Below are 52,220 nucleotides of genomic sequence, written 5' to 3'. Positions count from 1 at the left end.
GCCCGCTCCCACATTTTGATTGTGCTGTTTTCAGGTTTTTGGCTGCAACAACAGCGCCACCAACGCACTCCACCCTGTCTGATGCGAAGCCCCCAACCCCCGCCCGGTCTCGCCATGAAAATACTCATGGAACAACACCAGGTCGCGGCTCGCCGGGTCCGCCTCCAACTGTGCATACCCCACCATCGACGGCCTCGAACCGTTCTCATCCCTCAGAAACAAACGCGTCAACCGCTGACTGAGCCCATCGGCAACCTCCTCCAGCGACGCCAGATACCCACTCCCCGCCGGATACTCCACCGAGAAATTATCCGCGTAGTACCGATGAAACTCCCGCAGCGACTCAATCAGCATGTAATTGACCGGCATCCACAAGGGCCCACGCCAGTTGGAGTTACCCCCATACAACCGCGAATCCGACTCTGCCGGCTCATAACGGGCACACAGCGTATTGCCATTCATCTTCAGCGCCAGCGGCTCTTCGGCAAACGCTTTCGACAGCGACCGCACACCAAACGTCGAGAGAAACTCAGACTCATCCAGCATGCGCCGCAGCAAATCCTTGGTTCGCTCACCCCGCAACAACGCCAGCAACAGCCGATTCCCCTGCCCCGGCTCGTTCCAGCGCGACACCAACTTGGCCAGGTCCGGCCGATGCTTCATAAACCCCAGCAACCGCTCGCGCAGCCCCTCCAGCCCTTCATGCTCGCGCTGCTCCAGCACCAGCACCGCAAACAGCGGCATCAGGCCGACGATAGAACGCAGCCGCACCGGCTCACTTTCACCGCCCGGACGATGCAGCACGTCATAGAAAAACTGATCCTGCTCATCCCATAAGCCTTCGGCGCCATCGTCAACGCGGTTGATCGCCCCGGCGATGTACAGGAAGTGCTCAAAGAACTTCACCGCGATATCCACATACACGACATTGCGCTTGGCCAATTCCAGGCCGATACGCATCAGGTCCAGCGCGTACGCCGCAACCCACGCTGTGCCGTCCGCCTGGTCCAACTGATAACCCGGCGGCAAATCAGCCGAGCGATCGAACAGCGCAATGTTGTCCAGCCCGAGAAACCCACCCTGGAACAGGTTGCGGCCCTCGGCGTCCTTGCGGTTAACCCACCACGAGAAATTCAGCAGCAGCTTGTGGAAGATCCGCTCCAGGAAATCCATGTCGCCCACGCCATTCAGCGCCTTGTCCTGCTGATACACCCGCCAACTGGCCCAGGCATGCACCGGCGGGTTGGCGTCGTCAAAACGCCACTCGTAGGCCGGCAACTGCCCGTTGGGGTGCATGAAACGGTCTTTCACCAACAGCAGCAGTTGCTGCTTGGCGTAACCCGGATCCATCAGGGCAAACGCCACGGCCTGGAAACCCTGGTCCCACGAGGCGTACCACGGGTATTCCCAGGTGTCGGGCATCGAGAGAATGTCGAAATTCGACAAGTGCCGCCAATGGGTATTACGGATATGCAAACGCTCGGGCGGCGGCGCGGGCTGGGCCGGGTCGCCGTCGAGCCATTGATTCACGTCGAAGTAGTACAGCTGCTTGGACCACAGCAACCCGGCCAGGGCCTGGCGCTGCACATTGCGTGCGTCTTCATCGGCGATGCCCTGTTGCAGCGCCGCGTAAAAGTCATCGGTCTCCTGGCGGCGCTCTTCAAATAGCTTGCGCGCATTGATCCACGGCGCCTCCGCCGGGGCGAAGCGCAGGTACAGGGTTTTGCTTTCCTGGCCCGCCAGTTCCAGGATGAAACGCGCGGCCACTTTCGTGCCCGAATCCCGGCGAATCGCCGATTCCAGGCCCGTAGTCACATAGTCGTTGATCCCGTCCTTGAACGGCCCCGGCGCCGGTTGCCCGTCCAGCCTGGGGTAGTTGGTTTCGTTCTCGCAGAACAGCCATTCCACCCCGTCCTGGCCCCAGGCACTGAGGTGGCGATCGAACAGCTCATGGTGCCGCGCCACCACCTGTTCGCCCTCCAGGCGCAATTCAGGCTTGGGGGCATCGTGGGTCCAACTCCAGTCGTTGCGCGCCCACAGGTGCGGCATCACCTGCAAGCGTGTGGGCTGGTCCGATCGGTTGTGCACGGTGATGCGCATGAACACGTCATCGGGCTGGTGCTTGGCGTATTCGACGGTGACATCGCAATAGCGGTTGTCTTCGAAAACCCCGGTATCGAGGATCTCGTATTCGGCATCTCCAAGGCCACGGCGGGCGTTCTCGGTGATCAGGTCATCGTAGGGAAAGGCCGCGTGAGGGTATTTGTAGAGCATGCGCATGTAGGCATGGCTCGGCACGCCATCGACGAAAAAGTACAGTTCCTTGACGTCTTCGCCGTGGTTGCCCTCGGCGTTGTTCAGGCCGAACAGCCGCTCCTTGATGATCGCGTCGCGCTCGTTCCACAGCGCCAGGCCCAGGCACCAGCGCTGGGCCTTGTCGCTGAAGCCCGCCAGGCCATCCTCGCCCCAGCGGTAGGCGCGGCTGCGGGCGTGTTCGTGGGGGAAGTAGCGCCAGGCATCGCCGTCGGCGCTGTAGTCTTCGCGCACCGTGCCCCATTGCCGCTCGCTCAGGTAGGGGCCCCAGTCACGCCAGCGCTCGCCGTCAGGCTTGGCCAGGCGCTGGCCTTCAATCGTTTCCAGAATGTTCGTCGCAGGCTGTGCCGTCATCGAGTCTTCCGTCGCGTTCAGAGGTGACGGCCAGTGTAGAGCCCTTCGACGGTGAGATGCACGTGAAGCTGGCGTCATCCAGCTCATTCATTTGCAGAATGAAGTCCAGAGGAATCTTCGTTTGCAAGGCGTCGGCAGGCCCAACAAAATCAGGCAACCGTGCTTTTCCTCTCTATAGCCGCCAGGAATTTTTCTATGCCCGCCGCCCGCCCAGTCAGCCCTGACGACATACGCAAAGGCTTCTCCAAGGCCATGTCCGACATGTACCGCGATGAAGTGCCGCTGTATGGCGCACTGATGGAACTGGTGGCCGAGACCAATGCCCGGGTGCTGGAAACCGACACCGCGCTGGCTCATCAACTGCAACGCACCGGGGAAATCCAGCGCCTGGACAGGGAGCGCCACGGCGCCATCCGCCTGGGCACCGCTGAAGAACTGGCGACCATCAGCCGCCTGTTTGCGGTGATGGGCATGCAGCCGGTGGGCTATTACGACCTCACGCCGGCCGGGGTACCGGTGCACTCCACCGCCTTTCGCGCCGTGCATGAAAGCGCCCTGCAAACCAGCCCGTTCCGAGTGTTCACTTCACTGCTGCGCCTGGAACTGATCGAAAACCCGGAACTGCGGGCCTTCGCCCAGTCAGCCCTGGCCAAGCGTTCGATCTTCACCCCACGCGCCCTTGAGTTGATCCAGCAAGCCGAAGCCGACGGCGGCCTCGACGCCGCCCATGCCGAAGAGTTTATCCAGCAAGCCCTGGAAACCTTCCGCTGGCACCACACCGCCACCGTCACGGCCGCGCAATACCAGCAACTGAGCGACCAGCACCGGCTGATCGCCGACGTGGTCGCCTTCAAGGGCCCGCACATCAACCACCTGACACCGCGCACCCTGGACATTGACCAGGTGCAGGCGGCAATGCCCGGCAAAGGCATCACCCCCAAGGCGGTGATCGAAGGCCCGCCCCGCCGCCAGTGCCCGATACTGCTGCGCCAGACCAGCTTCAAGGCCCTGGATGAAGCCATTGCCTTTACCGATGCCAAGGGCAGCCACAGCGCGCGCTTTGGCGAAATCGAACAACGTGGCGTGGCGCTGACGCCCAAGGGCCGCGCGCTGTACGACCAATTGCTGAATGCCGCACGGGATGAATTGGGCGCGTTTCCGAATGAGGCCAATGCCGGGCGCTACACCGAATTGATGGAGCAGCACTTCCAGGCGTTTCCCGATAATTACCAGCAGATGCGTGAGCAGGAGCTGGCGTACTTCCGCTATTTCGTGACCGAGAAAGGCTTGGCCGCCCAGGACAAGTTTAAAACCCTGGACGAACTGATCGCCGCCGGCCACGTGGACGTGGAGCCGTTGGTGTACGAAGATTTTCTGCCGGTGAGTGCGGCGGGGATTTTCCAGTCGAACCTGGGGGATGCGGCGCAGAGTCACTACGCGGCCAACTCCAACCAGGCCGAGTTTGAAAAGTCCCTGGGTCGCCAGACTATCGACGAGTTGACGTTGTACAGTGAAACCCAGCAGCGCTCGATTGACGAATGCAAGCGCGCGCTGCTGGCTTGAAAGAGAGAGTTCGCCCGGCCACAGCGCATTCCATGCGCCGTCTAAGAGCCCCAGTGCCGGGCGAACGGTTGGCATGATAGGCAGCGGCGGTGCTGCTGTCTTTCGGGCAATTCTGAACAAATCTTCTACTTGGCCGTCGCTTTCTCCAGTTGCTCGACGATCTTGTCTTTGATCAACAGGCGTTTCTTCTTCAGCTTCTCCAGCTCCTCGTCACCGCCGCTTGAGGACTCAAGCTCCAGCACCTCCTTGTCGGCGCTGTCGTATTGGTGGAGCAGCGAATCCAATCGGTTATCGCTCGCCCTGCGTTCATGAATAGCTTCCTTGCTCAAACCCAGGTCCTGATACAGGTCGTGTTTCACTGGCATGGAGTACCTCCGCAAGTTGATCATTGACTGAATGCCCCTTGAAGCTAGCCCATCCGGCGGGCTCTTGTCATGTTTGAGATCAACCTGTCGCGTTTGCGTCCCCGTTCGTCGCGGGGCAGACGATTTCATAAAACCTTTGGCGCACGCTGCCCTCCACTGTAGATCGTCACCCGATGGAGAACAGGTTCCATGAATCACGCTGCCAACGCTGTCGACACCCAGTGCATCAACACCATTCGTACCCTCGCCATGGACGCTGTGCAAAAGGCCAACTCCGGCCACCCCGGCACGCCCATGGGCCTGGCGCCCGTCGGTTACACCTTGTGGAGCCGCTTCCTGCGTTATCACCCCGAGCACCCCGACTGGCCCAACCGTGACCGTTTCGTATTGTCGGTGGGCCATGCCTCGATGCTGTTGTATTCGCTGCTGCACCTGGCCGGTGTGGTGGAGATTGATGCCCACGGCAAGCGCTCCGGCCAACCGGCCATCAGCCTGGACGACATCAAGCAGTTCCGGCAGATGAGCTCCAAAACTCCCGGCCACCCTGAATACCGCATGACCACGGGAGTAGAAACTACCACCGGGCCTCTCGGCCAGGGGTGCGCCAACAGCGTCGGCATGGCCATGGCCGAGCGTTGGCTGGCCAAACGTTTCAACCGTGACGACCAGGTGCTGTTCGACTACAACGTCTACACCCTGTGCGGCGACGGCGACATGATGGAAGGCATCAGCAGCGAAGCCGCGTCCATCGCCGGGCACTTGAAGCTGGAGAACCTGTGCTGGATCTACGACAACAACACCATCAGCATCGAAGGCCACACCGAACTGGCCTTCAGCGAAGACGTGATCAAGCGTTTCCAGGCTTATGGCTGGCACACCTTGCACGTCACCGATGCGAACAACCTGCTGGCCCTGAGCGACGCGCTGAGCACGTTCCAGAAAAACACCGGGGCACCGACGCTGATCGTGGTCGACAGCGTGATCGGCTATGGCTCGCCCCACAAGCACAACACCGCGTCGGCCCATGGCGAGCCTTTGGGCGAAGAAGAAATCCGCCTGACCAAAGCCGCGTACGGCTGGCCCGAAGACTCAAGCTTCCTGGTGCCGGATGAAGCGCGCACGGTCCTGCGGGATGCACTGCTCAAGCGCAGCAAGCCGCTGTATGAGCAATGGACTGAGACCCTGTCCCACCTCGAACAGTACGAACCGGAACTGGCCGATGAACTGCGCCGCATGCGTGCCGGCGAGATGCCCGAGCATTGGCAGGAGCAACTGCCGAGCTTTGCCACTGATGCCAAAGGCGTCGCCAGCCGTGCCGCCGGTGGCGAGGTGTTGAATGCGTTTGCCAAGCAGATCCCATGGCTGCTGGGGGGCTCGGCCGACTTGTCGCCGTCCACCAAGACCAACCTGACGTTCGACGACGCCGGGCGCTTCAGCGCCGAGAACTACGGCGGGCGCAACCTGCACTTCGGCATTCGTGAACATGCCATGGGCGCGATTGCCAACGGCATGGCGCTGTCATACCTGCGGCCCTACACCTCGACCTTCCTGGTGTTCAGCGACTACATGAAACCGCCGATTCGTCTCGCGGCGATCATGGAGCTGCCGGTGGTGTTCGTGTTTACCCATGACTCGATTGGTGTCGGCGAAGACGGCCCCACTCACCAGCCCATCGAACACCTGACCCAGTTGCGGGCGACGCCGGGTTTGCTGACCCTGCGCCCAGGCGACGCGAATGAAACCCTGGAAGCCTGGAAGATCGCCCTGGCCCAGACCCATCGGCCGACCTGCGTGGTGCTGTCGCGGCAGAACCTGCCGACCCTGGACCGCACGAAGTACGCAGCGGCGTCGGGCACTTCCCGTGGCGCGTATGTGCTGGCCGGCGCCGAGAAGCCTCAGGTGATCCTGATGGCCACCGGCAGTGAAGTCAGCCTGGCGGTAGACGCCTATGAGCAACTGAAGGCCGAGGGCGTGGCGGCGCAAGTGGTGTCGATGCCGAGCTGGGAACTGTTCGAAGAACAGGACCAGGCCTACCGCGACAGCGTGCTGCCACCCGCAGTGAAGGCACGACTGGTGGTGGAACAGGCCGGCCCGTTGGGTTGGGACCGCTACGTGGGGCAAACCGGGGCCAAGGTGGTGATGAACAGCTTTGGCGCCTCGGCACCGCTGTCCAAGTTGCAGGCCAAGTTCGGCTTTACCCTGGACAATGTGGTGAAGCTGGCGAAGGAGCAAGTCAGGCTCAACAGCTGACCCAGTGCACGCATGCCGGGCGCGGCCTACCGAGGGAAACCTCGGTGCCACGCCCTGCTGCTCATTTCCCGCCGGTGACATCCAGGAACGTACCGGTGATGAAGGACGCCTCGGCGCCTGCCAGCCACAGGATCGCCCGAGCCACTTCTTCAGGCTGGCCGCCGCGGCCCATGGGGATCGAATCCTTCACGCGATCAACCCGCCCTGGCTCCCCGCCACTGGCGTGAATGTCGGTGTAGATATGCCCCGGGCGGATGCAGTTGACGCGTATTCCCTCCCTGGCCACTTCCTTGGCAAACCCGATGGTGAAGGTCTCGAGAGCCCCCTTTGATGCGGCGTAGTCGACATATTCGTTGGGGCTGCCCAGCCGGGCGGATGCCGACGAGATATTGATCACGGCACCACCCCGCCCCTGGTGACGAAACGACATGCGCTTCACCGCTTGCTGGGCACACAGCATCGGCCCGATCGCGTTGACCGCGAAAATCCGCTGCATCCGCTCGAACGGCAAGTCTTCGACCCGGGACTGCAACGCGTTGATCCCGGCGTTGTTAACCAGCACATCGATGCGCCCGAACGTCCGATCTATCGCCGCAAATAACTGGACGACCTGCTCCGGGTCTGCGCTGTCCGCGCGTACGGCCAACGCCCGGCGCCCTGCCGCTTCTACATCCGCCACCACCGCGAGTGCGGCAGACTCATCGGAAACGAAGCTGATCGCCACGTCATAACCTTGTGCGGCGGCCAGCCGCGCGGTGGCGGCGCCAACGCCACGACTTCCACCTGTTATCAGAATCAGCGGTGCCTGCGGGACGGTATCCATTGCGCGAACCTTCATGTGGTGGTGGAAAATGCTTTGCCTGCTGTCAGCCGATCAGGATGGTGCCGGTGGCAATCACCACGCACGCCAGCACCTTGCGGACCGTCAGTGTCTCGCCCAGGAAGAAATAGCCGATCAGTGCCGCAAACAGCACGCTGGTCTCGCGCAAGGCCGAGACCGCGCCCATGGGCGCACCGGCCATGGCATAGATAATGATTCCGTAGGCCAGGAGCGACACCAGCCCACCGGCGAAGGCCGTGAAAAACCCGGGCCGCAGGCTGAACAGACTTTTCGGGCCCCGCAGGCCGATATACACCGCCGGCATCAACACGCCCCACAAGGCGCACATCCACACCGTGTAGGCCATCGGCGCACCCGACAGGCGCGCGCCGATGCCGTCTGTCACGCTGTAGGCGGCAATGAAACAGCCGGTGCCCAGGGCGTATGGCAGGCTGGGAACGGCGAGCCGGCGCCCCCTGAACGCCAGGGAAATGATGCCGCCCGACACCAGGGCAATGCCCAGAAGCGAGCTGGCCGAGACACTCTCCCCGGCAAACACGGCGGCACCCAGGGTGATCAGCACCGGCGAGGAGCCCCGTGAAATCGGATAGGTCTGCCCCAGGTCTCCGACTTTGTAGCTGCGCACCAGGAACAGGTTGTAGCCCACGTGCAGCACCGCTGACAGCACCACATAAAACCAGCTGGCTGGCGCCGGAGGGTCCAGGAACACCGCAACGCCGCCACTGGCGATAGCGACCGCCAGGCACATGACCGTCATCGACCAGAGCCGGTCGGCGCCGCCACGCAGCAGCGCATTCCAACTGGCGTGCAGTAAGGCAGCGAAGAGGACCAGGAGAATAATGGGATAAGGCATGCGCCCATCCTAAGCAAACCGGCGCCTTAACTGAAGCGAAGTCTGCTCATTGAAGAATGAGCAAATCCTCATGCTTTATTCGTAAGCCAGCCCGGCGTTTACGGCTTCCTGCATCAGCCAATCACGAAAACTGACGATATGCGGCTGGGACTCGATGCCTTTGGGGCAGACAAAGTAATAAGCGACCGGTGACGGGAACGGCACATCGAACAGCCTCACCAGACTGCCATCGCTCACCTCTGACTCCACATGCCCACTGCGCGCCAATGCAATGCCCTGGCCGAGCAAGGCCGCCTCGATCGTCATGTTGGTGTCCGCAAACCTGACACTTTCCTTGAGCGGCGCAATCGCGAGCCCGACGTGCTGGAACCATACTTCCCACTTCGGCACCAGGTCGGCGCCGTCGCGCATCAGCAAGGGATAGCGCAGCAATTCGGCGGGTGTGTGTGGCCGGCCAAAGCGTTTCAACAGATCGGGACTGGCCACCGGAAAAATCTGCTCGCGGAACAGGAACTCCGAGTACAGCGCCGGGTAATTCCCGTTGCCCAGGCGGATCGCAACATCAGCCTCCGCACTGGAGAAGTTGATGATCTTGTCGCTGGAGTCGAGGGTGACCAATATTTCAGGGTGCCGTTGGGCCAGGCTCGGCAATCGGGGCAGCAGCCATTTCAGCGCGAAGGAATAGGTGGTACTGACCTTGAGCCGGACCCTGCCCTTTTGCTCGCGCAGGTCCGCGAGTGTCGCCTCAAGGCTCATGAAAAACTCGCGCACGATCGGCGCAAGGGCTGCTCCGGCAGGCGTCAGGCTGAGTGACTTGCCCCGCTGGAACAACTGCAACCCCCAGAGTTCTTCAAGGTGTTTGAGCTGATGGCTGACGGCACTCTGGGTGACATGCAACTCTTCTGACGCCGAGGTGAAGGTTGCGTGGCGTGTGGCAACCTCAAAGGCGCGCAATGTCGAGGTGGGTGGCAGGTCTCTCATGGCATTGCTTCACCGTTTATGAATAGATGCTCATGATAGAACATCTATCCATTGCGCTGTAGGCCGCCCCTCAACCCAGCTGGAACCGCGCCGTGTTGTCGCTCAACGCCCGGCTGCCCTTGCTCAACCTATCCGCCGCCTGGTTCACCGCCCGCGCGCCGTCGAGCAAGCGCCCGGCGGCCTGGTCAACCTGCTGGATATTGCCGCTCACTTCATCCGCCGTCGCTGCCTGTTCCTCAACCGCCGTGGCGATCTGCGCCAGGGTGTCAGTGACGCTCTGCACCGCGCTGGCGATCTCCCCCAGGCGATGGCCCAGGCCCGTGACGGACTCGGCATCGGTCACCGCCTGCTCACAGGCCACGCCCATCAGGGTGACCGCCTGGCTCACCGTCGCGCGCAAACTGTCGACCGTGCCGGCGATCTGCGCCGTGGAGGCCTGGGTCCGTTGCGACAGGCTGCGCACTTCATCGGCTACCACCGCAAATCCCCGCCCCTGTTCACCGGCCCGCGCAGCCTCGATGGCAGCGTTCAGCGCCAGCAGGTTGGTCTGCTCGGCGATACCCCGAATGGTGTCAACCACCGACTGGATCTGCTGGCCCTGCTGGCTGACGCGCTCCAATGCATCGGAGGTGTCGGTCAAGCGCTGGTTGAGTTGCTGGATACTCGCGGTGGTGCGCTGGCTGTCGCGGCTGCTGTCTTCGGCAATCTGCCGGGTTTTCTGCGCGCTGCCGGAGGCCTGCTCGCAGCTCTTGGCGACGCCCATGGAGGTCGCGGCCAACTGTGTGGCGGCCGCTGCAATCTGGCTGATCTGCTGTTGCTGGTCTTCCACTTCGGTCAGCGTGCTGCCCGATTGCGAATTGAGTGTCAGCACCGCAGAGCCCAACTGCTGCGTCTCGTGATTGACCCCCAGCAGGCTGGTGCGCAACTGCACCACCGCCACGTTGAGCGCCGTGCTGATGGCCGCCAGTTCATCACGCCCTTCCACCGCCACTTCAACGCACAGATTACCGTCACGCAGGGATTCGGCCAGGGTGGTGATGCCGCTGGCACTGCGGCGAATCGATGCCTGCAAGCACACGAACAGGTACAGGGCTGCCAGCGCCAGCACGCTGAACGTGACCGCCACCGGGATGAATTGCTTGAGCGAGCTGTCGCGGTAGTAACCCAGGCGCGCGTCCAGCGAGGTCAGCGACTGTTTACGCAACGCGCCGAGGGCGCCAAGCATGCCATCCACACTGCGTTCGAAGCCGGTGGTATCGAGCTTGATGGTGCCGCCGAACACGCCTTCGTCCAGGGTCTTCAGTTCGTTGTCCAGCAGTTGCAAGCTGTCGTCGTATGGCGCGATCCAGGTTTGCAGCCCCGGGTATTGCTTGGCCTTGAGGGATGCGGCGGCCTTGACCAACTGGTCCCTTGCGTCGCCGATGCGACCGCGCAAATCACGCATCTGCAAACGGCTTTGCAGGGTGAACTGCCCCGATGCGATGGATGACTGCCCGACGCTCGCCATACGCCCGATACGCTCGATCAGGTCGGGGGTTTGCTGGGTGGAAATCTGCATCAGCAAATAGGTTTCAAGCCACGGATCGAGGATCAACCCGGTGTCCATGGTGATCTGTTCGCGCAGGGTTTGCATCGCGCTCAGCGCAGACGTGAAGCGGTCATAACCATCCGGCCACCAGCCCACGGTGCGCAGGGATTGGGAATCCATGCCCGTGACCGAGGCTTGCAATGCCTCAAAACGTGCAAGGGTATCCGGGCGGGCGTTCTGGGCTTTGAGGGCCTCGCCCAGGGCCTGCACGCTTTGCAGGATCAGCGGGAAATTGGTATCGACCGCAGTCATGGCCGCCTTGGCCGCGGGTGTCTGGTCGTGGAGGATGTCGGCAGCTTTCCAGCGCGCCGCCAGGTTGCGCTGGGCGGTCAGTTGGGCGTCCAGGGCATCCAGCGCCAGCAGTTCGCGCACCCCGGATTGCTCATTGGAAATCACCGTCAGCTTGGTGCGGTACTCCTGCGCGATCATCCACAGGCTGCCCGCCAGGGGCAGCATGAACAGGAAAAACAGGATCTGGAACTTGCGCGCGAATCCAAAACGTCCGAGCAGGCGGATACCTGGCGACAACACACTTTGCATGTCCGACTACTCCTAGAACCACTCGCCTCAACAGCGAATCAAGCTTTGAAATGATTGACGGCAAAATGCCATGTCATTGATTAAGCTGGCTCTAGCAAGAAACGGACCGCTGTTGTCGGGCCCGCTGGATAGGCGGGACGTCGTGCAAAACACGCTGTACCGTGCGCGAAAATGGGGCGAAAGCACTCAGCGCAGGTGGCAGAACGGTAACCGTCTGACCAATACCGCAAGCGTAAGGGCAGCCGACAACCTGTGGCGAGGGAGCTTGCTCCCGCTGGGCTGCGAAGCGGCCCCAAAGCAGGCACTGGTGTTCCGTCAGGTCGATATCGATTGCAGGGTCTAGGGCCGCTTCGAAGCCCAACGGGAACAAGTTCCTTCGCCACAGGATGGGTGCTTGCTGAATCAGGATTGCCGACTGGCAAACACCAACACTTTCTCCAGCATCCGGTCACAGGCCTCAAGCTGCGCAACGCTGATGAACTCGTCAGGCTTGTGCCCCTGGTCCATGCTGCCCGGTCCACATACCACGGTGGGAATGCCCGCCTGATCAAACAGCCCGCCTTCGCTGCCGAACGCCACTGTGCCGTATGCCTGAGAGCCACAGAAGTCGGCAACCCATTCAGCCGCCTGGCTCTGCGCTGATGTCGACAACCCTGGGTAACTCGACAGCTCACTGAAGTGGATTGCACACTGCCCGCTCACCGCCTGCATCGCGGGCAATAAGGTGTGCTCGGCGTAACCCCGCAGTTGGTCCGCGACGTGCCAGAGATTCTGTGCGGGCAGTGAGCGCACTTCGAAGTCGAAGCTGCAGTTTTGCGGGACGATATTCAGGGCGTTGCCACCGGCAATCATGCCGGTTTGCACGGTGGAGAACGGCGGATCAAAACTCCCGTCGTGATGTTGCGGCGCCTTGAGTTCTTCACCGAGCCGGCCCAGTTCGATGATCAACAGCGCGGCATATTCGATGGCGTTCACACCCGACGGCGCATACGCCGAATGGCACGCCGCGCCATGTACCTCGCAACGCATCGCCAGCTTGCCCTTGTGGCCCAGCACCGGCTTGAGTTCGGTCGGTTCGCCGATCACGCACAGTAACGGCTTGACGGTTTTTGCATGGAACGCTTCGATCAGCGACCCCACGCCCAGGCAGCCCACCTCTTCATCGTAAGACAGCGCGATATGCACCGGCATGCGCAGCGGTGCCTGCACCAGCGCCGGTACGCTGGCCAGCACGCAGGCGAGGTAGCCCTTCATGTCGGCGGTGCCACGCCCGTACAGCTTGCCATCCTTCTCGGTCAGTTCAAACGGCGCAACGCTCCAGCACTGACCGTCTACAGGTACTACGTCGGTATGGCCCGAAAGCACGATACCGGGCACCTCCGCCGGACCTATGGTGGCCAACAGATTGGCTTTGCTCTTTTGCTCGTTGAACAACAATTCACAGCTCACGCCATGGTGCTGCAAGTAGTTGCGCACGAAGTCGATCAGGGCGAGGTTGGATTCGCGGCTGGTGGTGTCAAAGCTGACCAGGTGCGCCAGCAGGTCACGGCTGCGGCTCATCGGTCATCTCCCGGCACCGCGTAGCCAGGGGCGCTTTGCGGGTTGATGGCGCGGTCGATATAGTCCTGCATTTGCCCGCGATAGGCCTGCCAGAGTTGGTCCAGGGTGCCGATCGGATCCACGTCGGCCCAGTCCACCCGCAGGTTGACGATGGGCCACAGGTGGTCACCGACCACCACCAGCGCGGCAGAATGTACTGGCCCCGCCTCGCCGCCTCCCGCCGCCCCCGCCTGCATGGAGGCGAGCAACCGGTCGGCGAGATGCCCGGGCGTATCTTCGAAGGCGCGCACCATGGCTTCGATCACACCGGTATTCGCCAGCATGTTCCCTGCCGCCACGCATTGCTCGCCGCTGACCGCGTGGTGGATGCCCAGGGTCTGCGCGCCGCTGAAGTGTGCGGTTCGGCCAGTGCTATCGATCACTGTCACCTGGCGATATTCGCTACGGCTCTGCGGGGTGAGCGCGGTGGCCAGCGCCTCGCTCGGGGCCATGCCCTGGGCCAAAAGGTCCAGGGTTTGCGGGCCGAGGGCCGGCAACGTGATGTTCTGCGACGCCACCGCGCCCACGCCGGGGCGCAGCCACGGGCAACGGGCGCCCACGGCAATGCTCGACGAGCTGATAGCGATACCCAACTGGCCGGTTTCGGCACAGCGGGCGACAACCGAAAAGGTCATGGGGGTTCCTGCCTGTGAGGGGTGAAATCAGTCGAGCAACGAAGGGTCGGCGTCGATCATCAACTGCTTCATTTCTTCAAAATGCCGTTGCGAGAAATCCGTGATGCCTTCCCATCCCCGCGCGGTCTTTTCAGCCACTTCGTCAGACAGTATCCGCAGCGGCTGGCCGGTGGACCACGCCGTGACGAGGATCTGGCAGGCGCGCTCCAGGGTCCAGATATCATCGAATGCCTCGCCGATGGAGGTGGCTGTGACCATCACCCCATGGTTGCCCATCAACAAGCGGCTCTTGCCATCCAGCAAACCGGCGAGGCGCTCGCCCTCGGCCTCGGTGTCGGCCATGCCACCGTACAGCTCGTCCACCGCCACGCGATTGAAATAGCGCGCGGTGTTCTGGTCGATCGCAGGGATATGCGGCTTGGCCAGGCAGGCTACCGCCGTGGTGTACACCGGGTGCAGGTGCAGCACGGCGCGGGTTTGCGGCAACAGCCGGTGAATCTGCCCGTGGATCGACCAGGCGGTAGCGTCTACCTCCGGATGATCGGCACCGCCGGCGTCGTCGGCATTCAACAGCAGCATGTCACTGGCGCGGATACGCGAGAAGTGCTTCCACTTCGGGTTGAGCAGGAACTGTTTGCCGTCGGCCGACACCGCCGCGCTGAAATGGTTGGCCACTGCCTCATGCATGCCAAGGTGCGCAACGATGCGGAAAGTTGCCGCCAGGTCGATGCGGGTTTGCTCTTCAAGTGATAACGCCATGTAGCTTTCTCCGCAGGACAAGTACCCCATAATCTGTAGTGAGCAAGCTCGCTCGCCACAGGTATGGCGTGTTCCTTAAGTGAACAGTTTCCGGTCAGGACTTCGGCATCAGCTCGGCGATGTCGGCATCGGTAGGCGCCTGGAAGTTGTATTTCTTGAGCAAGGCGGCGTATTCAGGGGTGGCGCTGAACTTCTTGATGCCTTCGATCAAGGCGTTCTTGACCTCGTCATTGCCCTTCTTCACACCAAAGCCGTTCAACACCGGGTAGATCAAGGTATCGGAAGAAATCACCACGCGCCCGCCGAGTTTTTCCACTGCGCCACGGGCCACGGCCGCATCGGTGATCTGCGCTTCAACAGCATGAGCCAGCAAGGCCTGGGTGGTTTGCGGGTCGGTACTGTACTCGCTGATCGCGATCGGCTTCAGCCCTTTCTTCACACAGTACTCATCCGACAGCTTGTGCATCTGCGCCAGCCAGGAGGTGGCGCCCATAGAGCCGATCTTGTGGCCGCAGAACTCTTCAGGGGTCTTGGGCTGGAAGTCGCTGCCCTTGAGCGTCAGGATCGACTCACCGCTTTTCAGGTAGGGAATCATATCGATGACTTTCACCCGTTCGGCGGTGATGTACATCGAAGAGTTGGTCACGTCGAATCGCCCCGCCTGCAGGCCGGTGATCAGGTTGGGAAAGCGCGTGTCGAGGGTCTCGACGGTGCGCCCCATGGTCTTGGCCAGGCCATCCATGAATTCGATATCAAAGCCGGCGGGCTTGTTGTTATCCATGTATTCATAGGGAAAGAAGGTCACATCGGAACCTGCGACGATTTTCCCGTCTTTCTGGAAAGCCGAAGCCGCCAACGACGTCATTGCAACCGCAGCGCCCAGCAGGCACACGGCAATAGGGCGAGCAATCATCTGAAACGCTGTCATGGTAATACCCTGCAAGGTGAGAAGAAGGTTAGGCAGTGACTGAATCCTGGCCGGCCTGTTGCACAAAGAAAGAGGCGCCACGGGGCTTCTGCGGCAAGCGCAGGTGGTTTTCCGTGGAACGCACCAGCCCACTTTCTTCACCGGCCACTATCAGGCCGGCGTGCGCGCTGGGCAGCGGGTTTTCGCCGAATGGAAGCGCGTCTTCAGCGGCGTAGACGCTGATGAACAGGGTGCGCGGCAGTTCGGTCTCGTTAGGGCTTGAAGCGTGCAAAAGACGGGTGTGCATGAAGCACACGGAACCGGCCGGGCCATAACAGGCGACCGGGTCGTGGCACAGGTCGTCGACCACCGTGTCGTCCACCGAACCGGTGAAACGCTGGTCGCGCCAGTGGGACCACAACGGGCCTTTGTGGCTGCCGGGAATCACATTCAACGGGCCATTCTGCGGTGTGACTTCACTGACCATCAGCAAGGCCGTGACGATGTCGTCATTGCTGTGGGGCGTGAACAGGAAGTCCTGGTGCCACTTCACCTGCGTGGCGGTGTGGGGCAGTTTCGAGTTGATCTTGCTGTGATGAAAACGCGTGCCGCCGCCCCCGATCAGTTGCGCGGAGATCGCTGCCATCCGCGAATGCAACGCCACACGCTGGTATGCCGGCGAAATTTCGGTGGGCGAACTCACTCGGCGCAGCGAGGGATGATCCGGGCGATGGTCGCCTTCCAGGTCGAAACGCGCACGGCCATCTGCCGTTTCACCCCAGCCCTGTTCGTGGCTGCGGCTGTCTTCTACCCACTGGTCGAAGTCGTGCTGCAACGCGGCGACTTCTTCAGCCGACAGCACGTCTTGCACCACCAGAAAACCGTCCCGGTGAAACTGTTCAATTTGCGCTTGCTCGATCATGTTGTGGCTCTCTTGTCGCTCGAACGTTAAAGGAGTTACGCCAGCGAGACGTCCTTGAGGAACGCCTCCACACGTGGGTTTTCGCCGCTGCGCAGCGCCTGCGGCGTGTCGTCGCACACCACACGGCCTCTCTCCATGAACACGATCCGGTCGGAGACCTTGAACGCGAAATTCATCTCATGGGTGACGATCACCATGGTGATGCCTTCCTGGGCCAGGGCCTCGATGACCTGCAGGACTTCGTTGACTTTTTCCGGGTCCAGGGCCGAGGTGGGCTCGTCAAACAGCATGATTTGCGGGCGCATCATCAGGGCGCGGGCGATGGCCACGCGCTGCTGTTGGCCACCGGAAAGCTGATGCGGGTACTTCCAGGCGTGATCGAGCATGCCGACCTTGTGCAGCAGCGCGTAGGCTTGTTGCTTCAGCTCATCCAGCTTGCCGAGGTGGTGGTACTTCGGCGCCATCAGCAAGTTGTCGAGCACGCTCAGATGCGGGAATAGATTGAAGCTCTGGAACACCATGCCGATGTTCAGGCGATGCTCGGCGTGCTCGACATACTGCGGCTTCTGCGCGCCGACTTTGTTCAGGTGAATAAAGGGTTGGCCGTTGATCTGGATCTCGCCGTTGTCCAGTTGCTCAAGACCGTTGAGCAGGCGAATCAGGGTGGTTTTTCCGGAGCCCGAAGGCCCGATCACCGACACTACTTCGCCGGGCTGGATCTGCAGGTTGACCGAGCCCAGTACCTCTACATCGTTGTAGGCCTTGTGCAGCCGGCTGGCCTGCAGCGCCGGGCCTTCGGTACTGACAGGGCGTTGCAGGGCGACGTGCTGTCGGGTCGCCAGCGCCAGCACCTCGGCATCAGGTACCCGGGACACGTTGCGTTGATTGACGTCGAGAAAACGCTCGAGCCGTTTGAGCAGGAAGTCGAACACCGTGACGATGAACACGTAGAAAAAAGCCACCGCCGCCATCGTCTCGATCACCAGGAAATTCTGCGAATACAGGCGCTGGCCGACCATCAGGATCTCGGTCAGCGAAATCACCGACACCAACGAGGTCAGCTTGACGATGGAGATGTATTCGTTGGCCAGCGACGGCAGCGCCACCCGCAATGCCTGCGGGATCACCACCCGCCACTGGATCCCGAAAAACTTCAGCCCCAGTGCCCGCGCGGCCTCGCCCTGACCTTTGGGAATCGACAGCAGGCCGCCCCGGTGAATCTCAGCGACATAGGCGGTTTCGCAGATCACCAGCGCCAGCAGGCCGGCCCAGAACGGGTCCGCCAGAATCACCGACGTGGCGGGAATCGCCTGTGGCAGGTTGTAGATGAAGATCAGCAGCACCAGCAGCGGCAGGCTGCGGAACAACCAGATATAGCCACGCGCCGGCAGGCTAATCAGCGCGTGCTTTGACTGCTTGGCCAGGGCCAGCAGGAAGCCCAGCGCGATACTCAGGACCCATGTCAACGAACTGAGCTGGATGACCGTCCATGTCGCCCGCCAGAACTCGGCATCGGCCAGCAAACCAAACATGTAATTCCAGTTGAAAGTCATCGTCACTGTGCTCGACAAAAAAATGAAAATGCCCACCGAATGCTCAACGTGAAGGTCGAACCCTGATCTGCACCGATGGACTGAGATTCGTGGGGAGAGGCCCTTGGGGTCAATTCGTAAAAGCCGGCCTATTGGGTAGGGAGAACCTACGCAGCGTCACCGTTCCCTGGGTGACGACTGGACTGGTAAAACAGCCTGTCTCTTAATGGGGCGACACCTCGCCCATCAGGCAATCAGCGCCACATCTTGGTGCGAAGCAAACGCGATCCCCTGTGGGAGCTGGCTTGCCTGCGATAGCATCGCCCCGGTGTACCTGGAAGACCGAGGTGCCTGCATCGCAGGCAAGCCAGCTCCCACAGAAAAGCAGGAAAGCACGCGGCTCAGCCCGCGCCGTTCAGGGTGCGCACCGCATGGGCATCAAAAAAGCTCGGGGCCGCCATGCCCGGGATGTACTGGTCTGAAACGAACATGCGGCAACGCTCGGCAAACGCCGACACCACGCGGGACAATTGGGTATTGCTCGCCGTGGCATAGCCCAGCTGCATGGGCCGGTGCGGGCCGGACAAGCGCAGGCGGATCAAGCGCTTGCCGTCCTGGGAAAGATTGGCTTTGGGCCGGGCATTCGCGAAGGAATAGCCGATGCCATTGGCAACCATCGAGCGCACGGTTTCAAGGTTGCTGGAGCGCATGATGATGTTCGGTGTGGTACCGGCCTGCATAAAGAAGCTGAGGAAATATTCCCGACTCCAGGGCGTGTCCAGCAGCACCACCGGGTAATCCTCAAGGTCGAGCATGCTCACCGCCGACAGGCTTGCGAGCGGGTGGTACTCACCCACCATCACATACGGCGGTAATTGCGCCAGCGGCTGGAAGTCGATGTCGTCACTGGTCACCAGGTCGTAGGTCAGGGCGATATCGATCTCGGCGCTGCGCAGTTTTTCCAGCATTTCCTCGTGGTTGCCCTCCACTTGCGTGAGGCGTACACCTGGAAACGCGCGGCCAAAACCAAACACCAGCTCAGGGGTGATCATCGGCGCCAGCCACTCCAGGCAACCCACCCGCAGCGGTCCGCGCACGGTGTTCAGCGACTCGGAAGCGATGGTGTAGAGGTTGGTCATCTGCTCCAGGATCAGCTTGGCCTCCTGCATCACCTGGCGCCCCACTGCCGTGAGGGAAATGCCCTGGGCGTGATGCCGCACAAACAGCTGGATGCCCAACTCGGCCTCCATGTGGGTGATCGCAGCCGAGATAGACGGCGACGACACATGAATGCGCTCAGACGCCGCACTGATGCTGCCTGCCTCACCGGAAGCCACGAAATATTCCAGTTGGCGCTGGGTAATACGACTGAGCATCACGCCTCCACATCATCAATAAGCTGACGCCAAGCCGGCGCCGCCTGCCTCAAACACAGCGTTGCATGGTTCATGCCGATTGCTGTTTTAGCCCGACGCTGACGCCGGCGGATGGCGCTTCGGTTTTGCCTAAGCATTACCTCGCGCAAATGCTGGTTTCGCGCGGGCGAGGCCAATGTGAAGCTGGATTTATTCCGCGCCTCATGAGTTGCCAGCAATGCCCCCCCATACCCGTATCCGCATGTTCAACACCAAGCAGACCTACCCCAACCAGGCGCTGGACAACGACCTGTGCCAGGCCGTGCGCGCCGGCAATACCATTTATGTACGTGGCCAGATCGGCACGGACTTCGACGGCAACCTGATCGGCCTCGGAGACCCGCGCGCGCAAGCCGAACAGGCAATGAAAAACGTCAAGCAACTGCTGGAGGAAGCCGGTTCCGATTTGTCGCACATCGTGAAGACCACCACCTACCTGATCGACCCGCGCTACCGCGAACCGGTGTACCAGGAGGTCGGCAAATGGCTCAAGGGCGTGTTCCCGATCTCCACCGGCCTGGTGATTTCGGGTCTGGGCCAGCCGGAGTGGTTGATGGAGATCGATGTGATTGCGGTGGTGCCGGATGACTGGAACCCCAACCAGCAACCATGAGCCACCTGGAGCTTGCCATGCCCCGCACTGTGTATTTCCTCAACGGCCCCAACGCCAACCTGTACGGTCTGGACAAGAACGGCACCTACGGCAGCGAAAGCTTCGCCAGCATCGAAGCGTGCTGCCAGCGCCACGCGATCGAACTGGGCCTGACCCTGGATTTTCGCCAGAGCAACCATGAAGGGGTGCTGGTGGACTGGATTCAGGAGGCCCGGCTCAACGCCGACGCGGTGATCATCAACGCCGCCGGCCTGACCTACAGCTCGGTGCCGATTCTCGATGCGCTGCTGGCGTTCGACGGCCCGATCATCGAAGCGCACATGAGCAACATCTGGAAGCGCGAGGCTTTCCGTCATCACTCCTATGTGTCCAAAGCCGCCACCGGCGTGATCGCAGGCCTCGGCGCGCTGGGCTACCGCCTGGCCCTGACGGCGGTGGCCGAGCTGCTGGAGGCCGATTGAAGGGCTTTGGTTTTGCCTAACCTCTACGTTCAAAAAGCATAATTTCCGGCTGGCGGTTGCTTGATCACACTGATACCGGTCGATGGTCGCTTATCTTTAGGAAGCTCACATGTCAGTTGAAAAGATCAACACCCTGGTGGTGGGCGCAGGCCAGGCGGGGGTCGCCATGAGCGAGCATCTGTCACTCATGGGCGTGCCGCACATCGTGCTGGAGCGTAACCGCATCGCCGAGCGCTGGCGGTCCGAGCGCTGGGACTCGCTGGTCGCCAACGGCCCGGCCTGGCACGACCGTTTTCCCGGCATGAAATTCGAAGGCATTTCCCCCGAGAGCTTCCCGCCGAAAGAGCGCATGGCGGCCTACTTTGAAGAGTACGTGAACATGCTGAAGGCTCCGGTGCGCACCGGGGTTGAAGTGCAGCAAGTGGAACGCCACGTGGGTCGCCCCGGGTTCAAGGTGACCACCTCGGCGGGTGTGATCGAGGCCACCAACGTTGTTGCGGCGACAGGCCCGTTTCAACGTCCGTCCATTCCGAATCTGGTGCCCGCACACGCCACGGTTCAACAGCTGCACTCCTCGGCCTACAAGAATCCCGGCCAGTTGGCCGAGGGTGCTGTGTTGGTGGTGGGCGCTGGCGCATCGGGTTCACAAATTGCCGAGGAACTGCAAAAGGCCGGCAAGACCGTGTACCTCTCGGTGGGCGAACACTATCGCCCTCCTCGCTCGTATCGTGGCCGTGATTACTGCTGGTGGCTGGGCGCGCTGGGCTTGTGGGACGAGGTCAAAATCCAGCCGAAGAAGAAGCATGTGGCGTTTGCCGTCAGTGGCTATGAAGGCGGCAAGACCGTCGACTTCCGCCGCCTGGCGCACATGGGCATTACGCTGGTGGGTGTTACTCGGTCGTGGAATGAAGGCGTGATGGAGTTTGAGCCCGGCCTGGCGGCTAATGTGGCTGAAGGTGACCGTGCCTACTTTGATGTACTGCGGGATGCCGACGCCTATATCGAGCAGAACGGCCTGCCGTTTGCGCCGGAGCCTGAGGCGTGGGAATTGTTGGCTGACCCGGAGTGCCTGGTGAATCCGATCCTGAGCCTGGATTTGGCTGAGGCCGGTGTGACCACGATTCTGTGGGCCACGGGTTTCAGTTTTGATTTCAGTTGGTTGAAAGTGCATGCGTTCGACGAGAAAGGTGAGCCTTTCCATAAGCGCGGGATTTCGGCGGAAAGCGGGATTTACTTTTTGGGTTTGCCGAACCTGGTGAACCGCGCGTCTTCGTTTATCTACGGGGTTTGGCATGATGCGAAGTACGTGGCCGACCATATTGTCTTGCAGAATGAGTACATGGCCTATAGCAAGCCGTGAGGTGCCTTGCTCCATTGCCTACAGTTGCGTCAGAATCCGCCGGCTTGTGCGCTTGGGTATGGGGCTCTAAGGTTGCTCGGTCGCTGAAACCTCAGTGATCGGGTTTAGTAGCCCGAAGTATTCTAGGCAATGTGCATAAGCATCATCTGTCAGACGTCTTTGTCTGTGCTTAATGGTGGCTGTGTGCAGGGCGCCCTCGGGCGCCCTCGGGCGCGCCGGTTTTGTCTGGAATATCCGCTCTACTAACCTGCACACAGCTGCCACCTTTCGTTTAGTAGCGATAAGGCGGGGGCCAAAATGGAGCATCCAGACAATGTTCAAGGTTACCCCTAATCCTCCGGGAACTTCCGATCCAAAACTCCACCAGGCCGCCCAGCGCGCCATGGATCACTACCTCAATCCCAGTTCCAAACCCGCCCCAACGCCCTCAGCCCTGTTCAGCGTTCCCAGCCTCAGCTTTTGCTCGTTCAACTCACCCTCACCGAGGGTAATTTGCTTGTGGATCATGGCAGCACACGCACAGCTTGTTGCCATCAGTATCTCGAAAATACGCGCCGTAATAATCGGGGTGGTAGTGAGGCCTTAATCCAGGCTCTCCTTCACATATCCCGCCGAGCGCCAACGCCGCTGTATAACTTCTTCTAACCGCTTCCCGACTGGGCGCAAGTAGCCCCACCATCTGCCCATTCCCGGGTGCACTCGGGTTGCCATCAAATGGCGCCCCAATGACGAAGATCGGACGAGGTGCGGTTTCAGCCACCCAACCGGCCCACGGTTTATCCGCATCGCAAAATTTCAACCTGAGGCCCAACTCAGCCATCACCTTCGAATAGAAAGCAAAAGCCCGATCAAAATCACCTGTACCTAAAAACACATGGGAAATCATGGCGGCTACCCTGGGGCAATGAATGCCCATGAGTCTGGCGCGAAATGATTGCTGGCGAAAGCTTGATGACTCCGCCCGGCATATGTACGGCTCCCATCCCCTCATACGCCAATGAAAACCGCAAATCCCAACAATCCGCAGGGTGCCGCCCGGCATTTCGTCAACCCATAATGGGCTTACAACAATAAAGGGGCTCACCCCGGGGCGCGTAAGCCATGTACAGAGACCATATCGTCAAGACCCGCATGACGGACAGCGCGGTATTCATGGGCGCGGTGGCCGTGGTGATTTTCATCATCACGCTCGCCTGCGGCGTCGGTGATGGCCGCCTCTCCCACTTGATGGGCCCCATCGTTCTCGATCTGAAGGCACCACTGGCACGAGATATTGCAGTGGGCGGCACGTTCACCCTGACGGTGGTGCTGAACCTGTTCATCCTTGGCCGCTTTCCCTTGCGCGCGCAGATCATCACGGTCTGGTGCGAGTTGCTGGTGCTGTTCCTGTTGTTCTTCGACACCTTCAACCTTTCCTACAGTTTCATCGCGACCAAAATCGGCTTCATGATCACCCAGGGGGTCTTCACCACCGTCTACGTGTCGGCGATTTCGATTGCGATTGCGTTCGTCCTGGCGCTGCTGGGCGCAACCGCGCGCTTGTCTTCCAACGGCTTCGCGATTGCGATTGCGAGCTTCTACACCTCGTTTTTCCGCGGCGTTCCGCTGCTGATCCAGATTTATCTGATTTACCTGGGCATTCCCCAGCTCGGCTATGTCGTCGGGGCGGTTCCAGCCGGGATCCTGGCGCTCTCGCTGTGTTATGGCGCCTACATGACGGAGATCTTCCGCGCCGGTATCAGCAGCATCTCGCGGGGCCAGTGGGAAGCCTCGCGGGCGATTGGCCTGAACCCGTTCCAGACGATGACCCGGGTGATTCTCCCGCAGTCCATGCGCTTGATCATTCCGCCAACGGGCAACCAGTTCATCTCGATGCTCAAGGACAGTTCGCTGGTGTCGGTGATCGGCGTCTGGGAGCTGATGTTCCTGGCACGAACCCAGGGACGCGCCGAGTTCCGGCACCTGGAAATGCTGATCACCGCCGCCGTGCTGTATTGGCTGCTGTCGATCGTGCTGGAAACCGTCCAGGCCCGCCTGGAAAAGCACTTCAACCGCGCCCATCGCTGAACCAGGAGCATGACGATGAATCAGCCCTCAATAGTCCCTGCTCCATACCCTGCAATATCGATCCAGGACATGCATAAATGGTATGGCGATTTTTATGTGCTCAAGGGTATCGACCTGCACATTGCCAGTGGTGAAATCGTGGTGGTCTGCGGGCCGTCGGGCTCCGGCAAGTCCACGTTGATTCGCTGCCTGAACCTGCTGGAAGACTTCCAGAAAGGCCACGTGTTCATCGAGGGCACCGAGTTGACCCGTGATGCCGCCTGCGTGGCGGGCATACGGCGCCAGGTCGGCATGGTGTTCCAGCAGTTCAACCTGTTCCCGCACATGACGGTGCTGGAGAACCTCATGGTGGGACCGCGTCTGGTGAGCAAGCTCAGCGAGCCCCAGGCCCGCGAGCTGGCCTATGAATACCTGGACCGAGTGCGCATCGGGAACCAGGCCGACAAATACCCCAGCCAGCTCTCGGGCGGCCAGCAGCAGCGCGTCGCCATTGCCCGGGCCTTGTGCATGCGCCCGCGCATCATGCTGTTCGACGAGCCCACGTCGGCCCTTGACCCCGAGATGGTCAAGGAAGTGCTGGACGTGATGGGCGAACTGGCCCAGGACGGCATCACCATGGTCTGCGTCACCCACGAGATGGGATTCGCCCGGCGGGTGGCCGACCGGATCATCTTCATGGACCAGGGCTGCATCATCGAGCAAGCCAAACCCACCGAGTTTTTTGACAACCCGCAGCACGAGCGTGCCCGGGAATTCCTGTCGCAGATTCTCAGCCACTGAGCAGCACCGTCGAACCTTGCGAAGTCACCGATAAAAACAACAGGCACCGCACTCAAGATACTGGAGGCTTACCCATGATCTCGTTCACTCGCTTCTTCACCGCAGCCGCTGTCGCCACCGCCCTCACCAGCCTCACAGGCGCGGCCTGGGCGGGCTCGACCCTCGACCGCATCCATGAAACCAAGGTGATCAAGGTGGCCACCTCGGCCAACTGGCCACCGCAATCGTTCCTTGGCCCGGACAATAAGCTGCAAGGCTTCGATATCGACGTCGCCAGCGAAATCGGCAAACGCCTGGGCAGCAAAGTCGACTTCGTGACGCCCGAATACGGGATCATCACCGCCGGGCGCTGGTCGAGCCGCTGGGACCTGTCGGTCGGCTCAATGACGCCTACCACCGAGCGCACCCGGGTGCTCGACTTCCCCGCGATCTACTACTACACGCCGTATGTATTCGCGGTGCACAAGGACGCGGCCGAGACCAAAGTGGCGGACCTGAACGGCAAGATCATCGGCGTCGAAGCCGGTACGACTTCGGAGGACTATATCAACCGCCGCCTCAAGATCGACGCCGCCGATGTGCCGCCTTTCACTTACGAAGTCACCCCCGGCGAGGTTCGCACGTACGGCGACAGCATGGGCCCGCTGGATGACCTGCGCATGGGGGACGGGGTGCGGCTGAACGCAACCCTGTCCGCCCTGCCCACCATCGTCGCCGCCGTCAAGAATGGCTACCCCATCGTCAGGGTGGAAGGCAAACCCGCCTACTACGAACCCCTGGCCATCGCCGTGGACAAAGGCGATGAGGCGTTCAACAGCGCGCTGACCAAGATCGTCGCCGACATGAAAGCCGACGGCACGCTCAAGCAATTGTCAGAGAAATGGTACGGCGCCGACCTCACCCAGGTGCAGTAAAAAACCCCACAGGCCGTACAGGCGCCCCGTCCTCGACGCGGCGCGCTGTATGCCTGCGCCGCGAAAAAAGGACGGCCGACTTCATGTTCACCTATAACAACAATTACTACACCGCCACGATGCGCGACACGACTGAACGCCAGGCGCTGTGTGGCAACGCCCGGGCCGATGTGTGCGTGATCGGCGCCGGGCTGGCGGGGCTGAGCACGGCGTGGGAGCTGGTCTCCCGCGGGCAGTCGGTGGTGCTGCTGGATGCCGGTCGCGTGGCCTGGGGAGCGTCGGGGCGCAACGGTGGCTTCGTGCTCCAGGGCTGGTCCGAAGGGTTGGCCGCCATCGAGCGACGCTGCGGCAAACCGACGGCCGCCGCGCTGTTCAAACTGTCGCTTGAAGGCGTCGAGATTGTTCGGGGCATGATCGCCCATCATCAGTTGCCCGGCTGCACGCCAACCCCGGGAAAACTGAGTGTGGTGCGCTACGAAGATGGCGACAACCTGCAGCGCGTGCGGGACAAAATGGCCGCGGATTTCGACTTTCACCTCGACTACCTGGATCGCCAGGCGGTGCGCGAAAAGCTCAAGACCGAGCGGTATTTCCAGGCGCTGCGCGACAACCATGGCTTTCACTTCCACCCCTTGAACTATTGCCTCGGCCTGGCCCGACTGATCGAGCAAAGTGGTGGCAAAATCCATGAACGCTCGCCCATGACCGCCGTCGAAAGCCGCAACGGGCGACACCGGGTCATCACCGATCAGGGCACTGTCGATTGTGCCCACGTGGTGTACTGCTGCGGCGGCTATGGGGGGCCTGAGTTCGGCAAATTACGCCGCGCCTTCCTGCCGATCGCGACCTATGCAGTGCTGACCGAGCACCTGGGCGATCGCCTGGCCGAGGCGGTCTGTACCTCCGATGCCGTGGGCGATAACCGCCGGGCCTCGGACTATTACCGCATCGTCGAGGGCGACCGCCTGCTCTGGGGCGGCCGCATTACCACGCGCAACCTGCAGGATGAGAAACGCCTGGGGCAATTGCTGACGCAGGATATCCTCGACGTTTATCCGCAATTGCGCGGCATCAGGATCGACAAGGCCTGGTCCGGGTTGATGGGTTATGCGCGGCACAAGATGCCGCACATTGGCCCGCTGGGGCAGGGATTGTGGGCGTGTACATCATTTGGTGGCCATGGTATGAACACCGCGCCGATCGGCGCACGCGTCATCGCCGAGGCGATCTGCGGCGAAACCGATCGCTACCGCCTGTTCGATGCCTACGGCCTGGAATGGAATGGCGGCCCCCTGGGCCCGGCGGCCGCACAAACGGTTTACGCCGGCCTGAAAATGATGGATATGTTTCAGGAAAAGCGCTCGCAACACAGGGCGACTCATAAAAACTGAACCCCAGCGAGGGTCAAGGACGTGTCCATGGATACGCAGAATCCCGGTCCACTGTTTAACCTCACCGACAAGGACAGGCAATTGCTTGGCCTGCTGCAAGCCAACGCACGCGAACCCACCGCGTCATTGGCCCGCAAGCTCGGGGTCTCGCGCTCTGCGGTGCAGGAGCGGATTACCCGCCTGGAAAAGGCCGGCGTCATCACCGGCTACAGCGTGCGCATCGACCAGGACCGGCTTCAGCAGACGGTGACCTGCTTTACCATGACCTCCTGCACCAACAAGAGCTACACCGATGTGATGACCTCGCTGCGCAGGATGGAAGCGGTGCAGGCCGTGTATGCGGTCTCGGGAGAGTCCGATTTCATCATTCACCTGGCCACCGCCACCCTGAGCGAACTCAATGCCGAGCTCATCAGGATCAACATGATCAAAGGGGTGGCGCACACCGCTTCGCATATCGTGATGGAAACCAAGTTCAGCCGGAAACTGATGGTGTGAAGTGCTGCCGGCCGTGGGAAACCGCGCGTCTCACGCTCCGCCTCGACTGCCATAGCGACTCGGCCACCTGACAAGTCATTTCTTGCAAAATAATTCGCCTCAACGCAATATTAAAAGCAATTGCTTGGTTAATTACCTCAAGCCTGGCGCTTATGCCCTTCGCCGGCTTCCATACCGCGAACGCATTACAAGGAATCGTTGATGCAAACCCAAGACAGCAGTTGGGGCGAGTTGCTTAGCGGCAAGAACGCCACGCGCTCCATTGCCCTTTCAGGCGGCATCGCGCTGTATGCCACCAACACCTACATCGCCACCACCATCCTGCCGTCGGTGGTGGCCGAAATCGGCGGCCTGGCGCTTTATGCGTGGAGCACCACACTGTACGTGGTGGCCTCGATCCTCGGTTCCGCCCTCACCTCCAAGCTGTTGCAACGCACCGGTCCACGGCTGGCGTATGCGCTGGCCACACTGGTGTTCATGGTAGGCGTGCTGATCTGTGCCCTGGCGCCGAACATGCCGGTGATGCTCGTGGGGCGCTCCATCCAGGGGCTGGGCGGCGGGGTCTTGCTGGCCCTGTGTTACTCGATGATCCAACTGGTGTTCGAAGAGCGCCTGTGGCCGCGCGCAATGGCACTGGTGTCGGGGATGTGGGGCGTGGCGACGCTCGTCGGGCCGGCGGTGGGTGGTGTGTTTGCCGAGATGGACGCGTGGCGCCTGGCCTTCGGCTCGATGGTGCCGGTGAGCCTGGCGTACATGGTACTCACCAGCCGCGCCCTGCCCCCGCGCGACACCACGGCGACCGCCACCGCTCGTTTGCCGGTGCCGCAACTGGTGCTGCTGGCGGGCGCGGTGCTGGCGGTGTGTGCCGGCAGCGTCTCGGCGCTGCCGAGCTGGAACCTGTTGGGTATCGCCACCTGCGTCGTGCTGGTGGTGCTGTTGATCCGCAAGGAGTCCAGCGCCACCGTGCGTCTTTTGCCCCGGGATGCATTGAAGTTCAGCACCCCGCTCTGCGCGCTTTATGCGACCACCTGCCTGTTGGTGATCGGCATGAGCAGCGAGATCTTCATGCCGTACTTTCTGCAGCACTTGCATGGCCAGTCGCCGCTGATCGCCGGTTACATGGCCGCGCTGATGGCGGCCGGCTGGACGGTCTCGGAAATCATCAGCTCCGGCTGGACCGGCCGCGGTCCACATCGCGCCATCATCGCGGGGCCGCTGTTTATCGTGGCGGGCTTGATGATGCTGGCGATCACTACGCCCATCGCCAGCCAGGGCGAATGGACATTGCTGGCCCCTATCTGCCTGGGGCTGTTCCTGGTGGGGTTCGGCATCGGCCTGGGTTGGCCGCACCTGCTGACGCGCATCCTGCAAGTGGCTTCGGAACAGGACAAGGACACGGCCGCTTCGTCGATCACCACCCTGCAACTGTTCGCCATGGCCATGGGCGCGGCGCTGGCGGGGGTGATCTCGAACATGGCGGGCATCAATGAAGTGGCGGGCAATGGCGGCATCGCCCATGCCGCGCGCTGGCTGTTCGCGCTGTTTACCCTGGCACCCGTGTTGGCGCTGTTGATGGCGCTGCGGGCAACGCGGACAAAGCCGATCGAAGGCGCGCCCCTCGACCTTGGAATCGTCCAACCTGCCCCCATAACTAGCGAGGTATCCAACAAGGGGAAGCACAGACCATGACCAACCCGACCGAAACCGCCCTGCTCGCCGGCGGCTGCTTCTGGGGCATGCAAGACCTGCTGCGCCGCTACCCCGGCGTGCTGCACACGCGGGTCGGCTACACCGGCGGCGATGTGCCGAATGCCACGTATCGCAACCACGGCAACCATGCCGAAGCCATCGAGATCGTCTTCGACCCGACGGTGATCACTTACCGGCAGATCCTCGAGTTCTTTTTTCAGATCCACGACCCCAGCACGCCCAACCGCCAGGGCAACGACCTGGGCCCCAGCTACCGTTCGGCGATTTATTACCTGAGCGAACAGCAACGCGACATTGCTGAAGACACCGCAGCGGATGTGGATGCCTCGGGGTTGTGGCCAGGCCGTGTCGTGACGGAAATCGAACCGGCGGGGCCGTTCTGGGAGGCGGAGCCGGAGCATCAGGATTACCTGGAGCGGATTCCGAATGGCTATACCTGCCACTTCATCCGACCCAACTGGAAGCTGCCGAAACGCGGTTGAAAATGTGGGAGCGGGCTTGCTCGCGAAGGCGGTGTGTCAGTCAGCAAGTTCTTCACTGACCCACCGCCTTCGCGAGCAAGCCCGCTCCCACATAAAGCAGTTCCTACACAAAGCGCCTCCCTCACAAGGCGCATTTCCCTCAGCGCATTTGCAGAATGATCGGGCTACTGCTCGCCGGGCCCGTGTGCTCACGCAACTTGCCCACCGCCTTGGCATCCACCGCCCCACCCTGATTGCCCCAGGTGCCGCGCACAAACGTCAGCACTTCAGCAATCTCCTGGTCCGACAACTGCTCACGGAACGCCGGCATGCGATAAGCGTCCGCCACATTGGCCGCCACTACGCGCTGCGAGCCATTGAGGGTGATGTTGATCGCCGAGGCGTCCTCCTTGGCCAGTGCGGAGGTGGCGCCGGCCAGCGGCGGCATCCAGTCCGGTTGCCCTTTGCCTTCCAGCCCGTGGCACGAGGCGCAGCGGGTCACATAGGTATGCGCACCCGGCGCATCCAGGCGTTGCGCAGCCGACACCGCCTGATACTGCCAGGCCGCACCGTCGCGCTGCTCGTCGCCCGGCAATGACCGCAGATAGCGTGCAATCGCCGCCAGGTCATCGTCGCTCATGAACTGCGTGGAGTTGTTGAACGCCTCGGTCATCGAGCCATAAACCACCGCATGTTTGTTGCGACCGGTCTTGAGGAACTGCACCACTTCCGGCTCGCTCCAGCGCCCCAGGCCGGTGTTGGGATCATCCCGCAGGCTCGGTGCGTACCAGCCGTCGAGCAAGCCACCGGCCAGGTACGGCTTGCCACTTTCATCCAGTGCCTTCTCGTTGAAGGCCAGGCCCCGTGGCGTGTGGCAACTGCCGCAATGCCCCGGGCCCTGCACGATGTAGGCGCCCCGGTTCCACAGTTCATCCTTCCCGGCCTTCGCGACATACGGCTTGCTGTCGGTAAACACGCCATTCCACAGCGCGATCGGCCACCGCATATTCAATGGCCACGGGATCGAACTCTTGATATTGGTCTGCTGCACCGGCGCCACGCCCTTCATGAAGAACGCGTACAGGGCGCGCACATCATCGTCGCTGAGCTTGGCATAGGACGGGTACGGCATCGCCGGATACAGGCGGCGCCCACCCGGCGCGACACCCTGGCGCACCGCGCGGTCGAAGTCGGCGAGGCTGTAGCTGCCAATACCGGTTTCCGGGTCTGGCGTGACGTTGGTGGCGTGGATCGCCCCCAGCGGCGTGGCCATCTCCAGGCCACCGGCAAAGGGCTTGCCGTTGGGCACGCTGTGGCACGCCACACAGTCGCTGAGCCGGGCGACATACTCGCCTCGGGCGACCAGCGCCGGGTCCGTGGCGACGGGCTCGGCCCCCAGCGGCGAGACAGGCTCGCGGGTGACATACCAGGCCAGCAGGCCTGCGGCGACCAGGCACGGCAGCGCCAGCCAGCCAACGGTTCTTGCGAATCGACGGTTGTTCATAAGTGCTCAGGCCCCGGTCAGGTGAAGGAGTGGCGGCTTAACGGCATGCTGCGAACACGCTGCCCGGTCAACGCCGCGACGGCGTTGGCCACGGCAGGCGCCACGGCGGGCAGCGGCGGTTCGCCAATACCGCCCATTTTTTCCCCGCTCTCGATCACGCGCACGTGCACCCGGGCCATCCGCGAAGGCGGCAGCACCGGGTACAAATCGTAGTTACGCGCTCGAGGCAAGCCGTCCACATACACCGCTTCCTCCAACAGCACCTGGGACAAGCCCAGCGACACCGCCCCATTCACCTGCGCCTCGACAATCGCCGGGTTGACGATGCTGCCCGGGTCGACTGCCTGCCAGATGTCATGCACCTTGACCTGGCCGTTCTCGATCGACACCTCGGCAATCACCGCCGTCTGGGTGCCGAACGGTGACGCCATCGCCACCCCTCGTGCGCGCTTGCTGCCGTCCTCGGCAACAAACGGCCCACGTTTCCAGCCACCCGACAACTCGCCCACCGCCTTCAGCAGGGTGGTCAGCCGCTGGTTATCCCGCAACAGATGCAGGCGCAACTCGAACGGGTCCTTGCCCCCCTTGTCGGCCAGTTCATCCAGGAAAGATTCGTAGAAAAAGTCATTCAGCGAATTGCCCACCGAACGCCAGTAGCCCAGCATCACCGGGCCCTTCACATAGATCTGTGCGATACGCTTGTTGGGAATCGCATAGGACTTGCCGGACAGTCCCTCAAGGGCCGTCGGGTCGAGCTTCTCGCCCTGCTTGCCCGCCAGGGCCTCGGTCGGTCCCTCCGTGGCGCTCACCGCTTCAATCGCCACCGGCCAGCCGTCGCTGTCCAGCGCCCCACGGAAATTCACCGCTGCGACCGGGCGCAGCACATCCCGCAGGAATTCTTCTTCGCGGCTCCAGATCAACTTCACCGGGCGCCCCACCGCCTTGGCCAACTCGATGGCCTGCGGGTAAGGACTGGCCGAGTCATACAGGAAGTGCCGCCCGAAAAAACCACCCAACAACGGCGAATGCAGGGTAATGCGCTCCGGGGCCAGGCCGGTGCGCTTGGCGATATCGGCCAGGAACATGTCCTGCGCCTGATTCGGCAGCCAGATCTCCAGCGAACCGTCAGGGTTGAAGCGCGCCAGCGCCGAAGGCGGCTCCAACTGGGCATGGTGCAGGTACTGGTTGTGGTAAGTGGCCTCGACCCTGGTCTTGGCATTGGCCAGCGTGCCGGCCACGTCGCCCTCGTTCTCATCATCACGGGCCGGGCCGGTTTCTGCGGCCAGGCGCTTGAAATGCTCGTCGCTGGAAAAGTCCTTCGGCATCCCGCGCACCTTGGAATCAGCCGTCGGCTCCAGCCAGTCGACCTGAATCGACTCCACCGCACGCTTGGCATGCCACCAACGCTCGGCCACCACCGCCACCGCACCGGGCAGGCGATGCACCGAATGCACGCCCGGCATGGCCTTGACCTGGTCTTCGTTGCGCAGGCTGCCCACGGTCATGCCGAGCCGGGGCGCATGCTGCACGGCGGCATGGAGCATGCCGTCGACCTTCATATCTATGCTGTACAGCGCCTTGCCGGTGGACTTGTCATACGCATCGAGACGCTTCACCGGCTTGCCGATCCAACGGAACTGGCTTGGGTCGCGCAGCTTCACACTGGCCACATCCGGTACCGGCAGGTCCATCGCCCGCCCGGCCAATTCGCCATACGCAAGGGAACGCCCGGACGCCGCGTGTACGACCTTGCCCGGCTCGGTCGACAGCTCGCTCACCGGTACCTTCAGCGCCTGCGCCCCGGCCTCCAGCAACATCGCCCGGGCCAGCGCACCCAGCCGGCGCATCGTGGGGTAACTCATCCGCACCGACATACTGCCGCCAGTGATGCGCATGCCGTTCTCCATCACCACAAAGGCTTCACCGGGCGGGGCACACTCAACCAGGAACGTGGCCGGGTCGGCGTCCAACTCCTCGCCGACAATCTGCGCCATCGCGGTGAACGTGCCCTGGCCGCCTTCGATAAACGGGCTGAGCAAACGAATCGTGTTGTCCGGGCGAATCTCCAGGAAGGCCGGCACCTGCGTACCGCGTTCGGCCGTGGCCGCAGCGGTGGCCGCCTGCACTCGGCCAGACCCCAGCGGCAGGCCAAAACCAATCACCAGCGCGCCCACGGCCGTACTGGCCAGGAAACGACGGCGGGACAGGTTCACCGGGTCAGTCAGCGCCGCGACCAAGGGCAGCGCAGTGGGATCAATGCGAATGTTCATCAGGCCTCTCCCTTCTGCGCAAGGTCATGCACGGCGGCATGAATGGCGTTATAGGTGCCACAGCGACAGAGGTTGACCATGGCGGCCTCGATCTGCGCATCACTGGGCTTGGGCGTGTGCTTGAGCAGCGCGGTGGCCGCCATTACCTGGCCGGATTGGCAGTAGCCACATTGGGCGACCTGGTATTCGACCCAGGTGGCGACGACCCGCTTGCCGACGTCATCGGACTCGATGGCTTCGATGGTGGTGATTTCGCGGCCGACCACGCCGGAAACGGGCGTGACGCAGGAACGCACGACATTGCCGTCCACAAGCACCGAACACGCACCGCATTGCGCCAGGCCGCAGCCGTATTTGGTGCCGGTCATGTCCAGGTTGTCGCGGATGACCCAGAGCAGGGGCGTGTCGGGTTCGGCGTCGACTTGGTGGGTCTGCTGGTTAATTCGTAATTCCATGGCTCACCCGCTGATCATCGGTTGGTGTTGCATTTTTTAGTATTTTTAGACGGCAAGACGGGGCCTCGCCGCTGGGCATCGATGGCCCGTCTGGTTCGCGCGCGCGTGGTTTGACTAGTCTAGCGGGCGATGGGAATGACTTTAGACCCTGGTTCATCAAGGCGCTATGCAGGGGTGGGCAAGATCGCAGGATTAGGCAAGTATTCAAGAGGATTGCGTCAGGAGGAGCGGCCTGTGGTGTCAGTGGCGGTCACGCCGGGTGGTGTTCCACCAGAAAGTCGACAAATGCCCTGACCCGCGCAGGCATCGCCGCGCCGCCGACGAACACCGCGTGAATCGGCTCCTGGTCTCCGGGGTTGTACGCTTCAAGCAACGGCACCAGATCACCGCTGGCCAGGTCATCTGCCACGCTGAATGCGCCAATGCGCGCGATGCCGGCACCCAGCTTGGCCAACTGGGACAATACCTCCCCGCTGTTACCCTCGATCGTACCCGACACCTGCAGCGAAAAATCGCGCCCGTCCACGCGAAACGGCCAGTCGGGCGCTGCCCGGCGGAAGTTGAAACGCAGGCAGTTGTGGTTGAGCAAATCCTGCGGCACCTGCGGTGTGCCATGACGCGCCAGGTAGTCCGGGGAAGCGACTATGACCTCGCCGATGGAGCCGATAAGGCGAGCGGTCAAGGGGCTGTCGGCCAATTGACCGAAGCGGATTGCAACGTCCGCTTGCCCGCCCAGGATATCCACCACCTCATCCTCCAGCCGCAACTCAACCACGATGGCAGGGTAGCGCGCGCTGAACGCGGCAACCAGCGGCACGATCGACAGCCGCCCGTGTGCGAGCGCCGCGCTGACCCTCAGCCGCCCCCGTGGCGCGCCCTGGTCGGTGATCGCATCCTCGACTTCGGCCATGTCCGCCAGGATCCGCCGGGCGCCGCGCAAATACGCTTCGCCTTCGGCCGTGAGCGTGATCGCCCGGGTGGTGCGCAGGAGCAGGCGGGTGCCTATTCGCCCCTCGATGCGGGTGATGATGCGGCTGATGGATGACGGTGTGAGGCCCAGCACCCGAGCCGCCCCCGAGAGGCTGCCCTGCTCCGCGACCATGGCGAACACCGCCATCTCCCCCGACCGACCGCCTATGTCCACTTGTGATCTCCACGCAAAGCTGTAGTGCCCCGCCGAGGGCTACCGCCTGAAAAGTCGTGATTGTAGCATTTGATACAAAGATGAGGAGTCACCTATGCGTATCAACCCACCCCTTGTAGCACTGTCCATCGGCGCCTTCGGCATCGGGGTCACCGAGTTTGCCCCCATGGGCATGTTGCCCGGGATCGCCGCCGACCTCGGTGTTTCCATTCCCGCCGCCGGGCTGCTGGTCAGCGCCTATGCCATGGGCGTGCTGATCGGCGCCCCGATCATGACCCTCGCGACAGCCAGGGTGGCGCGCCGTTATCTGCTGGTGGGCCTGATGGCCATTTTCACCCTGGGTAATCTGCTGTCAGCCCTGGCCACCGACTACCAGACCCTGATGGTCGCCCGGTTGGTGACATCGCTGAATCACGGGGCATTCTTCGGCATCGGCTCCATCGTGGCAGCGAGTGTGGTGGCGCCCGACAAACGCGCGGGGGCCGTCGCCGCGATGTTCCTCGGGCTGACCCTGGCGACCATCGGTGGCGTGCCCCTGGCAACCTGGTTCGGCGAGAACTTCGGCTGGCGTACGGCGTTCTGGGGCATCAGCGGGCTCGGGGCGTTCGTGATGGTGGCCCTGTGGTGGGCGCTACCGAATACGCCCGCTCCAAAAGGGGGAAGCCTGATGGCCGAAATCCGCGTACTGGGCCGCGGGCCGGTACTGGCAGCGCTGGCGTTGACCGTGGTGGGGTCCAGCGCCATGTTCACGGTGTTTACCTATATCGCGCCGATTCTGCGGGATGTCACCCACGCCTCGACCAACTTCGTCACCGCAATGCTCGTGCTGTTCGGGATCGGCCTGACCCTCGGCAACGTCTGGGGCGGCAAGTCTGCGGACCGTTCGGTGGACCGCACCCTGATAACGTCGCTCGTGGTCCTGATTGCCGTGCTGCTGGCGTTCTCTGTGCTCATGCAATGGCCGCTGCCCGCCGCCTTGTCGATCCTGCTGTGGGGCGCCGCCAGCTTTGCGCTGGTACCTCCCCTGCAGATGCGCGTGATGGAAGCCGCCAAGGATGCACCCAACCTGGCCTCGGCGATGAACATCGGTGCGTTCAACTTCGGTAACGCCATTGGCGCGGCGCTGGGGGGAGCAGTGATCAACGCAGGGCTGGGCTACCCGGCCATTTCGCTGGCTGGCGCGATCATGGCGGCCCTGGGTTTGCTGATGGTGCTGGGCCTTGGCTGGCGCTCGCGGCGCGCAGGTTCACGTATCTGCCAGGAACCGGCGCAGGCATAAAGACAGCCGCGCTTAAACGCCCCCCTACACCCTCCCCTCTGAAAAGCCCCGAATCCCGGGGCTTTTTTGCGTCTGCCTGGCCGCCATCCAGCGCTGCAAAAAATTTCAACTAGTGACTTTCATTATGAAATCCACTGTGCAATATTACTTGCGTAATATTTAGCAACAGTTCCCGGAGTCCCTCATGAAGAAAGCCAGCTTCCAACCCATGTCCTGCCCGGTCGCCCGTGCCCTGGAGCACATCGGTGATGGTTGGAGCCTGTTGATCCTGCGTGATGCGTTCTACGGGCTGCGCCGTTTCGACGAGTTCCTGCAGAGCCTCGGGATCGCCTCGAACACCCTGACCCGCCGCCTGAATGCGTTGGTGGCCGGCGGCTTGCTGGAACGGCGCCCGTACCAGGACAACCCGCCGCGCCATGAGTACCACCTCACCGAAGCGGGCCGGGACTTGCGCCAGGTCATCCTCACGCTGATGGCCTGGGGCGCGCGGCATGCCGAGGGATCGACCAAGGTGTTTCTCGCCGACGAGTCCACCGGGCGCCCGGTGGTGCTGGCGTTGATGGATGCCAACACCGGCAACCCCATCACCCGTGCGGGCCACCGCGTACATGTCAGCGCCGATGCCGAACCGCTGACCCTGTGGCGCGCACGAACCGGCCGGGCCTACGCCGAAAAAGACCAGTTGGTCAGCCCCTTCCCCCACTAATACTCAACGAGGTCATTTCGTCATGGACGCTCCAGTCAGCGCTGTGCCCGAACCCACCCAACCATCCCGGCGCAAACAGGTTTTGCGCCTGGGGCTGTTGACCCTGGCCGTGGCTGGCGGCGTGTGGTACGCCAGCCACTGGTGGCTGGTCAGCCGGTTTATCGAAGACACCGACGACGCCTATGTCGGGGCCGATGTGACGGTGATCAGCGCCAAAGTGCCGGGCTATATCAGCGAAGTGACGGTGCAGGACAACCAGTTCGTACGGGCCGGCGACGTGCTGGCGCGCATCGATGTGCGCGACTACCGCACGGCCCTGGCCAAAGCCGACGGCGCCGTGGCCGCGCAACAGGCGACGCTCGCCAACCTCGACGCCACCGAACAACTGCAACTGGCGGTGATCAACCAGGCCAAGGCACAGATCGACGCCACCGATGCCGAAGCACAACGGGCCGGCGACGATCAAACGCGTTACCAGAACCTGGTGCGCAGCCAGGCCGTATCGGTCGAAAGCGCACAGCGGGTCAGCGCCGTATGGAAGACCGCCCGCGCCGACCACTCCCGAGCGCAAGCCGGGCTGATGGCGGCGCGTCGGCAAATCGACGTGATTGAAACCCAGCGCGACCAGGCCCGCGCAGCGCTGCAACAGGCCCAAGCCGAACGCGACCAGGCGCAGTTGAACATCAGCTACACCGAACTGCGGGCCCCAGTGGACGGCTACGTGGGCAATCGCCGCGCCCGGGTCGGTGCCTACGCCGCGGCCGGCAGCCAACTGATCTCGGTGGTGCCCGCGAAAGGATTGTGGGTGGATGCCAACTTCAAGGAAGACCAATTGGGGCGCCTGCAGGTCGGGCAAAGCGTGAGCATCCGCGCCGACATCCTCCCCGGCCGTGAATTCCACGGGCACATCGAGAGCCTGGCCCCTGCCACCGGGGCGCAATTCAGTGTGCTGCCGCCGGAAAACGCCACCGGCAACTTCACCAAGATCGTGCAGCGAGTGCCGGTGCGCGTGCGCCTCGACAGCAACGATGCCGACTTCGGCGCCCTGCGTCCGGGCCTGTCGGTGATGGCGAAGGTCAACACCGATGAGGCGTTCGAGGACCAGGCCAGCGCCCTCAAGGCCCAGCTATGAACAGCCCGTTGCCCGCCCTCAGCACCGCACAAAAAGTCGCGGCCTTCGCCACCATGTGCGTGGGCATGTTCATCGCCTTGATCGACATCCAGATCGTCTCCGCCTCCCTCAAGGACATCGGCGGCGGGTTGTCTGCCGGCGCGGACGATACGGCGTGGGTGCAGACCGCCTACCTGATCGCGGAAATCATCGTGATCCCCATGTCAGGCTGGCTCTCCCGGGTGATGAGCACGCGCTGGCTGTTCGCGGCGTCGGCGGCCGGGTTCACCTTGACCAGCCTGCTGTGCGCGATGGCCTGGAACATCCAGAGCATGATCGCGTTTCGCGCCTTGCAGGGGTTTCTGGGGGGCTCGATGATTCCGTTGGTGTTCACCACCGCGTTCATGTACTTCAACGGCAAGCAGCGGGTGATCGCCGCCTCCACCATCGGCGCCATCGCGTCCCTGGCACCCACATTGGGCCCGGCCGTGGGCGGTTGGATCACCGACATCTCCTCCTGGCACTGGCTGTTCTACATCAACCTGCTGCCCGGCCTCTTCGTGACCTTTGCGGTGCCGATGCTGGTCAAGGTCGACCGCCCCAACCCGTCATTGCTCAAGGGCGCCGACTATATCGGCATGGCGTTGATGGCGGTGTTTCTCGGCTGCCTGGAATACACCCTCGAAGAAGGCCCGCGCTGGAACTGGTTCAGCGACAGCACCATCTCGACCACGGCCTGGATAGCCGCCATCAGCGGCGGGGTGTTTATCTGGCGCTGCCTGGAAATCAAGGAGCCGATCGTCGACCTGCGCGCGCTTCGGGACAGGAACTTCGCCCTGGGCTGCCTGTTTTCATTTATCACCGGCATCGGCATTTTCGCCACCATCTACCTCACGCCGCTGTTTCTCGGGCGGGTGCGCGGGTACGGCTCGCTGGATATCGGCCTGGCGGTGTTTTCCACGGGGGTGTTCCAGTTGCTGGCGATCCCGGTGTACGCCTTGCTGGCCAATCGTTTCGACCTGCGCTGGATTTTGATGTTCGGGTTGTCGTTATTCGCCCTGTCGATGTGGGACTTCTCCCCCATCACCCACGACTGGGGCGCCAAGGAGCTGCTGCTGCCTCAAGCCATACGCGGGTTTGCTCAACAAATGGCAGTGCCGCCGGTGGTCACCCTGACCCTCGGCGCACTGGCCCCCGACCGCCTGAAGCTCGCCTCGGGCCTGTTCAACCTGATGCGCAACCTCGGCGGCGCCATCGGCATCGCCGCCTGCGCCACGGTGCTCAATGACCGCACCAACCTGCACTTCCTGCGCCTGGCTGAACACCTGAACATCCGGAACGAATCGATGAATGTCTGGCTTGACCAGCTTTCAGGGAATGCCCAGTTGCTGGGGCAAAACAGCCTGGATTCGAGCCAGTTCGCGCTGAGTCAGCTGTGGGCGCTGACCTGGCGCGAGGCGCAAACGCTGACCTATGCGGACGCATTCCTGATGATCATGGTGTGCTTCGTCGTCGCCGTGTTGCTGGTGCCGTTGATGCGCAAGGTGCAACCGCCGAAGCAGCCGACGGCGGATGCGCATTAGAGAGGACTTGTCACAACGTTTGAGGCTGTGAGTACAGCACCCGGCTCCATTGCCTACAGTCGCGTCGGAATTTGCCAGCTTGTGCATCTGGGAGGCACCTCTCTAAGGTTGCCCAGGCGCTGAATACCCCTTTACCTGTACTCAACCTCGCGTCGACAAGATGTAGCCATCTAGCTACAAATGGAACTATGATCAACAAGAAAAAAATATACGAGATCCACCAAACACCCGAGTTCGAGAGCTGGCTTAAACGTATGAAGGACACTCAGGGAAAAGCGGCAATTCTGACCCGACTGGATCGTGCCGGAGCGGGCAACTTTGGTGATTGCGAATCGGTTGGCGATGGGATGAGCGAAATGCGTGTTTTTGTTGGCCCGGGCTACAGAATTTACTATGTGCGCTCGGGAATCGCAGAGTACTTGATGCTCAGCGGGAGCGATAAAACGGATCAAAAACGGGGCATACAAAAAGCTAAAGCAATACTCGCTGGCCTGAGAGGTAAATGATATGAGCGATAAATTCAATCCCGAGGAGATGCCAATCCTCAGCCTCGACACGACGGGTACGACTCATTACGAAGCCTCGCGCTTTCTCGATAGCCCGGAAGCAATGGCGGCCTATTTGGCTGAAAGTCTGAAAACCGGTGATACCGAGGGCCTTATTCATGCGTTGGCCGAGGTCGCAAAAGCCAAAGGCGTAAATAAGGTCGCCAAGGATGCGGGGGTCAATCGTGAAAGCCTTTATAAGGTGCTGAAAGCCGGCTCGAAAACGCGATTTGAGACCATAAGGAAGCTGATGACCGCAATCGGTGTCGAACTCACCGTACAACCGGTAACAGCGCTGGCTGTCACTTCAAAACCCGTTGATCCAAGGGCTGGCAAGCCCGTTTCAGCCGCCAAGCCTGCAGCGAAGACGCGCTCGTGATCATCACTGTGTGTTTTGTTGTGGCCGTGTTGCTGGTGCCGTTGATGCGCATTGAGTCGCCGTCAGACAGTGAGGTACTGGATCACCTCGCCCATCGCGTCAATATCGGGAGCATCGCTCACTGCTGCTTCCGAGTTGCACCATGGGTAACTCAGACCTGACACCCACTTCATGACGCTCCCCAAATCCGCAGCGGGCAGCGTCTTCATATGCTCGATAGTGATGGTGAGCTTTTCAACAAGCCCCGACTCAACACTGAACTGCCACTCATACACCCCACACCCAACCCGGGCTTCGCCGGAGTTTTTGTCGGACATCCCCACCAGCCATTTGCACTGATAGGTTTTGGCCCCCTCTTCAGGCGGCTGCCCCAGGCAAAACGTATAGACGTTTTCAAAGGTCTGCCCGAATCGCCGTACCAGCACGTCGCCGATGCCGGCAACCCCTTCAACGTGGGGCGGGAACGAGATGGAACCGGTGCGCACTACCATGTCCAGGGTCGCCTCCGGAACAAACGCCCGGCTGAGCAAATGCGGACGGTTGCCGTCCTTGGCGAGTATGTAGTGCTGAATCGCAAGTTGAGCAGTGTTCATGGTTTTTCCGTCGATTCCCTATCGGATGATGCTTAGGCCTTCTGGATCAACTCTCAGAAGAAACAGCTGGCTCATCAGCGGATTCAGCAGCCAGTTTCAATCGGTCTGCTTTACTGATGTACTTGTCCTTGCGGGCGGGTGCCAATTTGGCGCTGGCCTTTTTGGCCTTGGCCTTGAACAGCTGCTGTAGTTTCTTTTGACGATTCATGTGGTTTATCCGGTTTGTAATCAGTGCTTGCCGCGGTGATTATCCATCTTTCATGCCTTTATCGAAGCAGATTTAATTCACGGCACTCCACAGCGCCACCGCGGTCTGTCCCTATACGCCTCTATTCTCGCCCAGCGGAGCCACCATGATCATCGTCCACCACCTCAACAACTCCCGTTCGCAACGCATCCTGTGGCTGCTCGAAGAACTCGGCCTGCCCTACGAGCTCAAGCGCTACCAGCGCGACGCGAAAACCAACCTCGCGCCCCCTGAACTCAAGGCGATCAATGCCCTGGGCAAATCACCGGTGATTCAAGACGGTCCCCACGTGGTGATCGAGTCCGGCGCCATCATCGACTACCTGATTCGCCGCCATGGTAACGGCCGCCTGCAACCGGATCCGGCCACTGCAACCTATGACGAATACGTGCAATGGCTGCACTTCGCCGAAGGTTCGGCCATGCTGCCACTGATGCTCAACCTGTACGTCGGGCGCCTGGGTGACGCGGGTGCGCCGTTGCATCCGCGTATCGAATCCGAGGTGGCGAACTACCTGGGTTATCTGGACAACGCACTGGGGCTCACACCGTACCTGGTGGGTGACGAATTGACCGGCGCGGATATCCAGATGAGCTTCATCGGCGAAATCGCCCGGGCTCAGGGCAAGCTGCAGGCCTACCCGAATGTGGCGGCGTGGGTGCAACGCTTTCAGGAACGGCCGGCGTATCGCAAGGCGCTGGAACAGGGTGGTGAATATGCGTTTGCGAAGTAAAAGGCCAGGCGGTTCCGGCGGGTGTTCATCTGTATTGCGTTAATCCCCGGGATGAGGATTACTGTAGGACGCATCCGGCATTGAGATAACACAGCATGTTCGAACTCGCCCCCATCCTGACGTATGTCGCCGTGGTCATCGGCCTTTTCCTGATTCCCGGCCCAGCCGTGCTGCTGGTGATCACCCGCACCCTCCAGGGTGGGCGCAAGGTCGGGATTGCCACCGGGCTGGGGGTGGCCTCGGGCGACCTGATCCATACGCTGTGCGCGGCGCTCGGCCTGTCGGCCATCCTGATGACCTCGGCCGTGGCGTTTAACGTGGTCAAAATCGTCGGCGCCTGTTACCTGATCTACCTGGGCGTACGCGCCTTCATGGCCAAGCCTGGCGCCACCACGCGCAAAGACCTGCCCACCGTGACCTCCACCCAGGCGTATTTCCAGGCGGTGGGTGCCGAAGTGCTGAACCCGAAAACCGCGATTTTCTTCCTGGCCTTCCTGCCGCAGTTTATTCACCCGGAATCGGGTTCTTCCCTGGCGCAGTTCGCGGTGTTGGGGTTGATCTTCTCGGGGCTCAGTGCGATGTACACCACGCTGATTTCGCTGGCGATTCGTCCGTTGAGCCAATGGATGGTGGGCCTTTCAAGGCTGCGCCGTTGGGAGGGGAAGATCATTGGGACGTTGTTCATGGGATTGGGGCTGAAGATTGCTTTCCAGCAGCGTTAATCGGTTGCAAACCGCTGCCTTTTAACCCGGTACATCTCGCCATCCGCGTGGCTGAGCAGGCTGTCGGCATCTGCTCCATCCGCCGGGTAAAACGCTACGCCGATACTGCAGGACGGCATCTTGACCGCGCCAAACTCAGCGCTCAGGGGCTGGGTCATCACCGCAACTATCTGCTGCACTTTGGCCGACACGGCTTCCGGTGACTGAATATCCGTCAGCAGCACGGTGAATTCATCCCCGCCCATCCGGGCCACCAGGTCGCTCTCACGCACACACCCTTCCAACCGTCGTGCAATCACGCAAAGCACGCGGTCGCCCACGGCATGCCCGTGCACATCATTGATGGCCTTGAAGTCATTCACGTCCAGAAACAGCAAGGCCAGAGGACTTTTGTGGTGGTGAGCGGCTTGCAGGGCCTCGTCCAACCGGTCATTGAACAGCGAGCGATTGGTGAGGGCCGTCAACGGGTCGTGATGGGCGAGGAAACGCAGCTCTTCTTCCGCCTGCGTCAGGGCGGTTACGTCCCGCGCAACACCGATCCGCGCCCCCACTTCCTCGGACCAGAAGGCCGCCCACAGAATGTGCACCACACTGCCATCCTTGCGGATATAGCGGTTGCGGAAGTCGACGTGGGGCTTGCCATTCATGACCCGCACAATCGACGCCCGGGTGCGGGCCAGGTCTTCAGGGTGCATGTAGTGGGTGATCAGGGTGCCGGTCAGTTCCTCGGCGCGGTACCCCAGCAGCGCTTCGCAGGCATCACTCACAAACACGATCTGGTTTTCACTGTCGACCACGAACACCGTATCCAGCATCAAGTGGATCAGTTTGGGATAGAGGGCTTGCAGGTCAACGGGCATAGGTCTGGGGAGCATCTGGTTCGGATTGGGCGATCATAGCCCGATCCCGAAGGATGGCGAAAAGGAATCATAGCGGCCCGCAGAATGACCCCCGGCAATGTTGCTGCGCCAACTGCGTCGCCACCAGCAGGCTGCGCCACCCTTCAAGGTCGTAGGAGAGCGCCCGCCAGAGCAGCCACGGCCAATAGTCGCAGAGGTGGAACACGCACCAGATCATTCGACACTCGGTTTTTATAATGAACGAATGATTGCTATGCTGAACACCCGGCGACAAAGCGTCAACCCATTTATGGATGATTTGAAGAACAAATGACCGACATAACGAACAATCTCAATCCAAGCCGAATCGACCTGCTGGCCCTGTCGATCAAGCGCGAACGCCAGGCTGCGGGGCTTTCATTGACTGAACTGGCAAAACGCGCAGGCGTGGCGAAGTCGACCTTGTCCCAGCTGGAGTCCGGCATCGGCAACCCCAGCATCGAGACCCTGTGGTCGTTGGCCACGGCGATGGGCTTGCAGGTGACCCGGTTCTTCGAACAACCCCAGCAACACCTGCGGGTAATTCGCGCCAACGAGGGCCTGACCACCTATACCGAAACCGGCCACTACGCGGCCACACTGCTTGCGGATTGCCCGGCGGGCGTGCGTCGCGATATCTACCGGCTAAAGGTACAGCCGGGCGAAGCGCGCCTGTCGCAGCCCCACCCTGCCGGCACCGTCGAGCACGTGCTGCTGTGCAGCGGCAGCGCGAATATCGGCCCGGCCGGTGCGCCTGTGCTGCTGCACGCCGGCGACTACATCAGCTACCTGGCGAATGCGCCCCATGTGTTCGAAGCACTTGAGACGGATACCACGGCGGTGATGGTGATCGAACATCCCTAAGCCGCGGGGATGTGCCCTCAGGCATGGATAGGCAGGGCCAACCCGAACAGCACAAAAAACCCGCCGCAGACTTTATTGAATCGGCGCCCGGTTCGCGCCAGCCAGGGCCGTACCCGGTGCGCGGCGCTGGCCACCAGGTACTCGACGATGAACTCCACCACGGCGTAGGTCAGGGCGATGGTGAGCGTCTGCGCGATGATGCTCCGGTGCGGGTCCAGGAACGGTGGAATAAACGCGGTGAACAGCAGCAAGGCCTTGGGGTTTGAGATCGCCGATACCAGCCCCTGGCGGAACAGCGGCCAGCTCCGCGAGCTGGTAGTGCCGGTCGCCTCAAGGCTGACCGGTGCCGCCCGCCACAGCCCGAAGCCCAGCCAGATCAGGTACAGCCCACCCGCCACCTTCAAGGCCGTGAACAAACTGGCCGATGCCTGGATCAGCGCACCCAACCCCAACGCACACAGCGCCAGCACAATCGCAAAACCGAGCACGCCGCCGCTGATGGTGAACAGCGTTTTGCGGCTGCCGTGAAGCGCACCGTGGGTCAGCGCCAATAACGCATTGGGCCCTGGCACCACCGAGATGCCGAAGCAGGTAACCAGGTAAAGCAACCAGGTATCAAAGGGCATGGATCCGATCCAGAAGGTGTTGGTTCAAGGCAGAATGTTGCGGGTGAACAAGCGTCCATGAAAAGCGCATAATTCAGGCCTTAGCCATTCGATTAACGAATAGAGGTCAGCGCGATGCCCGCCAGCGATTTGCAACTCGATTGGCTCGAATGCTTTGTGGCCGTGGTGGATGCCGGCTCGTTGTCTGGCGCCGCCCACGAGGTCAACCGCTCGCAGTCCGCCGTCAGCATGCAGATGAAGAAACTCGAAGCCGCCCTTGGGCGACAGCTCTTGAGTCGCGGCCCGAGGCACCTGCAACTGACTGCCGATGGCCAGACGCTGCTGAGCTACGCCCGGCGCATGCTCGCCCTGCACGCTGAAACCCAGGCGGCATTTCACGGTGAAGAGCTGACCGGGCGCATCCGCCTTGGCGTTGCCGAAGACTACGCGGCCCGGTACCTCACGCCGCTGCTCAAACGCTATTCGCCGCGCTACGCCGGTGTGGAAATCGAACTGACCTGTGAACAGTCGACCACGCTGATCCCGCAGTTGCGCAGCGGCGATCTTGACCTGGCGCTGGTGTCTCGGGACTCGCCCCAAAGCGGCACCTTCCTGTTCAAGGAGCCCATGGTATGGGTAGGTTCACCGCAGTTCGAACTGTGGCGGCGCGACCCGATCCCCATCGCCGTCTACGAAAGCGCAAGCCTCGCCCGGCGGTATGCGGTGAACGCACTCACCCAGCAAGGCCGCGAATTCAAGGTGGTGTACAACAGCTCCAGCCTTGCCGGCCAGGTGGCCGCCGTCGAGGGCGGGCTCGCGATTGCCGCGATCACCCAATGCACCGTGCAGGATTCGCTTCAGGTACTCGGTGACGAGCACGGTTTGGGCAGCATTGAGCCCATGGAGGTTTCGATTCTGCGTAGCCGGGCGTCCCGCGGGTCCAAGGCGGTCAATAGCCTGCATGCGTTCATCATCCGAACGCTGAGGGCTCAGCCTTAGTGGGCAGAGCGTTTCGGCACAATCATCGAGCGCTTCGGCGCAGTGCCGTGCCTACGCGCTGTTTAGGATCAAGGCTCAAACCACGCCTGGACATCACCGCAATGAAACTCAAAGCACTTGCCCCCGCGATCACCCTGATCATGGCCGCCAGCGGACACGCCGCCAGCTTCTCACTCAACAGCCCGGACATTGCCGACCAACGCCCGCTGACGCACCTGCAGGAATTCAACGGCTTCGGCTGCAGCGGCGGCAACACCTCCCCTGCCCTGTCCTGGGCCAACGCCCCGGCGGGCACCAAAAGCTTCGCCATCACCGTCTACGATCCCGACGCCCCGACCGGCAGCGGCTGGTGGCACTGGACGGTGGTGAACCTGCCCGTCACCGTCTCCAGCCTGCCGAGCAATGTCGGCACCCACCTGCCGGCCGGGGCAGTGCAAGGCCGCACGGACTACGGCCAACCCGGCTTCGGCGGCGCTTGCCCGCCCGTGGGTGATAAACCGCATCGCTATCAATTCACCGTGTGGGCGTTGAAAGTCGACACGCTGCCGATCGACAATCAATCCAGCGGCGCCCTGGTCGGCTACATGCTCAATGCCAACAGCCTGGCCAAGGCCACAATCACGGCCCCTTACGGACGCTAGTCACGATGGATGTTCACGAAGGTCTGCGGCACCGGGAAAGCATCATCGAAAGCTGCGTGATCAGGGCCCGGCAACATCACACCCTGCAACGCGTGCCGATCTTCATGAGCGCCCTTTGCCGCGTGCGCCAGGGGCAAAAACTGATGCAGTGGGATGAGCGCGAAATGCGCGCCGGCCCACAGCACCTGATTCTACTGCCGGCGGGCCGCGAGCTTGGGGTGACCAACTTTCCCGGTGCCCAGGGTGACTACATCGCTGATGTGGTGTCGTTTCCGGTGACGGTGTTGCGTAACTTCGTTGCCCGGTATGGCGCGCAGTTCAAGGGCAGCATGCATGCCGACCTGTGCGTACGCCTGGACAAACAGACCCGACAAGCCTGGGACCAACTGCTGACCGCACTGAGCACCGGCGCCCCGTCGGCCCTGTGCACCCACTATGGCGAGGCCGTGTTGCTCTGCCTGTGCCTGGCGGGCCAGGCGGGACCATTGCTGATGGATCGCAACGACCCCTTGAGTGAACGCGTGCAGCGGTTGATCGGCAGCAACCTGTCCAGGGACTGGACCGTTGCCACGGTCGCGCAGCAGTTGAATCTGGGGGAGTCGACGTTGCGTCGGCAGCTGGCCAATGAGGATGCGAGCTTCAGGGCCATCCTGGAAAATGTTCGGCTGGGGGCGGCGTTGCAACAGCTGCAAACCTCCAGGGATTCCATCGGGGAGATTTCCAGTGCGTGCGGGTATGCGTCGGCGTCGCGGTTTGCGGTGAGGTTCAAGTCACATTATGGGCTTTCACCGCGGTCGTTGCGGGCGGCGATGTGAGGTACACACTACCTGAGTAGCCCATAACCTGTGGCGAGGGAGCTTGCTCCCGCTGGGCCGCGCAGCGGCCCCAAAAAATGGGCCTGCTGCGCAGTCCAGCGGGAGCAAGCTCCCTCGCCACAGGTACTTCGCGGTTATTGAAGCGCTTTGGCAACCGCATCAAAGGCAAACATATCGTCGATCACCTTGCCACCCGTGGGTTTGGTCTGCGCCTGCCACACCACAATCACCACATTCCTGGTCGGATTGATGTAGAGGTACTGACCAAACGTACCGGCCGCCGTAAAGGCTTTATCCGCTTTGGAGGCGTCGGTCCAACCTGGCCACCACATGGACGCAAAGTCACCGTACGCCGCATCTGAACCGGTAGTCGCGCTGGCAAAACTCAACCAGCCTTCAGGCAACACTGGCTGCCCACCGGCCTTGCCACCGCTAAGCACGAACTGCCCAAAACGCCCGTAATCCTCAAGCGTCGCGCTGATACCGCTGCCGCCCACTTCATTGCCATTAAGACCATCCAGCCACCACTTGGCATCGGTTTGCATGCCGTAAGGCGCCCAGATCTTCTCGCTCAGGTATTGCGTCAGTGGCTTGCCCACCGCAGCGCTCACCAGTTGCCCCAACACTTGAGTTTCACCGGTGCTGTAGTTGGTGCGAGTGCCAGGCGGCGCGGCGGTGGGCAGGCTGGCCATGAACTTGAGGAGCGACCCGGGCACTTGTTCACTACGCAGTTTGATCAAGTGGCGCTCGTCCGAGGTAGGGTCCGTGTATTGCTCGTTCCACTTGATCCCGGAGCGCATGGACAGGATCTGGCGCACGGTGACCTGGTCATAACCGCTACCGGCCAACGCGGGTAAATAACGGGTGACCTTGTCATCCAGGCTCTTGATGGCGCCGTCCTGCAGCGCCGCGCCTACGAGGGTCGAGGTGATGGACTTGGCCACTGACATCGACATCCACCGGGTGTCGGCGGTGTTGCCTTTTTCATAACGCTCATCAACGATCTTGCCGTCCTTGAGCACCAACAGCCCGGTTACCCGGTTGATCGCCACGTAGTCATCGAGGCTGTAATGCTTGCCTTTGTAGTCAAAGGCAACCGGCCCAAGTGGCTGGCTGCTGCGGGGTAACGGGAACGGATGGCCGCCCGCCTTGATCGTGCGCGTCGGGAACAACCGGTCGGTATTACGGAAGGTAGTGACGGCCAAGTCCTCGCTGAGCCTGCCGTCATAGATGGCCTGCACATCGCCAATCGGTTCCTGTGCATGGGGATAAGGCTTCGCGGGATCCGGGGTGGCCGCGCAGGCGGTTAACGACAGCGCAAGTGTCGACGCACACACCAACACATGAAGCGCGCTGCGTTCAACCGGGGATGAAGGGCGATGAAGCACGGGCATAAGCACCTCTTTATTATTGTTTGATCGGCCTTGAAACGCTTCGGCACATCAGTAAAAACCGACATGCCGAGGCTCAGGATGCAGCGGGGGATTTTTTCTGGCGCGCGGGATCGGGCCGGATTACGCGCGGAGTCGGGCCATGGGCAATCGCGAGGGTCTACACGGAAGAGAACGCTCTACGCAGGCAGTCTTATCAACGAGACTGATGATTACTATCGAACCGGTCGCCTATTGGCTTACCAAAACCGATTCCTATAATCACCTCCACTTTTCCCCCTCCCGTCTGTCCGCAGGCGAAATCTCCTCCCGGAACCCAACACCATGCCAAGCGCAAGCCGGGCCCCTAGCGGCCTCCCCGAACATAATCAACAAACCGTCCTGCAACAGTGGCTGGCGATACTCTCGGTTGCCGTGGGCGCCTTCGCCCTGGTCACCAGCGAGTTCCTGCCGGTGGGCGTACTCAACGACGTCGCCGCCGACCTCGGCATCAGCGCCGGCCATGCCGGGCTGATGGTCACCCTGCCCGGCATCATGGCCGCCCTCGCCGCCCCGTTGCTGTCGGTGGGCATTGGCGCCATGGACCGTCGCTACCTGCTGATCGGCCTGACCCTGATCATGATCATCGCCAACATGGTGGTGGCCTACGCCAGCGACTTCAGCCTGCTGCTGTTCGGCCGCGTCCTGCTGGGCATCAGCATCGGCGGCTTCTGGGCCACCGCCATCGCCCTCAGCGGCCGCCTGGCGCCCAAGGGCGTGGGCGTAGCGAAGGCCACCTCGATCATCATGATGGGCGTGACCCTGGCCACCGTGCTCGGCGTACCCGTCGGCACCTGGCTGAGCGGCCTGATGGGCTGGCGCATGACCTTCCTCGTCACCGCACTGGTGGGCATACCGGTACTGCTGGCACAGATGTTCCTGCTGCCCCGCCTCGAACCGGAAAAAGCCATTCGCATCGCCGACCTGCCGGCCCTGTTCATCAACCCACAAGCACGGGTTGGCTTGATCGCCGTATTGCTGATCGGCCTGGCCCACTTTGCCGCGTACACCTACGTCGCGCCGTTCTTCAAAAACAGCTCCGGCTTCGACGGCCCGACCATTGGCTCCCTGCTGCTGCTCTACGGCGTGGCCGGCGTAATGGGCAACGTCTTCGCCGGCTTTGCCGCCAACCGCAGCGTGCGCCACACCTTGCTGCTGGTGGCGCTGATGATCGGCACCAGCACCGCCCTGTTCCCCTACTTCGCCACCGGCATGAGCGGCGCAGTAATGCTGATCGCACTGTGGGGCTTTGCTTTCGGTGCCTTCCCGGCGTGTGCGAGTATCTGGATGTTTGTGGTTGCGCCCAAGGATGTGGAGCGTGGCATGCCGCTGTTCGTCGCGTTGTTTCAGGTGATCATTGCCGTGGGCTCGTTCTTTGGCGGGCAGATCGTCGACAAGATGGGCACTTCGGTGCTGTTGAGTTTGGCGACCGCGTTGGTGGGCGCCGGGTTTGTGACGGTGCTGGTGTTGGGGCGCAAGGTGAGTAATAGCCTGGCGGCCCAGCCTGCTTAATCGAGGAAAACGGGACTGATTGAATTCAGTCCCGTGGCTGGAGGCAGTGAGCACCGCACCTTGCTCCATTGCCTACAGTTGCGGCAGAATCCGCCGGCTTGTGCACCTGGGTTGGCGTCTCTAAGGTTGCTCGGTCGCTGAAACCTCAGTGATCGGGTTTAGTAGCCCGAGGTTAACTGCAAGTGCATAAGCAGCATCTATCAGACCTTCTTGTCTGTGCTTGATGGTGGCTGTGCGCAGGGCGTCTTCGGACGCGCCGGCTTTTGTAGTTTCCCCGGTCTACTAACCTGCGTACAGCCGCCACCCCATTTCGTTTAGTAGCGACGTGGTGAGGGCCCTGCTCAGGAAAACTACTGATATGTTCAAGGTAACGCCGAATCCTCCGGGATCTCCCGATTTGAAACTCAACCAAGCCGCGCAACGTGCCTTGGATCACTATCTCAATCCCTCCTCCGCCAAAACCGCCCCGCCGTCGGGTGCGCTGTTCAGTGTGGCTGCTGATGCCAGCAGTGAAAGTCTGATTACCAATAGCTATGAAACCTTTGCCTCGGTCAGCGCGTTGCTGCTTGATCTGTCGGACGAGCTGAGCGGGAAAGACCGTGATGTGGCGTTGGCTATTCATCAACTCAGTGAGTTGGGGGTGCTGTTGATGGGTAAGTTGATGGATCGGGAGGTGCCGTCTAGCTGAAACCGGACGCTGTCCAGGCTACTCAACTAGCTCAATCGACTGATCGCCGAGGCGCTGTAGGCATCTACGGCGGCTCAGCGACGACGATGCCGCTTTAGTTGAGTAAGTCGCCGCTCATGCTGCGCTCAATAGCGGTTTCAGGCCATTTGCCGCCATTACGAAACGCCGTTTTCGACTCCAAACGGACACTCCACTGATGTCAGGCAGGTGTGGGATTTCAGCTTCTGGTGGTCGCGACAAGAATGGGCTTTGTACCGTTGCGCCCTTTAAAGACCATTGTCACATCGACCACCGTATCCATTCCCTCAAAAAACACATCCGCGTTGACCCCATCGAGCCGTTTCTTCAGAGGGGTAGTACTGGTGATGTGGCGGCTCAGTAGGCTTTCAAAGTCAGCCCTATTGCTATCAATCCACCTCTTCAGATCGGTTCTGAGCTGCTCGATTGGCTTGAGCTTTTTACCCGACGGCTTTCGCTTGGGTCCTAGCGTGTCGAGAACGCTGATCTCGTCGATTGAGTAGAGAACCGGGACCATGCACAGTTCGGTCCCGTTCTCGTTCTTCAAGATGGCAACAAGAGTCGTGTCGGAAGGCGCCCGAGCAAGATCTTTTGGGGTGACGGAGAGTGTCACATCCACCCGATCGAACGGTTTAGGCAGAATCCCACCAATGGTCATGCTTTGAGCGAATTTCGTGATTTGTTGGCTCGCAAGCCTTGCCCAGCCGACCTTCTGTTGATTGAGCACGCATAGGCAACGGCTCGACTTAATCATCCGGGGGAGCACGATGCCGTTCTTCCTGGTCCACTGGAGCAGGTCAACCTTCGCATCAAATTTCAGTCGTGCA

Annotated in this window: 51 protein-coding genes (1 of these 51 only partly in view); 27 read left to right on the top strand and 24 right to left on the bottom strand. The window is 61.7% G+C overall.

What is annotated here, in order from left to right; all coding sequences use genetic code 11:
* Positions 1-30: 30 nt before the first annotated feature.
* Complete coding sequence (locus HX807_RS10465) at positions 31-2,667, bottom strand: glucosidase (protein ID WP_177049905.1); 2,637 nt, start codon at positions 2,665-2,667, stop codon at positions 31-33.
* Positions 2,668-2,862: 195 nt separating this feature from the next.
* Here HX807_RS10465 and HX807_RS10460 point away from each other — a divergent pair, with 195 nt between their 5' ends.
* Positions 2,863-4,230 carry a VOC family protein gene (locus HX807_RS10460; RefSeq protein WP_177049903.1) on the top strand — a complete coding sequence of 456 codons (1,368 nt, stop codon included), beginning with the start codon at positions 2,863-2,865 and terminating at the stop codon, positions 4,228-4,230.
* Positions 4,231-4,355: 125 nt separating this feature from the next.
* On the opposite strand, the gene HX807_RS10455 is transcribed toward HX807_RS10460, so the two are convergent.
* Complete coding sequence (locus tag HX807_RS10455) at positions 4,356-4,595, bottom strand: DUF465 domain-containing protein (RefSeq protein WP_003215657.1); 240 nt, start codon at positions 4,593-4,595, stop codon at positions 4,356-4,358.
* A 189-nt stretch (positions 4,596-4,784) separates the two neighbouring features.
* Between HX807_RS10455 and tkt the strand changes: the two genes are divergently transcribed.
* Positions 4,785-6,845: a transketolase gene (gene tkt / locus HX807_RS10450; protein WP_177049901.1), complete on the top strand. Its 2,061-nt coding sequence runs from the start codon at positions 4,785-4,787 to the stop codon at positions 6,843-6,845.
* A gap of 61 nt (positions 6,846-6,906) precedes the next feature.
* On the opposite strand, the gene HX807_RS10445 is transcribed toward tkt, so the two are convergent.
* From HX807_RS10445 to HX807_RS10395, 11 genes are all read right to left on the bottom strand, one after another.
* Positions 6,907-7,668 carry an SDR family oxidoreductase gene (locus tag HX807_RS10445; RefSeq protein ID WP_003215653.1) on the bottom strand — a complete coding sequence of 254 codons (762 nt, stop codon included), beginning with the start codon at positions 7,666-7,668 and terminating at the stop codon, positions 6,907-6,909.
* A 43-nt stretch (positions 7,669-7,711) separates the two neighbouring features.
* Positions 7,712-8,539 (bottom strand): DMT family transporter, encoded by an 828-nt coding sequence (locus HX807_RS10440; protein ID WP_008434678.1) that lies wholly within the window; start codon positions 8,537-8,539, stop codon positions 7,712-7,714.
* A gap of 75 nt (positions 8,540-8,614) precedes the next feature.
* Positions 8,615-9,520, bottom strand: coding sequence for a transcriptional regulator GcvA (gcvA, locus tag HX807_RS10435; RefSeq protein ID WP_177049899.1), 906 nt, complete (start codon positions 9,518-9,520; stop codon positions 8,615-8,617).
* Between the two features lie 70 nt (positions 9,521-9,590).
* Positions 9,591-11,648: a methyl-accepting chemotaxis protein gene (locus tag HX807_RS10430; RefSeq protein ID WP_177049897.1), complete on the bottom strand. Its 2,058-nt coding sequence runs from the start codon at positions 11,646-11,648 to the stop codon at positions 9,591-9,593.
* A 402-nt stretch (positions 11,649-12,050) separates the two neighbouring features.
* Positions 12,051-13,208: an acetylornithine deacetylase gene (gene argE, locus HX807_RS10425; protein ID WP_003215645.1), complete on the bottom strand. Its 1,158-nt coding sequence runs from the start codon at positions 13,206-13,208 to the stop codon at positions 12,051-12,053.
* Positions 13,205-13,882 (bottom strand): DUF1028 domain-containing protein, encoded by a 678-nt coding sequence (locus HX807_RS10420; RefSeq protein WP_008434686.1) that lies wholly within the window; start codon positions 13,880-13,882, stop codon positions 13,205-13,207. The genes argE and HX807_RS10420 overlap by 4 nt, the downstream gene beginning before the upstream one ends.
* 27 nt (positions 13,883-13,909) lie before the next feature.
* Positions 13,910-14,641, bottom strand: a complete 732-nt coding sequence (locus tag HX807_RS10415) for a class II aldolase and adducin N-terminal domain-containing protein (RefSeq protein WP_008434687.1) — start codon at positions 14,639-14,641, stop codon at positions 13,910-13,912.
* A gap of 94 nt (positions 14,642-14,735) precedes the next feature.
* Positions 14,736-15,569, bottom strand: coding sequence for an ABC transporter substrate-binding protein (locus HX807_RS10410; protein ID WP_023658745.1), 834 nt, complete (start codon positions 15,567-15,569; stop codon positions 14,736-14,738).
* A gap of 28 nt (positions 15,570-15,597) precedes the next feature.
* Positions 15,598-16,470: a phytanoyl-CoA dioxygenase family protein gene (locus tag HX807_RS10405; RefSeq protein ID WP_008434690.1), complete on the bottom strand. Its 873-nt coding sequence runs from the start codon at positions 16,468-16,470 to the stop codon at positions 15,598-15,600.
* 35 nt (positions 16,471-16,505) lie between these two features.
* A complete protein-coding gene (locus HX807_RS10400) occupies positions 16,506-18,023 on the bottom strand; it encodes an amino acid ABC transporter permease/ATP-binding protein (RefSeq protein WP_003215631.1) in 1,518 nt (505 codons plus the stop codon).
* A gap of 380 nt (positions 18,024-18,403) precedes the next feature.
* On the bottom strand, positions 18,404-19,378 hold the full coding sequence (locus HX807_RS10395) for a LysR family transcriptional regulator (RefSeq protein ID WP_008434694.1): 975 nt from the start codon (positions 19,376-19,378) through the stop codon (positions 18,404-18,406).
* A gap of 217 nt (positions 19,379-19,595) precedes the next feature.
* Between HX807_RS10395 and HX807_RS10390 the strand changes: the two genes are divergently transcribed.
* The 3 genes from HX807_RS10390 to HX807_RS10380 all read left to right on the top strand — a co-directional run bounded on the left by HX807_RS10390 (position 19,596) and on the right by HX807_RS10380 (position 21,851).
* A complete protein-coding gene (locus HX807_RS10390; RefSeq protein WP_177049895.1) occupies positions 19,596-20,030 on the top strand; it encodes a RidA family protein in 435 nt (144 codons plus the stop codon).
* A gap of 17 nt (positions 20,031-20,047) precedes the next feature.
* A complete protein-coding gene (locus tag HX807_RS10385; protein WP_023658744.1) occupies positions 20,048-20,491 on the top strand; it encodes a type II 3-dehydroquinate dehydratase in 444 nt (147 codons plus the stop codon).
* 109 nt (positions 20,492-20,600) lie between these two features.
* Positions 20,601-21,851, top strand: coding sequence for an NAD(P)/FAD-dependent oxidoreductase (locus HX807_RS10380; protein WP_177049893.1), 1,251 nt, complete (start codon positions 20,601-20,603; stop codon positions 21,849-21,851).
* A gap of 478 nt (positions 21,852-22,329) precedes the next feature.
* Here the strand turns inward: HX807_RS10380 and HX807_RS10375 are convergent, their stop codons facing one another.
* Complete coding sequence (locus HX807_RS10375; RefSeq protein ID WP_003215625.1) at positions 22,330-22,737, bottom strand: VOC family protein; 408 nt, start codon at positions 22,735-22,737, stop codon at positions 22,330-22,332.
* A 215-nt stretch (positions 22,738-22,952) separates the two neighbouring features.
* On the opposite strand from HX807_RS10375, the gene HX807_RS10370 reads away from it, so the two are divergent.
* From HX807_RS10370 to msrA, 7 genes are all read left to right on the top strand, one after another.
* A complete protein-coding gene (locus HX807_RS10370) occupies positions 22,953-23,918 on the top strand; it encodes an amino acid ABC transporter permease (protein WP_087693732.1) in 966 nt (321 codons plus the stop codon).
* Positions 23,919-23,933: 15 nt separating this feature from the next.
* Positions 23,934-24,698: an amino acid ABC transporter ATP-binding protein gene (locus HX807_RS10365; RefSeq protein ID WP_023658742.1), complete on the top strand. Its 765-nt coding sequence runs from the start codon at positions 23,934-23,936 to the stop codon at positions 24,696-24,698.
* Between the two features lie 74 nt (positions 24,699-24,772).
* Positions 24,773-25,612 (top strand): transporter substrate-binding domain-containing protein, encoded by an 840-nt coding sequence (locus HX807_RS10360; RefSeq protein WP_003215621.1) that lies wholly within the window; start codon positions 24,773-24,775, stop codon positions 25,610-25,612.
* Positions 25,613-25,695: 83 nt separating this feature from the next.
* Positions 25,696-27,003, top strand: coding sequence for an FAD-binding oxidoreductase (locus HX807_RS10355; protein ID WP_177036117.1), 1,308 nt, complete (start codon positions 25,696-25,698; stop codon positions 27,001-27,003).
* Between the two features lie 27 nt (positions 27,004-27,030).
* On the top strand, positions 27,031-27,501 hold the full coding sequence (locus tag HX807_RS10350; protein WP_003215617.1) for an Lrp/AsnC family transcriptional regulator: 471 nt from the start codon (positions 27,031-27,033) through the stop codon (positions 27,499-27,501).
* A gap of 201 nt (positions 27,502-27,702) precedes the next feature.
* A complete protein-coding gene (locus tag HX807_RS10345) occupies positions 27,703-29,190 on the top strand; it encodes an MFS transporter (RefSeq protein ID WP_177049891.1) in 1,488 nt (495 codons plus the stop codon).
* A complete protein-coding gene (gene msrA, locus HX807_RS10340; RefSeq protein ID WP_102605137.1) occupies positions 29,187-29,693 on the top strand; it encodes a peptide-methionine (S)-S-oxide reductase MsrA in 507 nt (168 codons plus the stop codon). The genes HX807_RS10345 and msrA overlap by 4 nt, the downstream gene beginning before the upstream one ends.
* Positions 29,694-29,832: 139 nt before the next feature.
* Here the strand turns inward: msrA and HX807_RS10335 are convergent, their stop codons facing one another.
* From HX807_RS10335 to HX807_RS10320, 4 genes are all read right to left on the bottom strand, one after another.
* The gene (locus tag HX807_RS10335; RefSeq protein WP_102605922.1) at positions 29,833-31,176 is read right to left on the bottom strand and encodes a cytochrome c; all 1,344 of its coding nucleotides are present in this window, start codon (positions 31,174-31,176) and stop codon (positions 29,833-29,835) included.
* 17 nt (positions 31,177-31,193) lie between these two features.
* Entirely contained in the window at positions 31,194-33,446 is a 2,253-nt protein-coding gene (locus HX807_RS10330; protein ID WP_177044964.1) for a molybdopterin cofactor-binding domain-containing protein, read from the bottom strand.
* Positions 33,446-33,901: a (2Fe-2S)-binding protein gene (locus tag HX807_RS10325; RefSeq protein ID WP_008434715.1), complete on the bottom strand. Its 456-nt coding sequence runs from the start codon at positions 33,899-33,901 to the stop codon at positions 33,446-33,448. The genes HX807_RS10330 and HX807_RS10325 overlap by 1 nt, the downstream gene beginning before the upstream one ends.
* Before the next feature lie 250 nt (positions 33,902-34,151).
* The gene (locus HX807_RS10320) at positions 34,152-35,045 is read right to left on the bottom strand and encodes a LysR family transcriptional regulator (RefSeq protein ID WP_023658741.1); all 894 of its coding nucleotides are present in this window, start codon (positions 35,043-35,045) and stop codon (positions 34,152-34,154) included.
* A 94-nt stretch (positions 35,046-35,139) separates the two neighbouring features.
* On the opposite strand from HX807_RS10320, the gene HX807_RS10315 reads away from it, so the two are divergent.
* From HX807_RS10315 to HX807_RS10290, 6 genes are all read left to right on the top strand, one after another.
* A complete protein-coding gene (locus tag HX807_RS10315) occupies positions 35,140-36,324 on the top strand; it encodes an MFS transporter (RefSeq protein WP_177049889.1) in 1,185 nt (394 codons plus the stop codon).
* Between the two features lie 184 nt (positions 36,325-36,508).
* Positions 36,509-37,030, top strand: coding sequence for a helix-turn-helix domain-containing protein (locus HX807_RS10310; RefSeq protein ID WP_008434717.1), 522 nt, complete (start codon positions 36,509-36,511; stop codon positions 37,028-37,030).
* Positions 37,031-37,052: 22 nt separating this feature from the next.
* Positions 37,053-38,162, top strand: coding sequence for an HlyD family secretion protein (locus HX807_RS10305; RefSeq protein WP_177049887.1), 1,110 nt, complete (start codon positions 37,053-37,055; stop codon positions 38,160-38,162).
* Positions 38,159-39,724, top strand: coding sequence for a DHA2 family efflux MFS transporter permease subunit (locus HX807_RS10300; RefSeq protein WP_177049885.1), 1,566 nt, complete (start codon positions 38,159-38,161; stop codon positions 39,722-39,724). Before HX807_RS10305 ends, HX807_RS10300 begins: the two co-directional genes overlap by 4 nt.
* Positions 39,725-39,912: 188 nt before the next feature.
* Positions 39,913-40,230: a type II toxin-antitoxin system RelE/ParE family toxin gene (locus HX807_RS10295; RefSeq protein WP_008434722.1), complete on the top strand. Its 318-nt coding sequence runs from the start codon at positions 39,913-39,915 to the stop codon at positions 40,228-40,230.
* A 1-nt stretch (position 40,231) separates the two neighbouring features.
* Positions 40,232-40,648, top strand: a complete 417-nt coding sequence (locus tag HX807_RS10290) for an addiction module antidote protein (protein WP_008434724.1) — start codon at positions 40,232-40,234, stop codon at positions 40,646-40,648.
* Positions 40,649-40,710: 62 nt separating this feature from the next.
* Here the strand turns inward: HX807_RS10290 and HX807_RS10285 are convergent, their stop codons facing one another.
* Positions 40,711-41,241: a hypothetical protein gene (locus HX807_RS10285; protein WP_177049882.1), complete on the bottom strand. Its 531-nt coding sequence runs from the start codon at positions 41,239-41,241 to the stop codon at positions 40,711-40,713.
* Positions 41,242-41,287: 46 nt separating this feature from the next.
* The gene (locus HX807_RS10280) at positions 41,288-41,449 is read right to left on the bottom strand and encodes a DUF2986 domain-containing protein (RefSeq protein WP_081253170.1); all 162 of its coding nucleotides are present in this window, start codon (positions 41,447-41,449) and stop codon (positions 41,288-41,290) included.
* A 145-nt stretch (positions 41,450-41,594) separates the two neighbouring features.
* On the opposite strand from HX807_RS10280, the gene HX807_RS10275 reads away from it, so the two are divergent.
* Positions 41,595-42,221 (top strand): glutathione S-transferase family protein, encoded by a 627-nt coding sequence (locus HX807_RS10275; protein ID WP_177049880.1) that lies wholly within the window; start codon positions 41,595-41,597, stop codon positions 42,219-42,221.
* Positions 42,222-42,316: 95 nt separating this feature from the next.
* A complete protein-coding gene (locus HX807_RS10270; RefSeq protein ID WP_177049878.1) occupies positions 42,317-42,943 on the top strand; it encodes a LysE family translocator in 627 nt (208 codons plus the stop codon).
* On the opposite strand, the gene HX807_RS10265 is transcribed toward HX807_RS10270, so the two are convergent.
* The gene (locus HX807_RS10265; RefSeq protein ID WP_008434731.1) at positions 42,940-43,803 is read right to left on the bottom strand and encodes a sensor domain-containing diguanylate cyclase; all 864 of its coding nucleotides are present in this window, start codon (positions 43,801-43,803) and stop codon (positions 42,940-42,942) included. The two genes, HX807_RS10270 and HX807_RS10265, sit on opposite strands and share 4 nt — an antisense overlap.
* 97 nt (positions 43,804-43,900) lie before the next feature.
* On the opposite strand from HX807_RS10265, the gene HX807_RS10260 reads away from it, so the two are divergent.
* Entirely contained in the window at positions 43,901-44,116 is a 216-nt protein-coding gene (locus tag HX807_RS10260) for a hypothetical protein (RefSeq protein WP_177049876.1), read from the top strand.
* Positions 44,113-44,685, top strand: coding sequence for a helix-turn-helix domain-containing protein (locus HX807_RS10255; protein ID WP_177049874.1), 573 nt, complete (start codon positions 44,113-44,115; stop codon positions 44,683-44,685). The genes HX807_RS10260 and HX807_RS10255 overlap by 4 nt, the downstream gene beginning before the upstream one ends.
* Positions 44,686-44,702: 17 nt before the next feature.
* Here HX807_RS10255 and HX807_RS10250 read toward each other — a convergent pair whose 3' ends face one another.
* Positions 44,703-45,311: a LysE family translocator gene (locus HX807_RS10250; RefSeq protein ID WP_087694681.1), complete on the bottom strand. Its 609-nt coding sequence runs from the start codon at positions 45,309-45,311 to the stop codon at positions 44,703-44,705.
* 114 nt (positions 45,312-45,425) lie between these two features.
* On the opposite strand from HX807_RS10250, the gene HX807_RS10245 reads away from it, so the two are divergent.
* The 3 genes from HX807_RS10245 to HX807_RS10235 all read left to right on the top strand — a co-directional run bounded on the left by HX807_RS10245 (position 45,426) and on the right by HX807_RS10235 (position 47,745).
* Positions 45,426-46,289, top strand: coding sequence for a LysR family transcriptional regulator (locus HX807_RS10245; protein ID WP_177049872.1), 864 nt, complete (start codon positions 45,426-45,428; stop codon positions 46,287-46,289).
* Between the two features lie 101 nt (positions 46,290-46,390).
* Positions 46,391-46,930, top strand: coding sequence for a kinase inhibitor (locus tag HX807_RS10240; protein ID WP_003215583.1), 540 nt, complete (start codon positions 46,391-46,393; stop codon positions 46,928-46,930).
* 5 nt (positions 46,931-46,935) lie between these two features.
* Positions 46,936-47,745, top strand: coding sequence for an AraC family transcriptional regulator (locus HX807_RS10235; protein WP_177049870.1), 810 nt, complete (start codon positions 46,936-46,938; stop codon positions 47,743-47,745).
* A 134-nt stretch (positions 47,746-47,879) separates the two neighbouring features.
* Here the strand turns inward: HX807_RS10235 and HX807_RS10230 are convergent, their stop codons facing one another.
* Positions 47,880-49,139, bottom strand: a complete 1,260-nt coding sequence (locus HX807_RS10230) for a serine hydrolase (protein ID WP_177028428.1) — start codon at positions 49,137-49,139, stop codon at positions 47,880-47,882.
* A gap of 321 nt (positions 49,140-49,460) precedes the next feature.
* On the opposite strand from HX807_RS10230, the gene HX807_RS10225 reads away from it, so the two are divergent.
* On the top strand, positions 49,461-50,687 hold the full coding sequence (locus HX807_RS10225; protein WP_003209751.1) for an MFS transporter: 1,227 nt from the start codon (positions 49,461-49,463) through the stop codon (positions 50,685-50,687).
* Between the two features lie 358 nt (positions 50,688-51,045).
* On the top strand, positions 51,046-51,375 hold the full coding sequence (locus HX807_RS10220) for a DUF6124 family protein (protein WP_032899015.1): 330 nt from the start codon (positions 51,046-51,048) through the stop codon (positions 51,373-51,375).
* A gap of 217 nt (positions 51,376-51,592) precedes the next feature.
* On the opposite strand, the gene HX807_RS10215 is transcribed toward HX807_RS10220, so the two are convergent.
* Positions 51,593-52,220, bottom strand: partial view of a phospholipase D family protein gene (locus HX807_RS10215; protein WP_102605913.1) — the final stretch only. Its footprint extends 686 nt past the window's final position; only the last 628 of its 1,314 coding nucleotides appear in the window; the start codon falls outside the window, past its right edge; the stop codon is at positions 51,593-51,595.

The organism is Pseudomonas sp. D8002, assembly GCF_013385695.1.
Taxonomy (GTDB): domain Bacteria; phylum Pseudomonadota; class Gammaproteobacteria; order Pseudomonadales; family Pseudomonadaceae; genus Aquipseudomonas.
The sequence above is the reverse complement of the archived record's forward strand: the minus strand, read 5'-3'. Positions and strand labels throughout refer to the sequence as shown.

Bases quoted from the DNA above. Each gene is read 5' to 3' on its own strand.
- argE (WP_003215645.1), bottom strand. From the start codon at position 13,208: ATGAGCCGCAGCCGTGACCTGCTGGCGCACCTGGTCAGCTTTGACACC.
- HX807_RS10250 (WP_087694681.1), bottom strand. From the start codon at position 45,311: ATGCCCTTTGATACCTGGTTGCTTTACCTGGTTACCTGCTTCGGCATC.
- HX807_RS10235 (WP_177049870.1), top strand. From the start codon at position 46,936: ATGGATGTTCACGAAGGTCTGCGGCACCGGGAAAGCATCATCGAAAGC.
- HX807_RS10290 (WP_008434724.1), top strand. From the start codon at position 40,232: ATGAGCGATAAATTCAATCCCGAGGAGATGCCAATCCTCAGCCTCGAC.
- HX807_RS10305 (WP_177049887.1), top strand. From the start codon at position 37,053: ATGGACGCTCCAGTCAGCGCTGTGCCCGAACCCACCCAACCATCCCGG.
- HX807_RS10255 (WP_177049874.1), top strand. From the start codon at position 44,113: ATGACCGACATAACGAACAATCTCAATCCAAGCCGAATCGACCTGCTG.
- HX807_RS10345 (WP_177049891.1), top strand. From the start codon at position 27,703: ATGCAAACCCAAGACAGCAGTTGGGGCGAGTTGCTTAGCGGCAAGAAC.
- HX807_RS10300 (WP_177049885.1), top strand. From the start codon at position 38,159: ATGAACAGCCCGTTGCCCGCCCTCAGCACCGCACAAAAAGTCGCGGCC.
- HX807_RS10240 (WP_003215583.1), top strand. From the start codon at position 46,391: ATGAAACTCAAAGCACTTGCCCCCGCGATCACCCTGATCATGGCCGCC.
- msrA (WP_102605137.1), top strand. From the start codon at position 29,187: ATGACCAACCCGACCGAAACCGCCCTGCTCGCCGGCGGCTGCTTCTGG.
- HX807_RS10310 (WP_008434717.1), top strand. From the start codon at position 36,509: ATGAAGAAAGCCAGCTTCCAACCCATGTCCTGCCCGGTCGCCCGTGCC.
- HX807_RS10395 (WP_008434694.1), bottom strand. From the start codon at position 19,378: ATGCTCAGTCGTATTACCCAGCGCCAACTGGAATATTTCGTGGCTTCC.
- HX807_RS10455 (WP_003215657.1), bottom strand. From the start codon at position 4,595: ATGCCAGTGAAACACGACCTGTATCAGGACCTGGGTTTGAGCAAGGAA.
- HX807_RS10360 (WP_003215621.1), top strand. From the start codon at position 24,773: ATGATCTCGTTCACTCGCTTCTTCACCGCAGCCGCTGTCGCCACCGCC.
- HX807_RS10400 (WP_003215631.1), bottom strand. From the start codon at position 18,023: ATGACTTTCAACTGGAATTACATGTTTGGTTTGCTGGCCGATGCCGAG.
- HX807_RS10415 (WP_008434687.1), bottom strand. From the start codon at position 14,641: ATGGCGTTATCACTTGAAGAGCAAACCCGCATCGACCTGGCGGCAACT.
- HX807_RS10280 (WP_081253170.1), bottom strand. From the start codon at position 41,449: ATGAATCGTCAAAAGAAACTACAGCAGCTGTTCAAGGCCAAGGCCAAA.
- HX807_RS10260 (WP_177049876.1), top strand. From the start codon at position 43,901: ATGTTGCTGCGCCAACTGCGTCGCCACCAGCAGGCTGCGCCACCCTTC.
- HX807_RS10365 (WP_023658742.1), top strand. From the start codon at position 23,934: ATGAATCAGCCCTCAATAGTCCCTGCTCCATACCCTGCAATATCGATC.
- gcvA (WP_177049899.1), bottom strand. From the start codon at position 9,520: ATGAGAGACCTGCCACCCACCTCGACATTGCGCGCCTTTGAGGTTGCC.
- HX807_RS10430 (WP_177049897.1), bottom strand. From the start codon at position 11,648: ATGCAAAGTGTGTTGTCGCCAGGTATCCGCCTGCTCGGACGTTTTGGA.
- HX807_RS10225 (WP_003209751.1), top strand. From the start codon at position 49,461: ATGCCAAGCGCAAGCCGGGCCCCTAGCGGCCTCCCCGAACATAATCAA.
- HX807_RS10385 (WP_023658744.1), top strand. From the start codon at position 20,048: ATGCCCCGCACTGTGTATTTCCTCAACGGCCCCAACGCCAACCTGTAC.
- HX807_RS10460 (WP_177049903.1), top strand. From the start codon at position 2,863: ATGCCCGCCGCCCGCCCAGTCAGCCCTGACGACATACGCAAAGGCTTC.
- HX807_RS10275 (WP_177049880.1), top strand. From the start codon at position 41,595: ATGATCATCGTCCACCACCTCAACAACTCCCGTTCGCAACGCATCCTG.
- HX807_RS10220 (WP_032899015.1), top strand. From the start codon at position 51,046: ATGTTCAAGGTAACGCCGAATCCTCCGGGATCTCCCGATTTGAAACTC.
- HX807_RS10380 (WP_177049893.1), top strand. From the start codon at position 20,601: ATGTCAGTTGAAAAGATCAACACCCTGGTGGTGGGCGCAGGCCAGGCG.
- HX807_RS10245 (WP_177049872.1), top strand. From the start codon at position 45,426: ATGCCCGCCAGCGATTTGCAACTCGATTGGCTCGAATGCTTTGTGGCC.
- HX807_RS10390 (WP_177049895.1), top strand. From the start codon at position 19,596: ATGCCCCCCCATACCCGTATCCGCATGTTCAACACCAAGCAGACCTAC.
- HX807_RS10230 (WP_177028428.1), bottom strand. From the start codon at position 49,139: ATGCCCGTGCTTCATCGCCCTTCATCCCCGGTTGAACGCAGCGCGCTT.
- HX807_RS10335 (WP_102605922.1), bottom strand. From the start codon at position 31,176: ATGAACAACCGTCGATTCGCAAGAACCGTTGGCTGGCTGGCGCTGCCG.
- HX807_RS10355 (WP_177036117.1), top strand. From the start codon at position 25,696: ATGTTCACCTATAACAACAATTACTACACCGCCACGATGCGCGACACG.
- HX807_RS10375 (WP_003215625.1), bottom strand. From the start codon at position 22,737: ATGATTTCCCATGTGTTTTTAGGTACAGGTGATTTTGATCGGGCTTTT.
- HX807_RS10410 (WP_023658745.1), bottom strand. From the start codon at position 15,569: ATGACAGCGTTTCAGATGATTGCTCGCCCTATTGCCGTGTGCCTGCTG.
- HX807_RS10440 (WP_008434678.1), bottom strand. From the start codon at position 8,539: ATGCCTTATCCCATTATTCTCCTGGTCCTCTTCGCTGCCTTACTGCAC.
- tkt (WP_177049901.1), top strand. From the start codon at position 4,785: ATGAATCACGCTGCCAACGCTGTCGACACCCAGTGCATCAACACCATT.
- HX807_RS10315 (WP_177049889.1), top strand. From the start codon at position 35,140: ATGCGTATCAACCCACCCCTTGTAGCACTGTCCATCGGCGCCTTCGGC.
- HX807_RS10295 (WP_008434722.1), top strand. From the start codon at position 39,913: ATGATCAACAAGAAAAAAATATACGAGATCCACCAAACACCCGAGTTC.
- HX807_RS10350 (WP_003215617.1), top strand. From the start codon at position 27,031: ATGGATACGCAGAATCCCGGTCCACTGTTTAACCTCACCGACAAGGAC.
- HX807_RS10325 (WP_008434715.1), bottom strand. From the start codon at position 33,901: ATGGAATTACGAATTAACCAGCAGACCCACCAAGTCGACGCCGAACCC.
- HX807_RS10465 (WP_177049905.1), bottom strand. From the start codon at position 2,667: ATGACGGCACAGCCTGCGACGAACATTCTGGAAACGATTGAAGGCCAG.
- HX807_RS10420 (WP_008434686.1), bottom strand. From the start codon at position 13,882: ATGACCTTTTCGGTTGTCGCCCGCTGTGCCGAAACCGGCCAGTTGGGT.
- HX807_RS10445 (WP_003215653.1), bottom strand. From the start codon at position 7,668: ATGGATACCGTCCCGCAGGCACCGCTGATTCTGATAACAGGTGGAAGT.
- HX807_RS10405 (WP_008434690.1), bottom strand. From the start codon at position 16,470: ATGATCGAGCAAGCGCAAATTGAACAGTTTCACCGGGACGGTTTTCTG.
- HX807_RS10270 (WP_177049878.1), top strand. From the start codon at position 42,317: ATGTTCGAACTCGCCCCCATCCTGACGTATGTCGCCGTGGTCATCGGC.
- HX807_RS10330 (WP_177044964.1), bottom strand. From the start codon at position 33,446: ATGAACATTCGCATTGATCCCACTGCGCTGCCCTTGGTCGCGGCGCTG.
- HX807_RS10265 (WP_008434731.1), bottom strand. From the start codon at position 43,803: ATGCCCGTTGACCTGCAAGCCCTCTATCCCAAACTGATCCACTTGATG.
- HX807_RS10285 (WP_177049882.1), bottom strand. From the start codon at position 41,241: ATGAACACTGCTCAACTTGCGATTCAGCACTACATACTCGCCAAGGAC.
- HX807_RS10370 (WP_087693732.1), top strand. From the start codon at position 22,953: ATGTACAGAGACCATATCGTCAAGACCCGCATGACGGACAGCGCGGTA.